Origin of the sequence: Vibrio sp. 1562 (assembly GCF_033340155.1) — a bacterium.
Classification (GTDB): Bacteria; Pseudomonadota; Gammaproteobacteria; order Enterobacterales; family Vibrionaceae; genus Vibrio; species Vibrio alginolyticus.
The window spans coordinates 1-57,671 of record NZ_JAWOVY010000025.1; the positions used below are offsets into that span (position 1 = coordinate 1).

Below are 57,671 nucleotides of genomic sequence, written 5' to 3' on the forward strand. Positions count from 1 at the left end.
GAATCATAATGAAAACTAAGTCAAATGATGCATATTAGGCTTGACGTAAACAATAGGTTTCAGCACGGAATGGGGCAAAAACGAGTCAGACATAACAACTGTAAACATCAAAAATGATCAAACTATATTAGCTTTTGACAAACTTTATTCACTTAGATCAAACACTATTATCCGGTTACACTATTCATTCGTTTCCACTGTCGCTGGTGGCACGTGGTATCAGATTGGTGCGAATAACAATGCTATTGAATGCCACTTAAACAGGCTTGTTTTATGGTGCAAGTAAAATAAAAATGGTCACAAAGTTGTTTAATTTTTGCTCGAAAATGGAAAGGCAACCCCCTTGTTTTTCCAAGGTTGCCGCAATTTGATTAATCATGGCGATATTATTAGCTTATCGCTCTGGGGCTGGCATTGTCATATCGCTAGTACGCAGCCACCAGCCGAAATCAAAGATGTTCATATCTATCACTTCGTTATAAAAACTGAAATCCTGATTGAAAAGTGACACAAAGTGGAGAAGGGAGCGCGGTTTTGTGATTTGGTTTTGGCACTTCTCAATTGGTTGATGTCGTGATGTGCGCATTACACTGTTTATGCAAATATCCGAATCTATAAGGGAATGACATCAGTGTCTAAGCCTGAAGTTGATTTATTGACCAATATTTTCCGTCATAAAGATCACAAAAAGATCGCATTGTGTGCTGCTTGTGCTTACAAATGAGAGAGTGATGATTTTGGCTTTATCGAGCTGCAACCGAATCGACGCACTCCAACAGGAACCTTCTCCTTAGAGGCGTATTTGTATGCATAGCTTGCTCTCATACGGGCGGCTCTGAGTATACGGCCACTCCCTGTCCGTTTAACTTTAAACAGATTTCGCTTAGGGGCATATATGTAATAAAAAGGGCTAATATCCTTGCATGCCTGTTTAGCTAGCTGGGTTATTTGGTAAGATTTTTGGCATACGTGTCCATCAATCATAATGGCAATATGATAGTGCTGATTTGTACCGTCTTTCCCTTCTTCCCGCGCCCATGCGTAGCCAAATCGATCACCTCTAATTTTATAGTGCTTGATACAGAGCGTCTTGAGTCTCGCTATAAACTTCGATAGATGTTTGTTGTGGGGGAGTTGAGTCGTTTGGTGGAATTGGATTAAAACGATGGTTATCCGAGAGTGATAAGTAAAGAGATTATCCAATTGGTTGTAGGCTTGATGAAGAGCTTTAATATCAATCCCTTCAGGATAATAGAATACAGGCTGTTGCATGCCTTTGTAGTTGTAGTAGGCGACATGCTTATAGTACGGATGTATAACTAGATCTTTATCAGACATGAACACTATATAATTATATTAATAACCCACCTTCGTCATACTAAAATGTTAGGCGTGAATTGGGCTTGTTAGCGGTTTTTTGAAAAGAACTAGTACCAAATAGTGTCAATTTAGGACATATGAGGACACGTTCAATAAAAGAAAAAGGGCTCGAAAGCCCTTTATGTAAGTTGACGATGTCTAGGAAAATAGCATACTTATGTCTTGCTCGAACCATCCACGGATATACCCTTTTGGGGTTCTTAGTGGTGGTTTTATCTCCTGACGCTCTACCATTCGATGAATTGTACGTTCACTGACTGCTAATCTTTCGGCTAGCTCTCGTTTAGATACAATTCTGATTGAATTAGCTGAAACCGTTGCAGCAAAATCATAATTACTCATGATCTGCACCTCTGCTTTCAATCCAATTCATAATCTCTGATAGTCGCCAACCTACAGAGTGTGAACCGCAAAGCTTTACTCGCTTTGGAAAAAGTCCACGTTTTTCTAAACGCCACGCTTGTGTCCGCGAGATTGAGGTCAGAGCTTTTCTTTCCTCTTCTCTAATAATGCGGTCAAACCCTGCGGTTAGGTTGCTACTTGTAATCATGGGGGGTTACCTCGTGCTTACAGTAGCGTTTCAGTTTGGTGGGGAAACTGATTTGTTGGATGTTACAGAAAGTTTCCGTATGTTCCAATGGGGGGCATCCTAACGCTTCCCCTTGTAAATTGCTCAACGTTGAGCTTTTAATTTGTGATCTTGATCACCAATAAAATTTGTGTGTTTAGCCTATGCAATCTGTTCAATTGTTGGCTTTTGCGAACTATCTAAAAAGTCGTCACCAACGTTTTTTATCACGCCATTGGTTGTAGCTGGTGGCGTGGGTTTTAAAAATGGCTCAAGAAAGTTGGCAAGTTTATTTAAAGCTTCTCTACGCTCATCTAAATAATGGTATCGGTCATAAATCCCTACAACGCCTTGTATCTTGTGGTTTAGACAGCGTTCAGCCACTTGCTCACTGACTCCAAGCTGAGAAAGTAAGCTTCTGCATGTTCTGCGTAAGTCATGAACAGTAAAGGGCTCTATATCAGGCATCAGGTTCGAATAAGCTGTTTTCTTACTACTAGGGTCTATTCCCATCAGCGTTTGAAGGGCATGGTTAAGAGTGTCATCAGAGATATATCCTCGCTTGCTCTTCTTTCGTGCAGGAAACACGTACTCGGAACCGCCGGCTCGGTATTTAAGTTCTTCAAGCCATGACACAGCAACATCTGGGATAGGGATAGATACTTTTTGCACCGGAGCATTCCTCCGTTGTTTATTTGGAATGCAATGCCAGATTCTCCCTAATAAATCGATGTCTTCCCATTTGGCGCTAATTAATTCCCCTTTGCGACAACCAAAACAGAGTAACAGGCAACAAGCAAGATAGTTGTCCCTTGTAAATGAAGGGCTCTGGCTGCGCATAACCCTAAAGGCATAGTTGATTTCATCGACTCTTAGGCAGCGATTTCTGCTTACTTCTGTGCCACCAGCATCTTTAGGAGAAAAGGCTTGTGCTGGATTAAAGGTTGTAAGGTTCAGTTTAATAGCATGATTAAACAACTGTTTTAAAAACAGTAATACTTTGTTCGCAATGCTATTTCTGCCTGACTCGACAATACGCTCAATGATTAATCGGATGTGTTGTGGCGTTACATCGCTGATAGTCATAACCCCGATATGCTGCTTGACCTCTTTTCTATAGTATCGTTCAGGGATATGCGGGTGCTTTAGTTGCTTAACAGCGAAAGCTTGATACCAGTCCTCATAGAGAGCATCTACATTGTGAATCGCTTTAAACTCACCTTTCTTCCTTTCGGATTTAGGATCGATACCGAGTTTTGTTTTTTGACGAATATCTAGGGCTTGTCGTTTTGCTTCGCTGATAGACAGAGAAGGGTAGATTTGAGGTAAGGCGATCTGAGCCCTTTTGCCAGCGATTATATATTTTACAACCCAAGACGGCTTTTTCCTTGCGATACGGAAATAGAGCCCATCACCAAGGCCAAGCATGGTGTCTTCGCCTTTTCTTATTAGGGCATCAAGTTGTTTATTGTTCATGTTCTAATTTCTTTGCTGTCTTTATCATTGGAAAATGATGACACAGGTGTTTGTGTCATCATCTGTGTCATCAGTTCGCATGATACTAGAGGAAACACAGTGAAACAAATAGGAACAATGGATATTAAAAAGCCACTATAATCAGTGGCTTATATTGATGTTTGGGACGCTATGAAACAGGTAAAAACACTATTCTATATTCTGGATCTGCTCACGCATCTGTTCAATTAGAACTTTCAGTTCAACGCCCGATGCGGTGATGTCGGTGCTGATGGATTTCGACGCTAGCGTGTTTGATTCACGGTTGAACTCTTGCATCATAAAATCTAGACGGCGACCCACTGCGCCACCTTTTTTCAGAATGTTTGTGGTTTCTTTTACGTGAGAGTCCAAGCGATCGAGCTCTTCAGCAACATCCGATTTTTGCGCTAGCAAAATCAACTCTTGCTCGATACGAGATGGATCCAGTTCCACTTTAGCGTCTTCGAACTTCGAGAATAGTCGCTCACGTTGCCATTCTAAAATTTCTGGCATGCGGGCACGCACTTTTACGACTTCTGCAGAGATGGCGTCTAAACGCTGTTCAATCAGCGCTTTCATGTTCTCGCCTTCACGAGCGCGCGCTTCAATAAATTCATCCATTGCGCCATCAAACGCTTCTAGTAGCACTTTATTTACTGCATCCATGTCTTGCTCTGGCGTTTCCATTACCCCCGGCCATTGCATGACTTGAAATGGATTGATTCGGCTCAGTTCACCAGTCATGTGCATGACTTGTTCAGCGGCTTTAATTACCTGGCTAGCAAGCGCTTCATTGATGCTAAGCTCACCTTTTGCGGCAGGGTTTGCTTCAAAACGCAGATTACATTCTACTTTGCCTCGCGCTAAGCGCTTACGAAAGCGCTCACGTAAAACGGGCTCTAACCCGCGAAATTGTTCTGGCATGCGGAAGTATGTTTCTAAATAACGCTGGTTCACGCTGCGGATTTCCCATACCGCAGAACCCCAATCGCCTTTTACTTCTTTGCGTGCATACGCTGTCATACTGTAAATCATCGAATTTTCCTGTCTTCATTTTTTGAAAATTACTTCAAGAGTGTATCACGCTGCGTCGATAGGTGCGCGGGATGTATGGATTGTTTATGTTGTGCCAGCGGCGTAACCTATGAATCCGGAATCGATTCCGTTATAATCTTCGCCCAACCAAATCGTCTTCTCCTCATATTTAAGGTAGATGCCCATGCGTCCAAACGATCGCAAGGCGGATCAAGTTCGCCCTATCAAAATTACTCGTAACTACACAGCTTACGCTGAAGGGTCAGTGCTAGTTGAGTTCGGTAACACCAAAGTGTTGTGTAATGCGACCGTCGAAGAATCTGTGCCACGTTGGCTAAAAGGTCAAGGTAAAGGCTGGGTTACAGCTGAATACGGCATGCTACCTCGAGCAACACATTCGCGTACTCGTCGTGAAGCGGCAAGTGGCAAACAAGGCGGCCGTACGATGGAAATTCAGCGTCTTATCGCGCGAAGCCTACGCGCTGTTGTCGACCTAAAAGCCATGGGTGAGTTCATGATCACCGTTGACTGTGACGTTATCCAAGCTGACGGTGGTACGCGTACTGCATCCATCAGCGGCGCAAGTGTTGCAATGGCCGATGCATTCCAACACCTAGTAGATAGCGGCAAGCTAAAAGCAAACCCAATGAAAGGCCACGTAGCGGCAGTTTCAGTTGGTTTGCTAGGTGATGATGTTCTGTGTGACCTTGAATACGTTGAAGATTCAGCGGCAGACACAGACATGAACGTGGTAATGACAGAAGAAGGCAAGATGATTGAAATTCAGGGCACCGCAGAAGGTGAACCGTTCAGTCACGAGCAGCTGATGGCTCTGCTAGAGTCGGCGAAAGTCGGCATTACGGAAATTGTCGCAGCGCAGAAGGCGGCGTTAGCCAATTGATTTAGATAGCTCCCATTATGGGGGCTATTTTTTTATCTCGACAATAGAGAAATGAATGATTGTCGAGAAGAGACACAAGAAACCAAGGACATAGAGAGAAAATAATGAAAGCATACCAGCGTGAATTTATTGAGTTTGCACTTGAGAAAGAAGTTCTTAAGTTTGGTGAGTTTACTTTGAAATCTGGCCGTAAAAGCCCGTACTTCTTTAACGCTGGTCTTTTCAATACTGGTCGTGACCTAGCGCGTCTTGGTCGTTTTTACGCAGCCGCGCTCGCTGATTCTGGCATTGAGTTTGATGTACTGTTTGGCCCGGCGTACAAAGGTATCCCAATCGCGACGACAACAGCAGTCGCGCTGGCGGATCACCACGATATCGACACGCCTTACTGCTTCAACCGTAAAGAAGCGAAAGATCACGGCGAAGGCGGTAACCTTGTAGGCTCTGCGCTTGAAGGTCGAATCATGCTAGTGGATGACGTAATCACAGCAGGTACTGCGATTCGTGAATCGATGGAAATCATCAAGGCGAATGGTGCAGACCTTGCTGGTGTGTTGGTTGCGATTGACCGCCAAGAAAAAGGCAAAGGTGAGTTGTCTGCGATCCAAGAAGTGGAGCGTGACTTTGGTTGTGCAATCATCTCAATCATTAGCCTGACTGACCTTGTGACTTTCCTTGAAGAGAAAGGCACAGACAAAGAGCATCTAGAAGCAGTCAAAGCGTACCGCGCAGAATACGGCATTTAATTGGTTACTTTTTCTGAAAAAGTAAAAAGGGCAGATGGATATTCATCTGCCCTTTTTTGTTTTTGGATTCATCGCCTTGACCACTTACTTATAGCGAATGCCTTTCTCGACATGCTCATCTTGCATGGTTTTATAGCGTTTATGGAGCCACATCCATTGCTCTGGAGCGCGTAGAATGACTTTTTCCACATACTTGTTCATATAAGCGGCAGCGGCGACTTCGTCTTTTTGTGGATAATCGGCTTCAATGCAGTTATCGGCGATGATGTCGTATTTTCCTTCGTCATTGCGAAACCCTGAGCCTGGGATGATCGCACATTTTGAGGTATACGCCAGAATGCTCGTGCCTGTTGTCGTACACGCATCGTCTACGGCAAAGAAGGGCACAAATACTGATTTTTTGCGACCGTAATCGTGATCCGGTAAATAGAACAGACGCTCACCGCTGCGTAAAACACGAATCATCTTTTTTACATCTTTACGATCAATCAGTTTATTGCCGTTATGTGTCCGTCCCCAATACTGGATAAAGTTATAAGCAGGATTATTATGCGGACGAAACGCGCCGTACCCGGCCACGCCTAACACGGCGAAAGCACGCGCAGTGATCTCTAGATTAAGAGCATGGACACAACAAAGTAGGACGCCTTTACCTTCTTTGGCTTTTTCACGCAGTGCGCCGAGATCTTTCTCGACGATCAGGTTTTTAAAGCGCCAAGTCGGCCAGAACCAAGTGATTCCGGTTTCTATCAGTGCCATACCGGTATTTTTGAAGTTCTCTTCAACAATATGTTGAATCTCTTCAGGTGTTTTGTCTGGAAAGGCCAATTCTAAGTTACGCTGAGCAACGTGGACACGCTTTTTACCGTAGCGCATGCCAAGTTTGCCGAGTGAACGACCTAATGAAAGCAGCAGCCGATAAGGAAGAATATTGACGAGGATGGCCAACAGACCAAAACCAAGCCATACGCCCCAGTTACGAGGGTGAAGAAGTGAAAGAGAAAACTCGGGCTGCGTGTATTTGTCTTTACTCATAGTCTTTTACTTTATTTGTGCACTCAAAAGCGCCCAGTACTCGTCAAAGTTTGCAGTCGGCTGGTATTTAAAGTCGCTACGCACAAAGCGGTTTAGGCTCCCCTCAACTTGTCCCAGAATTTGCGCGGCTAGGATGCGCTCTTCGACAGGGAAAGACTTCCCTTCACGAATCTTACGTTCACGCAGGATTTGGCGCAATTGTGTTTCTATACGCTCAAAGAGTTGATTGATGCGTTCACGTAGACGTTCATTTTCAAACATTAGAGCATGACCCGACAAAATGCGTGTCAGACCTGGGTTACGTTCAGAGAACGCCAAAATAAGGTGCATCACCATACGAATACGCTCTAGTGTATCTTTTTCGTCGTCTAGAATACGGTTGATACGTGTCATCAAGGCTTCTTCAATGAACTCAATCAACCCTTCGAACATGCGCGCTTTACTTGGGAAATGACGATACAGCGCGGCTTCTGAAACGCCGACTTGCTTGGCCAGTTTTGCCGTAGTAATGCGTGAAGCGCCATCTGTTGATTCAAGCATTTCTGCCAATGCTTGTAAGATTTCTTCACGACGGTTGGATTTTTTACTGCCGGCCATTAGTTACTTCCTTTCAAAATACAAAGTTGAGCGGAGGGGATTATAAGACGCTATTTCGCCTCAAACTAGACCACTAAGGGTGGAATGGGAGATTTAACACCCTTAGTTGTCATTTTTGTACCAAATTTATGCCAGCTTTTGTAAAAAATTGGCAGGGTTTTCAAACGTTAGTTACATCAATTGATGCATTTTTTCGAGAATTTTAAAGCTCAATGCTTCTTTTGATTCCAAAGCGAGCGCAAGTTCACCTTCAGGCCAGTAAAGGGTAATTGCGTTGTCGTTGCTGTTAAATCCTTGCCCTGCAACCGAAACGTCGTTTGCACAGATCATATCGAGGTTTTTCTTTGTTAACTTGCCTCGAGCATAGGTCTCTACATCATTGGTTTCAGCCGCAAAACCGACGGTAAACGGACGCTTCTCCGTCATTGCTGCCACAGATGCAACAATATCAGGATTTTTAACCATATTAATGACCATTTCGTCGTTGTCTTCTGTCTTTTTCAACTTTTGAGACGCGATCGTTTGTGGGCGGTAGTCGGCAACGGCAGCGCAGCTAATAAAGGCATCATGCTGGTTTGCATGTGTCATAACGGCTTCGTGCATCTCTTGTGCACTGGAAACATTTATGCGCTCAACACCTACGGGCGTATTTAAACTGACAGGACCGCTCACGAGGGTGACTTTTGCTCCCATCTGCGCTGCGGCGCTCGCCAATGCATAGCCCATTTTCCCGGAGCTATGGTTCGTAATGTAACGCACTGGATCAATCGCTTCGCGAGTTGGTCCGGCGGTAATGAGTATCGACCTACCTTCTAGCAATTTTGGTTGAAAGAACTGTTCACATAGCTGTACTAGCTGCATTGGTTCCAGCATTCGACCTGGTCCTACATCACCACAGGCTTGCTCTCCTGCCGCAGGGCCCCAGATGTGCATACCACGACGCGCTAACGTAGCGATGTTCTCTTGGGTTGCGATATTGCGATACATCTGTTGATTCATCGCCGGAGAAACAGCAACAGGGGAATCCGTCGCGAGCACGAGCGTAGTAAGTAAATCGTTCCCCATGCCTGCGGACATGCGCGCGATTAAGTCCGCGGTCGCGGGCGCTAATAGCACTAAATCTGCCCATTTGGCCAATTCAATATGGCCCATAGAGGCTTCCGCTGCTGGGTCTAGTAAACTGTCAGAGACAGGACGGCCCGAAACGGCTTGCATGGTTAAAGGGGTAATGAACTCTTTTGCGGCTTTCGTCATTACAACTTGAACTTGCGCTCCTCTCTCTATGAGGCGACGGGTTAGCTCCGCACATTTATACGCGGCAATACCGCCACTGATGCCGAGTAGAATTTTCTTTCCTGCTAGTGTTTGCATGTGAGATCTCCAATTTGATGACCGGATTTTAACACAATTCAAAGTCTGACCGCCCGAGCATATATAACGAGAAGATAATTCACATCAAACTCCAGAGTATTAATCTGACCGAGGAAGGGAAAATTCTCGCCTACCTCACAGACAAGTTGCGCGGAGTTTGCAAGTCTGAAAAGAAAAAGAGGTAGTGGAAACCATGGTGTTGAAAAGTCGAAACAAATTGCTGCTGATAACCCTAATTCCGCTGCTGTTGATCACTACGTTGATCTCAGTGGTGTATTACATCAACAGCAGTAAAAGTTTGGAAGCGGAGTTAGCAAGAGACAGGCAAGAGCTCATCGAAACGAAAAAGAAAGAGTTACAAGCCTATATGATGATGGGCGTGACGGCGATAAAACCGTTATACGACGCGGATGTAAATGGAAGTAATAAAGAGGCAGCAAAAGAAATTCTGAAAGCCATGCGCTTTGAAAGCGATGGTTACTTTTTTGCCTACGACTCTCAAGGTGTGAATACGTTGCACGCCATCAAACCTGCATTAGAGGGTAAAAACCTTTACGACTTAAAAGATGAAAATGGGGTCGCAGTTATTGCGGGCTTGATTGACGCTTCTCAAAAAGGGGATGGGTTCCTCTATTTCTCGTGGCACAAACCGACCATTGACGCACAAGCGCCTAAGTTGGGCTATGCAGAATATCTATCGAAATGGGACTGGGTTTTAGGTACTGGCGTTTATATTGATGACATCGACCAGCAAGTTGCGATGCACAGAGAGTTAAAGACTCAAGAGCTAAAAGAGCATACATTATCTGCCGTGTTGATTTCCGTTATTGGATTGATCATTACCAGTGTTCTCACCAGTATCGTGGTGTCTAAAGGCATTCAGCCATTACAACATGTCGCGGCTTCATTAAAAGATGTTGCCGCAGGCGGCGGTGACTTAACGGCTCGTTTAAAAGTCGAAAGTCAGGATGAAGTCGGTGAAGTGGCGGCCGCGTTTAATGAGTTTATGGATAAGCTGCACCCACTGATGCAGGACATTCATCGCTCTGCGACGACAGTACAGACCGTTTCTCAAAGCCTGAACTCTCAGACCAGCCAAGCGAGCGGTCAAATGCAGGATCACTGTTTAGAGACGGACAAAGTCGTGACGGCAGTGACGCAAATGAGCATGACTGCCAAAGAAGTAGCCAGCAATACCAATTCGACCGCGCAGGCAATTGACGATGCCAACAGTCAAGTCACCGCCGCTCAGCATGAGGTCGAGCAAGCAATAGAAGGCATTACCGAACTCGTGACGGAGATAGACAGCACGTCAGATGCAATTTCTGAGTTGAGTTTACAGACCGAAAAAATAACCAAAGTGCTGGATGTGATTGGCGAGATAGCCGAGCAAACGAATTTGTTGGCCCTAAATGCGGCGATTGAAGCGGCTAGAGCCGGTGAGCAAGGTCGAGGGTTTGCCGTCGTTGCGGATGAAGTGCGCTCGTTAGCCAGTCGTACGCAAAATAGTACTCATGAAATTGGCGACATGCTCAAGCAGCTACAAAATGGTGTATCAAGAGCGGTCAGTACGATGTCGGTGAGCCAAAAACGAGGTGTCAAAACGGCGGAAGAATCTGCGCTCATTCAGCAATCTCTTTCTGGTGTTCATCATTCTATCGGAACAATTCGAGATATGGGTATTCAAACCGCGTCTGCCGCAGAAGAACAAAGTGCGGTTGCAGAAGACATCAACCAAAACTTAGTGGCTATTCAACAGATCGTGAACAACATTAATGAGACGTTGCAGCATGCCGAGTCAATCAGCACGCAGCTATCACAGTCTGGAACGGAAATTCACGGCTTGGTTGGCAACTTTAAACTCTGATGAACTGTTAAGTTGCATGGAAAGCACTGATGGTACGAAGAAAGCGAAAGTCATACTCGACTTTCGCTTTTTGTTTTGTGGAATAGGGACACTTTCCATATAAAGAGACATCAGATGATATTGAAAGCTTTGCCAAATGAGTCCATGCCCAGAGAGAAGCTACTGCAACGAGGGCCGCAAGCTTTGACCGATGCCGAACTGCTGGCCATCTTCTTGCGCACAGGCACCCGCGGAATGAACGTGATTGAGCTTGCAGACTTCCTTATTCAAGACTTTGGTTCGCTCAGACAACTATTTTCAGCATCAGAAGAAGAGTTTTGTCGTCACAAAGGATTAGGGCAAGCCAAGTATGTTCAGTTGCAAGCGGTACTAGAAATGACACAACGTTACTTGGCGGAGACGCTAAAGCGTGGTGATGCCTTAACCAGCCCCGACCAAACTAAGTTATATCTGTCTTCTATTTTAAGGGATCGGCAAAGAGAGGCTTTTTATATTCTTTTTCTCGATAACCAGCACCGAGTGATAAAAGATGAAATTTTATTTGAAGGAACGTTGGATGCAGCGTCGGTGTATCCGAGAGAAGTCGTCAAGCGTGCTCTGCATCATAACGCGGCGGCTTTGATTTTGGCGCACAATCATCCTTCAGGCGTCGCTGAGCCGAGCCAAGCTGACAGAAGGATTACAAGGCGTCTCATCGACGCATTAGCATTGGTGGATATTCGTATTTTGGACCATTTCGTCATCGGAGATGGGGAAAGTGTCTCTTTTGCTGAAAGAGGCTGGATATAACTGTGCGTTTTTTAGGTTGTTAGTTGCTAAAAATCTGCTATCATCCACGCCACTAAATTTTTAACTGAATTCAGCTTGGACTGCTAAAAAAATCTGCTGTCTAAAAAAAGATCACGAAAACCTGTAAAAAGGATCTGTTCGGGTCTTGAGCAATGCATATCAAGTTAGTATAATGCGCGACCTTTGATAGCCTTGTATGGATTTTCCATAGCGGTTCTTAACCTCTAACTTCTTTTCGAGAGATAGAGAGGTTCGGCCACCAAGGTTGATATCGAGCTGAAACGATTTTGGAGAAGACATTCATGTCACGAGTATGCCAAGTAACTGGTAAGCGTCCAGTAACGGGTAACAACCGTTCACACGCACGAAATGCTACTAAGCGTCGTTTTCTGCCGAACCTACAAACTCATCGTTTCTGGGTAGAGAGCGAAAAACGTTTTGTTAAACTACGTCTATCTGCTAAAGGTATGCGCATCATCGACAAGAAAGGTATTGATACTGTTCTTGCAGACATGCGTGCACGTGGCGAAAACGTTTAAGAGGAAATAAGCAATGGCAAAGAAAGGCGTTCGTGAGAAAATCCGTCTAGTATCTTCTGCAGGTACAGGCCACTTCTACACAACTGATAAGAACAAGCGTAACATGCCAGGCAAATTTGAGATCAAAAAGTTTGATCCAGTAGTTCGCCAGCACGTTATGTACAAAGAAGCAAAAATCAAATAATTGGTTTCAGTCTCTTTGATGAATTGAAAAACCCAACTTTCGAGTTGGGTTTTTTATTACCTGAATAAAAGTGCTGAAGATAAAGTGTTCAGTACGTCATCGGATTATAAAGTACTGCTGAAGTTATTTTACTGGTCCGACTCTATACTCGAATTTTTGATTGATCGCTCTCTGCCGCTTCGTTACCACTTCCCTACACACTTGCACACCGTTGTTCTAGTCAAGCTCAATACTCTTTGGTAGTTTACTCATAACGATAAGAGAGTAGAGATGGTTATGCGTGTGAGTCCGGCTCGTCGCCGCCGATGGAACAATATTCTTATTCTGGGCATTATCGCGTTTATAGTGATCTTAAATGCGCCGATGTGGATCAAAACTTACCTATTAACAGACCAAGCAGACCCTTACCCAAATGTACTTCGCTCCGACTATACGGTGGAGTCTTTGTACTATAGTGGCTGGGAGTTTGAACTGCATGATGGACGATGGCAATCCAACATCAAAGTTGATGCACCGATCAGTGAACTTGTATCACGCTGGCAATCATTGGAAGGGACCGAGCTCACCTCAGAACAGTACGATCATTTAAAACCTAACCTGACGGTACCTGAAACGGTAGAAGTTTGGTATCAGGATCTCGAAGAGCCGCAGCGGGTGACTTTCTTTCGTTTACCTGATTTTTGGCTATTTAAAACCTGGCAAGACAAATGGGTCGCTATCTCCGTCGATGAAAACTACCTTATGCCAGAGTAGAGCCTTTTTGCGCCTATACCCCTAATAAGCTTCCCTATTTATCGTTTTTCTTTTCGATTATGCTAGCAGCGAGAACTATTAGCCGGTGAATTGGAGAATCTAATGCCTGAGTTGCCAGAAGTTGAAGTGAGCCGTATGGGGATTAGCCCCCACATGGTTGGACAAACGATCCAGTCGTTTACTTTTCGAACGCCTAAATTGCGCTGGGATATTCCTACAGAGCTTAAAAAATTGGAAGGGCAGGTGATCCGTGCGATTAGCCGTCGTGCGAAATACTTACTGATCGAGACAAACACAGGTACAGCCATTGTTCACTTGGGCATGTCTGGGTCTTTACGTGTCCTAGATGCCGACTTTCCGCCAGCAAAGCACGATCATGTGGATCTCAAACTAAGCAGTGGAAAAATACTGCGTTATAACGATCCGCGTCGTTTTGGGGCATGGCTGTGGTGTGCTCCTGGCGAGTCACATGCTGTGCTAGCAAACATGGGGCCTGAGCCTTTAACTGAAGAGTTCAATGCGGAATATGTAGCGGAGAAAGCTAAAAATAAGCGTGTCGCCGTCAAGCAGTTCATCATGGACAACAAAGTCGTGGTTGGTGTTGGGAACATCTACGCGAATGAGTCGTTGTTTAAATCTCGAATTCACCCTTCAAGGCCCGCAGGTAAGTTGACTTCTCAAGAGTGGAGGTTACTTGTTGAAAATATCAAAATGACACTTGAGATTGCCATTACGCAAGGTGGGACTACTCTGAAAGATTTTGCGCAAGCCGATGGAAAGCCGGGTTACTTTGCACAAGAGTTATTGGTTTACGGAAAACCCGGAGAGCCATGCCCAGAGTGTGGCGAACGACTTCAAGAGCTAAAGATTGGCCAACGTAATACCTTCTTTTGTAGTGAGTGTCAGAAGTAAGTCGAGCTATTATCGAGCTTAAGTTGTTGTAATCTTGCGTTCGAGCCTCAATAATTCAATCAGTTTCGAATAACTTAGTAAATTATATGAAAGTCATTTATCCGGGCACTTTTGATCCAGTGACTAATGGTCACCTCAATCTAATAGAACGTACTCACGAAATGTTTGATGAGGTTGTGATTGGCGTAGCCGCAAGCCCATCGAAGAACACTATGTTTTCATTGGAAGAGCGCGTTGCACTGATGCAGGACGTTGTAGCGCATTTACCTGGTGTGACGGTAAAGGGGTTCTCCGGGTTATTAGTGGATTTCGCGAGAAATGAGAAAGCTAAGGTTCTTATCCGTGGTTTACGAACAACGGTAGACTTTGAATACGAGTTTGGACTGACCAACATGTACCGAAAGCTATTACCAGGAATCGAGAGCGTATTTTTAACTCCTGAAGAAGAGTTTGCGTTTTTATCGTCGACTATCGTGAGAGAAGTAGCGATTCATGGCGGAAGTATCGAACAATTCGTTCCCAAGCCAGTAGCCATCGCGATTGGGGAAAAACTCAATGAAAGACAGTAAGTTCCCTTATTATTTCTCAAACGCTCTCTCGATACTTATCCCTCGCTTTGTATATCGAGCACAAGCCAAGCGTTTACTTTCGAATCTGACCGAAGCAGAGCAGCAACGCTGTATTGAGCGGGTGAACTATTACAATAAGTGTGAAACGCCGTTTTCAGTTGATAGCCGAGAACAAAGTTACTCGACCATCGATACATTCAAAAAAACGAAAGGCTGGACGTATTTTTTCGATCTTCGCCAAGTTGTACGCTATTTCCCTTCCAGTTTTGCGTTTAACTACATCAACGGCGATGTTACACACATCCCCAATGTACCGAGCTTTATAAAAAGCCGCCCTATTTTTGGTAACAACCAAAATTCAGTGGTGTTGAAACTTAATCAAGTTCGTCATTTTAAATTTATTGATGATCCTGTTCGCTATCAAGATAAAAAGGACATGGTAGCGTGGCGCGGCGTGGGTTTTCAGCCGCATCGTAAAAAGGTGATTCATGCGTTTTACAACCATCCGCAATGCAATATTGGCCAGACCCGCCCGGTAGAAGGGAAACCATGGGAAAAGGGCTTTATGAGTATTGAAGAGCAACTGCAGTATAAGTTTTTGCTCTGTATAGAAGGCAATGATGTGGCCACCAACCTTAAGTGGGCTATGTCGTCTAACTCCTTGGTTATTATGTCAAAGCCAAAATATGAGACTTGGTTTATGGAAGGTAAGTTAGAGGCAGGCGTCCACTATGTTGAAGTGAAGGATGACTATTCGGATTTACCCGAAAAGATGGATTATTACCTAGCGAATGAGCAAGAAGCATTAGCGATCATTGAAAATGCGCACCAGTGGGTTGAGCAGTTCAAAGATAAACGTAAAGAGCGTTTGATCTCATTGATGGTTGCCGATAAGTACTTCGCTTTATCTCAGCAACAATAAAAAAGGGGCGAAACGCCCCTTTTTATAATCTTAAGCTTCTAGAAATTGATCAACACCATTCTCACAGCGTTTAAGCTTGTTTTTAATGGTGTTTTCTAAAATCTCGTCATTTTGTCCGAGTGACGCGCGCGAGTTTTCTACGTGGTACAAGTGGTAGCCTACACCTGCGAATTTTAGGTAAAGACGTGACTTGCCCGCATTCAACATACGGTGAACAAACTCGCTATCTTCACGTCCCCAGCCGACAAAATCTTGGTTGAAGCCATTGACCTCAAGTGCATCCTCTCTCCAGAATGCCATATTACAGCTGCGTGTTGAATTAGCATTATTACGTTTACGCGAGAACCATTTTGATAGCAGTATATTGGTGATACAGTTCTTGCGATTGCGAATACCTTTGCTAAAAATAGAAGGTACTAGGCTGCTTTCCATAATCGCTTTACTGCAGTTTTCATCTGTCAGCACACGTCCACCCTGCACAAACCAATTTGGCTTTGCGACGCGTTTATGTGATTCAATAAATGATGGTGATAGCACCATGTCACCATCAATAATTATGATATAACGACCAGAGGATTTTGCGATGGCACGGTTGCGGCTCATCGCAGCACGAAAGCCATTATCTTCCTGCCAGCTATGAATAAGTGGAACCGGAAAGCCGTCACGCAGTTGGTCGATCATTGCTTTGGTATCGTCTCGAGAACCGTCATCTGCAACGATGACTTCATCAGGCAAAACGGTTTGACGTTTCACGCTTTCTAACACCGCTTTTAATGCTTCTTTCCAGTTGTAAGTGGTGATAATTAAAGTCGTTTTCATGATTTTTTTGCCTGTTCACGTAAGTAGAGATCGATATATTTTACAAAAGTAGAGTGCATGCTTAGCCAAGCTAGAATGAAGCCATGTTTGCCATCAAGGAAGCCTCGTTTGAGAACATACATCTTCAAAAAGCTAGCAAGAGCGTGAACGATAGCGGTCGTTAAACCTGCTTTCTTTTTACCTTCACGTTCATCCGTCCAGGCCTTGAGGTAGCCAGTGGTTTTATTGATGTAATGATGAAGGTGCTCGTAAGTGTAGTGATGCAGTCGACCATCCAGTTTTTCAGTTTGATAGTTTTTCTCATCAACTTTTTCATGAACGAGCGAATCATTATATTGCGTATATTCGGTGCGATATAAGCGCACAATCCAGTCTGGAGACCAACCAGAATGGTAGATGAACTTACCAAACGCAGAGCTTAGTCGATTAAGTTTGTATAAAACGTTCGGCTTATTGGCTGATACCGCGTGTAAGATACTTTCTGTTAGCTCTGGAGTGACTTGTTCGTCTGCATCAAGCCATAAAACGTAGTCTGCCGTAACGTATTGCTGCGCAAGTTGGCGTTGTTTACCGAAACCTGGCCAATCTAGATTGGTGTAAAACTTATCTGTGTATTGTCGGGCGATTTCTTCGGTGCGATCGGTGCTGCCCGAGTCTAGAAGGACAATCTCATCGACCCAATCTTTTACTGTGTCTAGACAAGCTTGTAAGTGCTTCTCTTCATTTTTTACAATTAAGGCAACGGCTAAGGTTGGTTTGGACAAGGTCATTTCCTTCTTAACAAATCAAGACAGTAAGTTTACTGGTATTGAGGATACAAATCTTCTAAGACTTGATCGAACATGCTCATTACTTGAGTGCTGGTAATGCGGTTCATTGCCGTTTCATCTTTAGCGCGAGTTCGCCAGCTTAACTCGTGACTGTTTTTACCTGTTTCCGCAAAGATCGTTTCTTCATACACTGAGACAACGTATTTTAGATAACGGTAAGGTCCCACTCGCAGCGGATTATGGTGTGCATAGAGCCCGATGATTGGTGTTTTCATTGCATTCGCCATGTGTGCTGGTCCGGTATCGGGGGCGATGACCATTTCAACCTTATCTATTAACGCAAGCATTTGCAGAATTGAACTTTGTCCAACTAAATTTAGACACGGTTCTTCCAAGCGAGATTGAATGGCTTCTGCCAGATCCAATTCTACCTGAGCAGGGCTGCCTGCCAGAATCACGTTCCAGCCTTTTGCTCTGGCGTGATGAATCACATCCACATAACCTTCCGCGTTCCAGTTTTTATAAGCTTTGCTCGCACCAGGCACAATCAGCAGGTTAGGTTTACTACGAGAAATATGAGACTCTGCCCAAGCTTGGTCGTGGTCTGAATAAGAAAGTACCCAGTCTAGTTCTGCCTTTGGTACCCCAATTTGATGGGTAAAGGCCATTAAGCCATCTGCGACATGCAGAGATTGCGGGGAAGGCACTTTGACATTGGTAAATAGTGTTTGAAAGTCCTGGCTTCTATCAGAAGAGAAACCAAGTTTGTATTTTGCTTTAATGCCCAACGTTGCGATACTCGCTCGAATCGCGTACTGCATATGCAATAGCGCATCAAACTCTCTGCCTTTCAGCTGTCGCCAAAGTGATTTGTAGCCATCAAGTCCCGCTTTTTTATCAAAAACAACCACTTCTACACCATCGATGGCGGCTAATAACTGGGCTTCAAGTTTACCCGTTATCCAAGTAATCTGGGTCGAAGGCCAGTGTTTCTGAATAGCTTGAATGGTGGCGATAGTATTGCAGACGTCTCCGATAGCGGACAAACGCAAGACGCATAGTGACGATGGGGCAGAAGTGAACATAATTATTGTCTGATTCGATGAATAGAGGCAGGTAAATTATGCAGACATCCCCAATAAATGTAAAATACACGGCTCGAATATAGCTAAGTACTGATAAGTGTTCTGCAATGTCAAAGACAACACCACATCAATCGCAAGAATCTGGCAAGCCGGGTAACACCGGACTAAAGCGCATCGTTAAAGCGACGGGTTATTCGATCCAAGGATTAAAAGCGGCTTTTAAGCATGAAGCTGCCATTCGACAAGAGTTGGCTCTGTTGAGTATTGCTGTGATTTTGGCTTGGCTAGTGGATGTCGGCATGGTTGAGCGTATCTTAATGATCGGGGTCGTGGTATTAGTCTTGATTGTAGAGCTTGTAAACTCAGCGATTGAGGCAGTGGTTGATCGTATCGGTATTGAACGGCATGAACTCAGTGGTCGAGCTAAAGATATAGGCTCTGCTGCCGTTATGGTTGCATTGGCGTTCGCTGCATTTACTTGGTTGTATATATTAGCCAGCCGATATTTAGGCTAGAGGGTGAGCGTATGACTCGACAGTATAAAAACAACAACCAAGTGATCTGGTTTGATGACGAGATCATTACAGACCCTAGCCAACCGATATTTGATGCGGAATACTGGCAGTCCTCCGACAATGTGGTTGGCAGTGCGACGGGGCGAGGCACGACATGGTTTATCCAACTAGAGAACATGCAAGCGGCACTACGTCATTACCGTCGTGGCGGTTTGTTTGGGAAGTTAGTTAACGATCATTATTGGTTCTCTGGCTGGGATAACACCCGTTGTGCGCAAGAGTTTCAGCTTTTGTTGGCGCTAATTGAGGCTGGGGTGCACGTTCCTCGTCCTATTGCAGCAAGAGCCGTAAAGTCAGGACTCTTCTATCAAGCTGATTTATTAAGTGAGCGAATCCCAAACGCCAGAGATCTGGTTAGTATCTTGCAAGAACAGTCTTTATCGGCAGACATGTATCAAAAAATAGGGCAAGAAATTGCCAAGATGCATCAGGTTGGCGTTAACCATACCGATTTGAATATCCACAATATCTTGATCGACGACAAAGATAAGGTATGGATTATCGATTTTGATAAGTGCCGCTTTGAAGCTTCTGGTGACTGGAAAGACCAAAATCTAAATAGACTCCTGCGTTCATTTAATAAAGAGCGTTTAAAGCGAAAGATTATTTGGCAAGAATCCGATTTTGAGCATTTGCAGGACGGTTACGCTTCTCAAATTTAATTGGTTTTTTTATCATTTTATAATTGATTGCCCTAAGTAAGCCTTTCTTGTGTCCAACGACGTTCGAGTGAGTCCATAAACTACAATCATAAGTATTCATGTGTATCTGATGACACACAAATTAACGTAGGTAACATTCGTGAAGAAAATATTAGTAACCGGTGGAGCTGGCTTCATTGGGTCAGCTGTTGTCCGACATATCATTCGTGTCACTCAAGATACTGTTATCAATTTAGATAAACTGACCTACGCAGGGAATCTAGAATCACTGGTTGATGTCTCAGATAGTGAACGTTACTACTTCGAGCAAGTAGATATCTGTGACCGAGCTGAACTAGATCGCGTGTTTTCAGAGCATCAACCCGATAGGGTGATGCATTTGGCCGCCGAGTCTCATGTCGATCGCTCTATTGATGGTCCTGCTGCTTTTATTGAGACCAACGTGATGGGCACTTACCATTTGCTTGAAGCGGCTCGTCAATATTGGTCGGGCTTAGATGAAGCGCGCCAATCGGCATTCCGTTTTCATCATATTTCTACGGATGAAGTGTATGGCGATCTAGAGGGAACGGATGATTTGTTTACTGAAACTACATCCTATGCGCCGAGTAGCCCGTACTCCGCTTCTAAAGCGTCCAGCGATCATCTTGTTCGAGCGTGGCAACGCACTTACGGTTTTCCTACGTTGGTGACCAACTGCTCGAACAACTATGGACCTTACCATTTCCCAGAGAAACTGATCCCACTGATGATTTTGAATGCCTTGGATGGCAAGCCGTTGCCTGTGTACGGTGATGGTATGCAAATCCGAGATTGGCTGTTTGTGGAAGACCATGCTCGCGCGCTTTACAAAGTGGTCAACGAAGGTGAAGTCGGTGAGACCTACAACATCGGTGGTCATAACGAAAAAGCCAACATCGAAGTGGTGAAAACCATTTGTGCTTTGCTTGAAGAGTTGCGACCAGACAAGCCGGCCGGGGTCGAGTCTTATGAATCTTTGATCACGTATGTGAAAGATCGCCCAGGTCATGATGTGCGTTACGCAATTGATGCGACCAAGATCGCTCAAGAGCTTGGCTGGACGCCAGAAGAAACGTTTGAAAGCGGCATTCGCAAAACCGTCGAATGGTACCTAAGCAATCCACAATGGTGGCAACGTGTGCTTGATGGTTCATACAGTCTTGAGAGATTAGGAGCGGGCGAATAATGAAAGGCATTATTTTAGCAGGTGGCTCGGGCACTCGACTTTACCCTATTACACGCGGTGTCTCTAAGCAGTTACTGCCGGTTTATGACAAACCAATGATTTACTACCCGTTGTCAGTACTCATGCTTGCGGGCATTCGTGAAATCTTGATCATCACCACGCCAGAAGACCAGGAGGGTTTTCAGCGCCTATTGGGTGATGGCTCAGAGTTTGGCATTGAGTTGCAATACGCGATTCAACCAAGTCCAGATGGCTTAGCTCAAGCGTTCATCATTGGCGAAGAATTCATTGGCGATGACTCAGTATGTTTAGTGCTGGGTGACAACATCTTTTATGGGCAGGGGTTCACTCCAAAGTTAAAGAAAGCGGTTGAGACGGCAGAGAGTGGCAATGGGGCTACGGTGTTTGGCTACCAAGTGAAAGACCCTGAGCGCTTTGGTGTGGTTGAGTTTGACGCCGACAGAAAAGCTATCTCTATTGAAGAAAAACCAGCTAAGCCAAAGAGCCACTATGCTGTGACGGGGCTGTACTTCTTTGACAACCAAGTCGTGAGTAGAGCTAAGCAAGTCGAACCATCAGAGCGAGGTGAGCTGGAAATTACCACATTAAATCAAATGTACCTAACAGCAAACGAGCTCAATGTTGAAATGTTAGGGCGTGGTTTTGCCTGGTTAGACACAGGTACTTACGAAAGCTTGCTCGAAGCTGCTCAATTTGTTTCGACGATAGAGAAACGACAAGGTTATAAGATTGCATGTTTGGAAGAAATTGCCTTTAACAATGGTTGGATTAGCAAACAGAAGTTAATGGCGGCAGCTGATGCCCTTAAGAAGAACAATTATGGTATCTACCTATCAAGCATTGTGAGCGAAGATGACAATTAAACTTAACAGTCCATTAGCCCCAGACTTAACTAAGCTTTCTAACTATTTATCTCAAGTAAATGAGAGTGGTTGGTATACTAACTTTGGGCCATTGCATGAAAAGCTTACTAGACGACTTGAAACGTTTTTGGGTGTTAAAAACTTATTGTTAGTTTCTAATGGTACGCTGGCACTTCAGGTGGCATGTAAAGTTTTAGGAATTGAATCCGCGATCTCTACACCATTTAGCTTTGTTGCAACTTCATCAGCGTTGATGTGGCAAGGTATTGATGTGAGCTATTGCGATATCGATTCAAAATCTTATAACTTATCTCCAGATGCTTTGAAAGCAGCTCTTGAAGCAAATTCTCAAGTAGATGGGGTTGTTGCAACACATGTATATGGAAATCCTTGTGAAGTTGAGAGTTTCAAAGAAATTGCAGAGCAATATAAGGTCAAAGTTCTATACGACGCTGCTCATGCATTTGGAGTTAAGGTTGGTCAGGAGTCTCTCTTAAACTTTGGCGATGCTAGTACATTGAGTTTTCATGCTACTAAGATATTCCATACAGTCGAAGGTGGTGCAATTGTATTCAAGCGTCATGAAGATTATTTATGTGCGAAAGAGTTAATTAACTTTGGTCTTCAAGCGAATGGACAATTAGGCGAGCCAGGTATTAATGCAAAGTTGAATGAGTACCAATGCGCAGTAGGATTAACACTACTTGACCAGATTGGAGAGGTGCTTGAGCATCGATCTCACCTATTTAGTTTGTACCGGGCGCTTTTAGAACCTTACGTTGAATTACCTCTTTGGCTACCAGAAGCGTCATACAATGGTTCTTACATGCCGATTTATATAGAAGATGCAGCTCAGCAGCAAACGCTTCTTGATGCTTTGTCGAAGCATGACATTCAACACCGACGATATTTCACTCCGTCTTTGGATGTTGCTTACCCCAACAGAAAAAGCTTTGGTTGCCCTGTAAGTCAAAAAATTTCTGAAGGCGCGATTTGTTTGCCACTTCATGCGAATATGACTGAGTCTGAACTATTAACTGTAGTAAATGTTGTTAAGGAAGTAATGTCATGAAGTTGGCTTTAATGCAGCCATATTTGTTTCCATATATTGGATACTATCAATTAGCATACCATAGTGACTTTTTTTTGTTTTATGATGATGTGACATATATCAAGGGTGGTTACATCAATCGTAATAACATTTTGACGAAAAATGGCAAGCACTTGTTTACATTGCCGATTCATAAAGCTTCGAGTTTTACGCTAATAAAGGATTTAGAATACACTGATAAGACGGGAAAGTTACTATCAACGATACGTCAAAACTACTCTAAAGCACCATTTTTTGATGAGGTTTTTCCTATAATAGAAAAGGTTATTTGTTATAAAGATCGAAGTGTATCAAAAATATCAGCGCTTTCTATCATTGAAGTGTTTAAATATCTAGGTTTAGATTTTAAATTTGACTTTACCTCAAACATTGATTACGAAAGAGATAAGTCAGCAAAAGAAAAAATTTATAATCTTTGTCATATTTATAATTGTAATAACTACGTGAATACCCTCGGAGGGGTTAGTCTATATGATAAAGAAGAGTTTAAAAATGAAGGGATATCATTAAACTTTATAGAGTTTTGCGCAGATGAGTATTATCAGTTTAATAACAAGGATAGTTTTATTAGTCATTTGTCTATTATTGATGTGATGATGAATGAAAGTAAAGAAAATATAATAAGCATGATTGAAAAAAATATATTGAAATAGGTGTTTTATGAAAGTTCTTATTTTTGGTGTTACAGGAAACTCTGGAAGATATACAGCTAAGTTTTACTTAAATAAAGGTTATGAAGTGTTTGGTGTAGGTCGTTCAAGCACTATACCAAAGGAAATTGAGGGAGTTAATTATATTCAAGGTGATATACAGGATATTCATTTTTATAATTCTTTACCTACAGATATAGACCTTGTTGTGAATTTTGCTGGCATTCAACCAAGTATAATTACAACTTCTGAGAATACCGATTTAGATAAAACGCTAAGAAGTTATGTTGACGTAAATATTAGTGGTGTTTTTAATATATTAGAATTTGTGAGAAAAAGTAAGATACCAACATATATTTATACCACGACACATAGGGATTATGAATTACATTGGGAGAATAATAAGTTGTTAGGTAATGATCTACCTTTAGCAATTAATTATCAAGGTGATCATACAATGTATGCGATTTCAAAGACCAGTGCTAAAATGATGGGTGATTACTATGGTGAGTGCTTCGGAATACGGGTATTTAACCTACGTTTACCAATGATGTTCATGGTTCCTGATGATCCTCATTACCTCGTAGATGGAAGAGAGGTAATTATGCCATTCTTGAAAATTATTAAGAATGCTATGTTTAGTAATGAGTTAGAAATCTGGGGAGATCCTGAAATGAAGCGTGATTATGTCCATATTGATAATTTGGTTTCTTTAATTGATCTTTGTTCTCGCTCAAGTTTAGATAGAGGCACATTCAATGTAGGCACTGGAGAAGCGGTGACAACAGAAGAATTTGTAAAATCTATAGGGCATACTTTTGGGCGAGAGCCAGATAAAATTAATTATAAATATTGTAATAGTAAGCGTACTTACAAATGCGCCATCTATGATATTGAAGAGCAAAAGCGCTTGTTAGGTTATGAGCCAGTCTTATTAAAAGAGATGTTGGAAAAATTGAAAAAAGAAATGGATGAGCGTGAATCTGTGAAGTCTTGGGGATGGGTGTAGATTCATGCGAGCTAACATCCCTTATTGTTTCATCGATAATGACTTATCCTCCGTGGCAAGAGAATTTATCTGGAGCTTGAGGTATTCAACGCACTGTATTTATAGTGCATCAAATCTACACTTTGATACTGACAAATACATGTTTTGGACAACCGAAACACGAGAATATACCGAACTATCTATTACTGTAAAAGATAACAAGGTAGTTTTTGGTGATTCGCTAAGTAATTACCAAGAATCTAGGTATAGAATTACATGCGAAAAACTGGAAGAGTTAGTTCCAAATTTCGAATCAATATCATTATATATATTAAGTGACTTTTCCGGTGAGAAAAAAATAGTTGGTATGGTTGGAAAATATCATGGAGAGTGTCGTTGTTTGGATCATAACTCTGCCCAATATACATATTTGATAAAGCAATTAGAAGATTCAATACGGACTATTCCTTGCAACCAGTTGGTACGAGTTGAGGTAAAAAAAGATAGCTTCGAACTTGATGTTTCTCAAGAGCTTGAGGCTAACGAGTTGCGTATTTTACGAGCGTGTGGAATAAACCTGGCTCTCGTTATAATTCAAAACCTCTATGAGCGGAAGGTAAGTACGTTTAAGTTTGTTGATGCTAAATATCTTAACGAGTACAAAGATTTTGATCGTATATATTTTGATCTCGATGAAACCTTGATTTGGGAAGAAGAAGCAATTACAGAAACAATTTCATTACTTGAGCGGTTGAATGAAAAAAACGCAGAACTGTATCTTATTACTCGACATAAGAAGGTAGTAAAAGATACCCTGAAAAAAATTAATGTGAATTTTAATCTTTTTAAAGAAATAATTGTTGTTCAGGATGGAGATAAAAAATCATCTTTTGTTGAGGGGAGTGGGATATTTATTGATAATGAGTTCCCTGAAAGGTTGGATGTAATGAAAAATACAAATTTGATTGCTATCGATATTGATCAGATCGAATTTCTTAATGTTTAATAGCATATTATTCCAATGATGAAGTATAGTTGAGATTATCGATGAATAATAAAGTGTCAGTGTTGTGTATTTGTTATAACCACCAGGAGTACATAAAAACCTCTATCGAAAGTATTCTGAATCAAAAGTCAGACTTTGATATTGAGTTGATTATTTATGATGATTGTTCAACTGATAATAGTAGAGAAATCATCGATGAAATAGTGGCAAATTATAAAGGGAAAATTAAAATAAAGTGCTGCTTTCCAAAGGAAAATCAATACTCTAAAGGCATAACAGTAGTATCATTTCTATTTCCGTTGATAGAAGGTGATTATATTTCCATATGTGAAGGTGATGATTATTGGATTGATAATAAGAAATTGCAAAAGCAGTATGATCTACTAGAGGAAAATCGTGATATTGATGCCTGTTTTCACCCCGCTTTTACTCTTATTGACGATAGGCTAGAGGATAAGCGATATGGTTATATAGGAGATACTGTTTACAGAGTAAGTGATAAAGATGTTATCATGAAAGGTGGCTCTATGATGCCTTTAGCGTCTATTCTGTTTAGGGCGAAGCCCTTTCTTGATATCGTATCTAAGAATAGAGAATTTTTTCACCATGAATGCTACCACTCAATTCTACAGGCAGTAATTACTCTAGGTAGAGGCGCTTTGTATACTCCTGATAAAATGTCTGTATATAGGAGTATGCATGAAGGCTCATGGTCCTTACAGCAAAGTATTGATCAACAAAAACGAGATAGAGAATTTAAAGCAGCGAACCAAAGAATATGGAAACTGAACAAAATATATAATAATAAATATTTTGGTCTATTTCTAAAGCTCTATTACAAAAGGAACGTCAAGTTTTATAAAGATAAACTTAAATCTATCTATAAGTAGGAGATAAGGTGAAAAACTATAAAGGTTTTCGCGGTTTTGTTAAGCGTTTATCGTATAAGTATGATAAATCTCAAGAAGTTGATGCAACAAAAGAAATAGCACTACATTGGTGGAATGGACGAGTTAATTTTGGCGATGTCGTAAATAAGTTTATCGTAGAGCAGTTATCTGGTAAACGTGCTGTTTGGTCATCAGATAAATCGAATAAAGAACACTATTTAGTCATTGGTTCTGTCTTGCAATCTTCGAATGATAATGCGATTGTTTGGGGCAGTGGTATTATATCGGATAGAAAAACGCCACTTTTCAAACCTAAAAAAGTGCATGCAGTTCGTGGTCCTAAAACCAGAGATATCTTAATCGCTCGAGGAATTGAATGCCCAGAAATTTATTGTGATCCTGCTTTAGTTCTTCCGACATTAATAAAGCCCAACGAAGCAGAGTCAGCATACAAGTTAGGTATTATTCCGCACTACAATAATAAGAATGACGCGTTCTTCAAGCAAAATTTTCCTGATGATGTAAAGGTCATTGATATTGAAACTGATGATGTGCAGGCATTTATTGATGATATTGCATCTTGTGAGCTAATCGTTTCAAGCTCGTTACACGGAATTATTATTGCTGACGCTTATGGTGTGCCTGCTCACCATATTTCTTTTGATGACACGGTGGAAGGAGGAGAGTTTAAATTCTTCGATTACTACCTTTCAGTGGGACGAGAGTGTAATTTACCTATCAAAGTATCGTCTTCCACTAGTATCGAAGAGCTCTGTGAGTTGCCCAAGAACTATGACATAAAAATAGATATTCAACCTCTTTTAGATAGCTGTCCTTTTAAACAATAAAATATGCCCCGAAACTAAAATATCGGGGCATATTTTTCGTCATTTATCTCGGTGAACTACAAGCCTGTCTTGAATTTGTTCGTAGAGTCTGAAAAGCTCAATGTATATCTTATTGCAGAGGTTTATATCAGATTTATCTTTTCGAGAACTGCCAATTGTTGATGGAATATCGGCTCTTTTGACAATATCTGGTCTTAAAACATAAGTGGATACACCATGTTTATGCGGTTTTTCCATGTAGTCATCTACAGGTTCTATAAACTGAGTTGCGTTTTTTATGAATTTCGAAGCTGCATGTGGAGTTAGAATATATCCCATAATACCGCATGTGCGTTTGTTGAAGCGTACAATATTAAGTTTGTTATTAACTGAAGATATAACTTTAAATGATTTAGGCTTGGTTGCCGCAAGTTTTAGAAAGTCGTATTGTTCCGCTAATGTGTCGAAATGTGAAAACACGTCAAAAAACTCAGGCAATAAGTCGCAGTTATCTTCTAGAACCAGTATTGGTTCGTTTACCTCCAAGCACTTTTCCCAGGCTAGGTGGTGACTAGAGAAGCAAGCAATTTCGTTCTCAACTAGCCTATAGCCAAATCGTTTTCGAGTAAGGTCATCATTGCTACGTTCAGAGTATAGAAAGTTTGGCGCAGAGGAATCTATCGCTTCTATAAATTCGAATGGTATGTTGGCTTTGTTGAGTGCATTTTCCATGCGAACTCTTCTATCAACTGAGCGTTTCAAGTTAATAACAAAAACTTTCATTTTATACTCTCAATACATCTAATTGTCTTAGTTAGCGCACCAACATTATCTTTGACAAAGCTAAGGAGGTTTTCTTGAACTACACTTTTTGCTAACGCATCTTGAAACATAGCTTCAACCTTTAGACTCATCTCGTTAGGTGACTCAATCAGTTTGATAACTTTCTTATGAAGCATCTTCGTAACCAGATCTTGGAAGTTGTAATAGCTTGGTCCCGTGATTACAGGGACTCCCAGTGCTGCGGGCTCTAGCACATTGTGCCCACCAACCTTATCTCCAATTAGGCTTCCACCCATAAAGCAGATGTCCGCTGCGCCCATCAACGTTAGCATCTCACCCATTGTATCGCCGAGATATACTTGAGTATTCGTCTCTACTGCATGCGTTGAAGTACGACGCACAGTGTTAAAGCCTTGCTGTTGGCAAAGCGTGAATACATCATCAAATCGTTCTGGATGGCGAGGAACCAAAACGAGTAAAGCATTTGGATGAGATTTTAAAACTTGTCTATGTGCATCTAATACCTGTTCGTCCTCGCCTTTGTGGGTGCTAGCGGCAATCCAAATCGGACGATCGTTTCCAATCTGAGCACGAAGTTGCTGTCCTTGCTGTTTCACTTGCTCTGATATTTGAATATCAAACTTAATAGAGCCAGTTACGGCTAATTTGTCTTTATCAATACCCAGTCGTTCAAATCGGTTTGCGTCTGACTCTGTCTGACAAAGGATTTGAGCTAGGCATGGCAACATAACGTTAAACAAAGGTTGAACTTTGGCGTAGTTGCTGCATGATTTTTCAGATAGGCGCGCATTCACGACAGTTATAGGGATACCCGCTTTGTGAACATTGTGAAGCGTGTTTGGCCACAGCTCAGTCTCAATGATCAACATTTGTTTTGGTTGTGCTGCTTTAAGAAAACCTTTGATAGCGAACTCAAAGTCAATTGGCATATAGCGGTGTTCAACTAAATCACCCAACTTAGCAATCTGTTCAGCTCCCGTACTCGTTGTTGTAGTAACTAGAATAGATTGTTCGGGGTTTTGTTCCTTAAGGGCTTTAATTAAAGGTGTAGCTGCTATGCTTTCACCGACAGAGACGGCATGTATCCAAATAGGTTTGTCGTTGCTTTTTATCTTGGGAGTAAGACCAAAGTGCTCTTTCCAGCGAGAGCCGAACTTAGGCTTATTTGGTTTGCTCTTGTACAAACCAAATAAAAGCAGCGGTGACGCGAGAGCGAGCAGCAAGGTATAAACAATACGAACTAACATGAGCTTATCGTAATGGCGTCAAGTTTTTGGATGCTATCTAGGACTTGCTTAGGCGAAAGTTCTGTCAAGCACTTAAGGTGTTTGTATTGACATTCGCGTTGGAAACAAGGGCGACAATCAATATCGGTATGAACAATCTCCACTTTTTCTGCGAGTGGGGGGGTGTACTTCGGTGAAGTTGAGCCATACACGGCAACAACATTGCAACCAACCGCAGCTGCCACATGCATTAAGCCTGAGTCATTCGCGACAACAGTCTTGCATGCAGCAAGTAGATCGACCGCTTCAATTAAGCTGGTTTGTCCTGCTAGAACATGAATGTTCTTATGGAATTGCGTCGGGACAAGTGCGCGGATATTGTTACAAGTCTCTAAGTCTTTTTGAGAACCAAACAACCAGATTTGATGCCCAGAGCGAGCCATTTGCGTCGCAACTTCAGCGTAGTGTGTTTCGGGCCATTTTTTGGCAGGACCAAACTCTGCTCCTGGGCACAGTCCAATGATTGGTTGGTCGTGCGTTAAGTTGAACTTTTTGAGCGTGGCTTGTTGCTCTGCCGCGTTGATTGCAAGGCGTGGGCGAGGTAAGGTTTCAAGCCCGCCAAGAGAATTAGAGTCCACCATCTCTGCTTTTGGATAAGCTAATGCTACATAGCGTTCTACCATGTATTGAAAAGACTTCATGTTGGGGCGTAAGTCATTCAATAAACCATAGCGCATTTCTCCCTTCCAGCCAGTACGAAGAGGAATGTTGGCAAACCATGGGATCAGTGCTGATTTCGCTGATTTAGGCAAGATATAGGCGTGGTCATATTGCTTTTCACGTAATGATTTACCAATTTCCCTGCGGCCTAATAAGTTAAATTCACCATGGCCAATAGGCATTTCAATCGCTTGGTGGATTTCTGGCATACGCTCAAGAATTGGTTTACACCAACCTGGTGCAATTACATCAATTTGGCTTTCTGGATGGAGTTGCTTTAAGACAATATAAAGAGATTGCGACATCACCATATCGCCAACCCAAGAAGGGCCAATAATTAAGATTTTTTTCATTTGCTTATTTGCCAGTCAGTGTTGTATCTCGGTTTAAATAGGTTGTAATAGTTATTGCCGTCTTCTTGAGAGTGCAGAAGTTGTAGCACCCACATGTATTGTTCTGGTTTATTTGCGACAAAGTACTCGATTGCTTGATTGCAAGTGCGCGCGTCTTGCTCTTCGCCTTTATCTAGTTCGAACGCCGGTAAGATTTCGATATCAAACGTACCATCTTCTGTATTCATAGAAGCAAACATAGGTAACACTTTAGCGCGTGATAATTTGGCAATTTTACCTAAGCCTGGAAGCGTTGCTTTTCTGGTCGCAAAGAAATCGACAAAAACGCTGTGTTCAGGGCCATGATCCTGATCGGGTAAGTAATAGCCAATGTAACCGTCACGAACTGATTTCAAAAACGGCTTAACACCACCAGAGCGTTCATAAACGCGACCGCCATATTGCACGCGTTGTTCGTGCATTAGCCAATCTGCCACTTCATTTTTCTGCTTTTTTGCCATCGCAGAGACGGGCATTCCCATCGAAGCAAGTAACACCGCGGGAATATCAATCGCCCATGAGTGTGGAACCATTAAAATGACTTTCTCATCATTGTCGATGTGTTTTTGAAGGATGTCTAAACCTCGGATCTGGCAACGCTGCTGTAACCATTTAGATGAACGTAAGCTGAGTAAGCTGAAACGGAAAAAGAACAATGCTGCGGTATAAAGCGTTTTTTCAATCAGTGCTTCGCGCTCTTCAAATGATTTCTCTGGGAAGCATAGCTCAAAGTTGACTCGAGCTCGGTGAGCCGGACCTTTGTGCGATTTAGCCAGTTTCTTCGCAATGGTTTTTGCAAGCCATTTCTGAACCCCTAAAGGTAATAAAGCAAGTGGCAAAGAAAGGACAACACCTATCCATGTCCCCCAATACTTCGGCGCTAAAAAGTGGCGCTCAAATTCAGGGTTATAAGCTTTAGGATCGAAATCATCACGTTGATTAGTCATGAAGTTTTAAGTACCTATATTTTTGAAGAGAGGCGAGTGGAGGTATGTAGAAATGATACTAGTAATAATATCAGAGTAAAGGTGGTAGAGAGTTAACTACCACCTTTGAGGAGAATTAACGGTTTTGAATCGCTAGGTATTCAGCAACACCCTCTGCTACCGTTTTGAATTCTACATCACACCCGGCTGCACGAAGCTTAGTGAGATCCGCTTGAGTGAACTCTTGGTAAGCGCCTTTTAGGTGCTCAGGGAAAGGAATGGTTTGTATTTCACCTTTGTCATGGTGCTTAACAACTGCTTTTGCCACTTCTTCAAAAGATTCTGCACGGCCAGTACCGCAGTTGAAGATGCCGGAAACACCATTTTCAAGGAACCAAAGGTTTACTTTGCACACATCACCAACGTAAACAAAGTCGCGTTTGAATGATTCGCTGCCAGCAAATAATTTAGGGTTTTCACCAGCATTGATCTGGTTATTTAGGTGGAAGGCTACTGATGCCATACTGCCTTTGTGATCTTCACGTGGGCCATATACATTGAAGTAACGGAAACCAGTGATTTGAGAAAGCTGCTCGCCATGCTCCTCTGCGTCTTTCCATAGGCGACGAACGTAGTTGTCAAATTGCTGTTTCGAGTAGCCGTATACATTGAGCGCGCCTTCGTATTCACGCTCTTCTACAAATGTCTCCGTTTCGCCGTATGTTGCAGCTGATGACGCGTATAGGAACGGAATCTCACGATCTAAACAGTAATGTAGAAGTTCTTTTGAGTACTCATAGTTGTTTAGCATCATGTACTTGCCGTCCCACTCAGTTGTCGCAGAACAAGCACCCTCATGGAAGATGGCTTCTATAGGACCGAAGTCATCACCCGCCATGATCTGGGTAAGGAAGTCATCACGATCCATGTAATCAGTGATATCAAGATCAACTAAGTTTTTAAACTTCTTGCCATTTTTTAGGTTGTCGACAACCAGAATATCGTTAATACCTGCTTCATTCAGAGCTTTAACAATGTTGCTGCCGATCATGCCAGCACCACCAGTTACGATGATCATAAGACTTCCACCATAGATTAAAATTTTCTCAGGAAGTTTAGCAGAGTTAAGCCTTTAGGTGCTAGTGCTAGGGGACGCCGTTGTCATTAGACAAAGAAAAAGGAAGCCGAAGCTTCCCTTTGTATTAGATAGGTAATCTATTATTGGTTTGATTACTTTTCATCTGACGTATTTGGGCGTTGATACCATGGGTTGCGCTCATCCGTCAGCTCAATTAGGCTGTACTTACGACCAAGCTTCTGACCACCATCGCGAGTCAATGGCTGCCAGCTAAAGTTCGCACGGTTGTTACTTGGCTTCACAGTCATGATGTCGAATGGAATCGAAATATAGAAGCCTTTAGTAAAGCTACCTTCGCCAAATTCCTCAGACGATAAATCGGTAAATGATGCGAAAGCACCTGCGATCACGCCACTTTTGAACTGCTTAGATACATTTACTTGAGTACCTACGTCACCCGCTAGGAACTGTCCCACATCGACTTGAATCATCAAATCTTGTAGGAAATTCCATTGTGGGTAGTAGTAACCAGATACAAAGCCTGTAAAGCCTTTGTCAATCACTCGGAAAGGACGACCATATTCTGGAACGTTCTGCCATTCTTCATCATAAACACCAAAATAGCTTTGTGGGTCACGTTGCGTAATCAAGTTAACATCAGCACCCACAGCCCAGTTAGCACCATTAGGACGATACAGGAACTCAGTACCTACACCAGCAAACATACTCTCTAAGTAACCAGCATAGAATTGCTGATCCATGGTATCCGAGTACTCCTGGAACCAAGTTAACTGAAGGTTTGACATAGTTACCGCGTGTTCGTTTTGGTATGCTCGGAACATTGTGCGAACCCGAGGGACAGTCGTTGCATCAGGAGGCGTAACGTAAACAAACTTGTCGTAGTTGTTGTACCAATCCCAGTATAGCGAGCCACCAATTTCTAGGTTATCTGTTAGCCAGTAAGACGCGCTACCGCTCAGCCCTACGCTAAATAAGTAAAAGTCTTCCGCACTTCCCAAAGTTTGAGTTAGTTTAGGGGCAAAACCCCAGTCGAAGCGTTCAAATCCATCATATGCTAGGTTACCATGCGGCTTCATCCCTGACGTTGAAGTTGCATCTGAAATTACTGGATCTACATAGTTCACCTCAGCGAAATCACGGTACTTATCTTTAGAGATAACCGTTTGTTCACCAATCAACCCACGATTGCGCTCATTGATAGTAAAAGTGTCAATGTTTTCTGGCATCTCGTTGTATAGAACTGCTGATGCTTTTTCATGAGCTTCGGTGCGATCACGATACTTCTTTTGCTCTCCGACTACTGAGACCGTGTTTTCACTAACATAGAGTTGGGCATTTTGGTAACCAGCAACTTTATCTAACTCTTTAGTTACTCGTTCCCAATCTACATCAGACAGTTGCTCCGGTTGTTCGTCATTCATTTCAGGAGTTGGCGTGTCTCGCCAGAAGGACGGCATTTCATTGAAGTTAGTGTAAAGGCTAACACCAGCAACGAGTGTATCACCACGCTCATAACTTAGGCGCAAATCAGCCATATGTCCTAAACGATAGAGAACACCAAAGTTCCAAGGAGTATGGGGCGTCATATCGACTTCTGATCTGACGACAGCATAATCTTCACTGTAGTCATTGCTATCATATTCGATTTTGAACCGCAGTGGTTCGTGTAGAGTCTGGAACTCAACACCACCAAACAGAGCTGCAGGGCCTTTAAATGCTCTTTCAAAGTTAGTTGTGCCGCCTGAATCAAGAAACTCGTCAGAACGCTCGCAGAACTTATCTCCTAACTTACAGAATGGGTTTGTTACATTATCTCGGGTACCTAAGTATCCCCAGCCCATACCTAGTGTAAAATCAAAAGTACCTAAGTTAGGGTTGGAGTAACGTTTTGTTGCAGCGATAAATTCAGCATCGAAAAGGCCTGTACCTGCGAAGTCTCGAATACCAACAGACAGTTCAGGTAGATACTGAGATTCTTGCATCAAGCGAATCTTAAAATCGATTCCTTTATCTGTGTAGTCGTTGTCTACTCCAGGAAAAGACGATGAGTACGGTAGATCCCTCACCTTGGTGTAGCGTATGGTACTTTCTAACCAAGGTAGTACTTGTAGGGTGACATTGTAAAACAAATACTCATCACTACCGGTAACTGAAAAATTAAACTCGCCTTCATCAGACATCCTTGCGGTGGGCATCTGCATTAAACCAACACCACCGAAATCCATCTGAGAGGGGGTTAAATCTGGTGCTTCAAAAGGCACTGATTGAGCCAACACTGCTACAGGGCTCATTAGTACAATGGGTAGAAAATTTGGAATGAGCTTCATAAGGCTGTATTCATGTTTATCAAAAGTTCAACGATGGCTTTATCTAAAGGTGACTTCTCAAATTTGTAAAATGGAATGTAGATAATAGTGCCAGGTGGAAGAGAGTAACTTTTTGTCTTCCAGTTTCCAATGTGAGATTGTGTTAGTTTGCCGTCAGGGTAAATAAGTACAGGAGCGTGTTCGAGATTTTTAAATAATGATGTTTCATCATTGAGTAAACTACTCAGGCTCATATTTTCTTCAGTAGGGATAGTTGCGACTTTAGGAGTGTTACCCAATACAAGTAAAGGTATTCCTCGTTCACCAACTGAGAGAATATACTTTCCTTTTAGAAGAGGATTGTTTTTTTTATTTAAACGAACAGTATCTAAATCAATATTTGAAATAACTCTTTTAGAAGTACCAGAACGTTGAATGAAATTAAAAAGTTCCGTCTTGTTGAGCTTATATTCTTTCATCAAATCAAGGACACGCTCTTTGCTGAGTCGAGCTTGCTCTACATCAGAAGGGTTCAGAGAGAAAAGCGTAGTTGATAAGGGGTAAGTTAAATAGACATTATGCTTTTCGAGAGCCGTTAAAGCTTGGTGCAGTCGTGTTGATGATGAAAACTTGAACTCTTGGCTTGAGTTGGAAAGTTTAAGAGTAAGATAATCGTCTTTTACTTGTTCTGAAGCATATAAAGGCAAGTTCACAAGTATAAAGAAAAATGCAATAGTAAGCCTAAACATTATTTTCTCTCCGCATACCTTTTAAGGAAAGTCATTTCAATTGGTTCCATATTAGGACCAAGATATTGTCTTGTTTTTAGAACACTTCCTGAAGTATCAACCCAGTACTTATTCGTAATTTTAGAGTCTAAAGCTTTAAAATAAATGCTTTCTTCAAATATTTGTGTTGGAGAGGTATAGAGTGCGGTTTTTACCGTTGAAGTAATACTTTTAGATAATTGTGCTGTCGCAGAATAGTTGTAGCGATACTTAGGCATCCAATCATAAGTTAATGAATAACTATGAGTAGTATTTACATCACTAAATTTAGGATAAGTGCCAGATAGAGCGACGAGGTTGTTTCCTTGTAAGCCTATTGTTTTAACAATACGTCCGTTCTCTGTCACAATCATAGACTTATCAGCGCTCACCCATTTTAGTTGCTGGGCTCCTGTGATTTTGTTTTCTTCGGCAAAAGCCAGCACAACGAAGACTTGCTTTTGAGTGCCGATTCTCAAGTATGCACTAGCATAAGGTACTTGTTTTATCTCATCAGATGTTAACTCAACATCAATATAGTTTGAGTATGCTTCTTCTACGGTTGCCGAAACATCATTAAACTTTTGCGTACAGCCCGCCATCAATAAAATTGATGTAATGATCAAGAGTTTTGCTTGAGTTTTACCCTCATTACCTCTCATTTTACCCATGCCGTCCTCACCTTGGGTTGAATACAAATAAAATCGCCCTGAAAAGATCAGGGCGATTAACTTCTTTGTCAGACAGTTAAGATTAGTTAGAAACTGAAGCTGAAGTAGAAGTTGAAGTTGAAGTTGAAGAGCTGTCTGAGTCAGACGCTGCTACTGCAACTACAGTTACAGCTGCTGCTGCACCAACAGCTACAGCTGTTGTACCTGTTGCAGATGCAGATGCTGCGCCAGCGCTGCCTGCTTCTGTACCTGTTTCAGCGAAAGCAGAAGTAGAAGCACCTAGTGCCACTAACATTGCCAATGCGATATTTTTCATAATTATTCCTTGCAAGGTTCAATAACATCGATGTGAGGGGAAACCTCAAACTGCATTTTAGGGTATATATGCATATGTTGTAAACAGTTGCTTTAAAACAGAACAAACAAAAAAAGCAGGCCGAAGCCTGCTTTTTAACGAGTTATACTAAAAGTACTTAATTACTTTTTGTATTGGTCGTTGATAGATTGAACGCGAGAATCGCCTTGACGGTAGTAAGGTACGATGCTTACGTTTTCTTCATCAGCGTCAGAGATGAACGTGATGTTTAGTTTAGTAGCTTCAGTGATACCTAGAGCACCCATGATGTCATCTTCAGAGTACTTAGTTACAGTCTTAGGAGCTGCGTTAGCTAGAGTACCAGTGTACTCGTTGCCCTTGTTGTCGAAAGCAGAGATGCTTACTTCAGCAGCTGCTGAGCCGTGGTTAGAGTACTCAACGTTTGAAGATAGGTTCTCGTAACCTACTGGTAGGTAAGGAACGTTAACTACAGATGCGTCAAGCTCCCATTTACCTAGGTTAGCTGCTTGAGCAAGAGTTTTTGTACCTGTTTCAGTTGGAGCAGAAGCTAGGTTACCGTACTCAACGCCAGCGTCGATAGCAAAGTTAGTTAGCGCGATTTGCTCACTAGAACCGTTAGTAAATGTGATAACAGTTGCAGTAGTTGCATCTAGAGCTGTAAGAGTTGAAGTGAAGCCTGCTAGTTTAGCATCAACTGTTACTGGTGCAGGAGCTGTACCTGTTGTACCAGAGATAGCAAACGCAGTTTCAGTAGCATCACCTAGGTGTAGGTCTGCAGAAACTTTGATGTCTGAATCAACAGTAAACGCTGCTACGTCAAACTCGCTAGCTTTGTCTAGGATGTTAACGCGAGCTACATCTTTTAGATCTGATTCATCAGCAGCAAACGTTGCGAATGTTTCTTGGTTTACGCGCTCAACGCGGTTGTTGTATTCAGTTTGAACTGCGAATGAGTACTGAGATGCTTCAGTAGCAATTACAGCAGAACCAGTTTCGATCTCTGCACCACCTAGGTTAGATGCGTAATCTAGGTTTGAAGAACCCGCAATTGACATGTTATCAATCGAAGTACGGAACGCTGAGTTAGCGATCATTGGGTTACCTAGGTTAACGTTGAAGCTAATAGTCTTAGCTGTGTTGTCAACTGCAACTGCATCGAATGTAAATGAACCAGTACCAACATCGAATGTTAGGTCATTACATGTGAAAGTACCAGAGTTCAAGCCAGAACACGCGCCACCAGTAACACCAGAAAGGTCAACGTTTTCGCTGAAAGAAAGAACGATTTCAGCGCCTGCTGAGTGATCTTTCTTAACGATTGTGTCAAAAGTTAGAGTACCGTCATACTTTAGACCTACTTCTTTAGCTTCAGTAGAGATCTTAAGTGCGTCACCGTTTACTGAGATATCAGCTGCGTTTGCGCTGAAAGTACCAGCCACTGCTAGCGCAACAAGAGATGCGTTAAATAGCTTTTTCATTTTGAAAATTTCTCCAATTTCATGAAATTGGTGTCATGAAACCCTAACCAAAAGTTATTGTTTTCCATAACTGCCAACTATAAGAGATTTTGCCATTACCGACGAGGCAGCATTGCCACCCGGGTTGGAATTAATGATGCCCCGTGACACCGATTAGGACAAAATCTAATCAATATTGTAACCACCCCCTCCAAAGGTTTAGCTACAAGCGGAAATATAAAGGAATTAAATGTCAACATCAACTGGTGAGGAGGGGTTATTGTCAAAAAAAATTGCCCTAACTCACACTTATGTCAGCAAAATGTCCGAAGATTTGATTTAATTTATAGAACTGTCATTAGCGTGCTCAAATAATGCTCAAATATAACATTTTTATTACGCATTCTGTTGGTTTTGTAATTAAGGCCTTTATTATTGATGCTATTAATAATATTTGACTGATAGATCTGTATATTACTTTGTTAACAGTTTTGTGATGTTGTTTTGAGCAACCGCTTCGATATGGAGAAGTGGTATGGATTTAAAAATGGCTATGATAGTATCGCCTTCCAATTGGTCTATCTGGGAGCAAAATTTTGGTTGTTAATTCTCTACGTTCTCGCACTCGTGGTTTCACGCTAATGGAACTTTTAATTGTTATTGTCATCATGGGCTTATTGATGTCGCTCGTCGCTCCGACCATGTTTTCGAAGGTTGGTGCCTCTAAAGCTAAGACAGCAGAAGCACAAATGCAGATGATGGCGACAGCCTTAGACGTATATCGCTTAGACGTTGGTAACTATCCTTCAGCTCTGGAACAGCTTCGTCAAGATGATAAAGTTGGTTGGGATGGTCCTTATCTTCCAAAAGCGATTCCGTTAGACCCGTGGAACCGAGCATACATTTACAAAGTACCGGGTGAAAACAGCGCGCCATACAGTCTAAAAAGTCTTGGCTCTGATGGTGTAGAAGGTGGAGAAGGTGAAGCGGCGGATGTGGTTTATCAATGAGTCAAATTGAAGCCATCTTCAGGTCGCACTTCGATGTCTCTAGTGAAGATTTAGTGAAAGCTCGTCATTTCCAATCGCGGAATGGCGGGCAACTAGAACAGATTTTAGTCAACATAGGCGCGTTGACAGAAGAGAATCTTCCTGAATTTTACGCGACTTACTTAAAGCTACCGCTTATCACTGAATTCGAACTGCCACAAGATTTGCTGTTTGAAAACGGTGAAAAGTATTCTGCTTTGCAGAACATGGGCTGGTTGGTTGCCAAGACCGGTGAAGGTGAACTCGTTGTTTTTGCACAAAACCCCCTTCACCCAGAAGCTATTGAGCTTTTATCAAGCTTGGTTCCAACCGAAAATGTCCAGTTTGTTGTTACAAGTGAGCCTCAGTTTGACGAGCTAATACAATCTCATGTTTCTGATGGCGAGGACTCTGATGAAAATGACTTCAACAACCTCAGTTCATTAGAAGAGGACAAGCTAAGAGAGCTTGCTTCTGAAGCTCCAGTAGTAAACCTTCTTAACGGCCTGATCACTAAAGGTTTAAAACTAGGTGCATCTGATATGCACTTAGAACCGAGTGAGAATACCTATCGAGTGCGAATGCGTGTTGACGGCGTACTTCATGAAGTGGAAAAAGTTCCCGCTCGCTTGAGTGTGCCGATAATCTCACGATTGAAAATTCTCTCTGGTATGGATATCGCGGAGAAACGACGACCTCAAGATGGCAAGATCGCAATTAAGATCGCGAATGAAAAACTAGACATCCGTGTCTCTGCCCTTCCTCTTGCAGATGGCGAAAGCATGGTTTTGCGTTTCTTACGACAACAGTCGATTCGTTACGATATTGGTAGTTTGGGTTTATCCAGTGATATTCAAAGCGCTATTCTAGGCGATATAAAAAAAACAGCAGGCGTAGTATTGCTTACTGGTCCTACAGGCTCAGGTAAAACGACCAGCTTATATACCTTTCTGAGTTTATTGAACGACGAATCTCGTAAAATCATTACTTTGGAAGACCCTGTAGAATACCGTCTAGACGGTATTAACCAAGTACAAGTTCAATCGGATATTGGGTTTGGCTTTGCTGAGGGCTTGCGTTCTATTGTTCGACAGGACCCTGATGTCATTATGCTGGGTGAGATTCGTGATGCAGAAACGGCGCGTATTGCAATGCAATCTGCATTAACCGGACACTTGGTGTTTAGTACAGTACATACCAATGATGCTCCTTCAGCGTTTACTCGTTTACTCGACCTTGGGGCTGAAGAGTATTTGTTGAATGCGGCGTTGGTATCTATCGTAGCTCAGCGACTGGTTAGGAAGTTATGCATTCATTGTGCGGAGCCGATCGACCCTTCAGAAACATTGAAAAGGCACCCAACACTGGCAACCTTGGCCGAAAGAAGTGGACATACGCTCAACCTAAAGCAGGCAAAGGGATGCGAACACTGCGGGAATACTGGTTATAAAGGTCGTATGGCGATAATTGAATACATGCCTATTGACGATGAGATTCGAGCCCTCAAGAAAGACCAACACTTTCTGCAAAAAGCCATCGCTTATCATAGAAGTATTGGTGGTCGCGGTTTGACTGATGATGGGTTATTAAAAGTATCTCAAGGACTTACAACCATCGAAGAAGTTATGAGGGTGGCTAACTAATGAAGTTTGACTATCAGGCGTATGATCGTCATGGAGCCAAACATAATGGTGCAATTGATGCGTCTTCATTAGAGGACGCAAAAAAACAGCTCAAGCAACAAAATTTAACGGTCGTAAAGCTACAAGAGACACTAGCAAATAACCGTAGCAAGGCGAGCGGGCCAATTAAACCATTAACGTTGAAAGAGCTAGAAATCATGACATCTGAGCTTGCTCTTTTACTTGAGAGTGGTGTTCGGATTGATAGAGGTTTAGACATATTGGCAAAAGGCAGTGAGAGCAACTTAGGCCGCGTCATGTCTCAACTTGCCAGTGCTGTTCGAAAGGGGGACTCTTTATCTTCTGCAATGTCAAATCTTAAAGGTTTTGACCATGTCTATGTCAGCTTGGTTAAAATGGCGGAAGAGAGCGGTAACCTACCTCTAGTATTTGGTCAGCTAGCCAAAGAACTTAAGTTTAAATGTGAGTTGAAAGCAAAAATCATTCAGTCACTTACCTATCCGGCAGTGATTTTGTTTGTTTGTGTAGCCTGTATTTTATTTGTCTTTAACTTCATAGTTCCGAGAATGAGTGGGTTATTTGAGCAAGCAGCGGAGTTACCTGTTTATACAGAAATGCTCCTAGGGTTAAGTGCTTGGATGCAAAGTTACCAAATCTACTTGCTGATTGGAGTCATCGGGTGTGTGTGTTTTACTCTTCACTTAGCTAATACGGGACAGCTTAAGTCTTGGGTTTCGAGGGTTTTTAGTCAAACGCCAGGCCTTAAGAGCTCAATATTGCTTGTTAATCGAATTCAAGTCAGTAGTTCAATGGCAATGCTATTAACTAGTGGAGTGAAGTTAGATCAAGCTTTGAAGCTAGCTTGTGATGGAATCACTTGGATTGAATTACAAAATTCACTCAATGCGGCCCGTAGCAAAGTGAGTGGTGGCGAGAGCTTAACGTTAGCTCTGTCAAATACAGAGTTATATTCAGATCTTTCTCTCTCTTTAATTGAAGTTGGTGAAGAAAGTGGTGAGCTAGCCAGGGTTTTTGACGAGGTTGCACATCGAAGCCGAGCTGATTTTGAATCTTGGACGTCGAAATTAACTTCTATTCTTGAGCCATTGATGATCCTTGTTATGGGCGGGATTGTTGGTGGTGTTGTTGTGGTTATGCTTTTGAGCATAACTTCATTGAATGATGTGGCGATTTAAATGCACCCACGTGGCTTTACTCTAATAGAGCTATTAATTGTTTTGGCTCTAATGGGACTTGCAGCCTCATTAGTTGGGCCAGCTACAATTGCCCAAGTTGAAAAAGCTGAAGCCAGAGCTGAACTACAAAAGCTAAAAAGTCTAGTTCGCAAGACAAGTAATCTTGCGTTTAACCGTGGTGGTGATATCGGGCTATATGTTCGAAATAATGAGCTAACGTTGTTGGATACTTCTCAACAGCCCACAAGTGAAAAGCATATTACTTTTAAATTTCTAGGTTTTCCGGAAGAGCAAATGGTGGCCTTTAATCGCAATGGATATCCAGATCCTGAATATCTCATAGTTGTGTTTAGAGGCGCTCGTCAGGAAATCAATTTATTCCGCCTCGTCGAAGCGACAGATTGATATAACGACTGAGGTAAACTCGTTTCATGGAATCAAAATGAATAAACAGTTCAAGTTAACAACGTCTGCACTGTTATGCAGTTCATTGTTGTCAGGGTGTGTGTTAACAGACGCTTCTGAGCGTCAATATCCGGTCAGCGGTTCATTTTTAGAGTCTGAGGCAACAAACAGCGTACCATCAAAAGATGAGGTCACTGAAAAGAAAGCTAGTTCAGACTTAGAGCCAAAAGTAGCAAAACCAGGGGCTGTGTATAAAACAGTACCTACTCTAAAGGTTAGTAATGACCGTTTTGAGGCGGGTCAGGCACTCTCAACGAACTTCAGTGATGAAGCTAGCTTAAAGCTGGCTGCTGACGCTATGCCTTTGAATGATTTCTTGCATTATGTTTTTGGTCAGATACTGCAAGTTGACTACATTCTTGGGGATAACTTGCAAGGAGTTACAACTCCGGTCACTCTGAATGTTCAAAATGATATTAGCCCAAGACGTCTGTTTGATTTGACACAGGAGCTTTTGGTTCAGCGTGGTATTAGTGTGCAGGCTCGTGATGGTTTATATGTCATTATGAACTTGAAACAAGATGGTAAATCTAGTGCCGTTTTGGGTTATGGCTCCACGCCTGAATCCGTGCCAGATGGTGCTATCGATGTAGTTCAAGTTGTTCCTCTGAAGTTTACTTTCAGCAACTCGACTATGGGCGTAATTAGAGAACTTACGTCCGTTAGAGTTTCTCCTGATTTGAGGCAGGGTGTACTCATTTTGAGCGGAAAGCGCTCGGAGGTAGTTAGGGCCATTGAATTGCTGAAAATCCTTGATGCTCCCTCAAATACTAGCAAGCATATCGGGTTGGTGAAGCTAAGGTACATCACTACTGAGGACTTCATCGCTACCGTAACCGAGCTTTTACAAAATGAGGGAATTGTTGCTGATGGTGGAGTTAATGATAAGCGATTATCAATGGTGCAGATCCCTCAGCTAGGAGCCTTGGCTGTTTTTGCATCGGAAGACTCTTTTATAAAGAGAGTTCGATACTGGGCTGCGCAAATGGATCGACCAAGTCAAGGCGCAGATTTACGTTATTTCATCTATCAACCTAAGTATGCAAGAGCTGCAGATATAGGTGATAGCTTAAGTAAGCTAATAGGTGGTCGTTCGCTATCGGTTCAAAAGAGTGCAGACAAAGACTCTTCTAAAATAGAAGTAAATAGCCAAAGTAGTAACTCAGTATCGAATGACAAACTGAGTTTAGTGGTTGATGAAAGAGCGAATACATTGATATTCAGATCCAGCTCTACCGAATATCAGGCTTTACTGCCGTTGATTGCTCAATTAGATGTCATGCCTAAGCAAGTTATTTTGGAAATGACAATTGCAGAAGTAACGATGACTGACGAATTTAAGTTTGGCGTCGAGTGGGCTTTCTCTAACGGTAACTTCTCTGCAAGCACAAAAGACGCTTTCGGTTTGGATAAAGTCGGAGGTGGTTTTATAAAATGGATGAGCGGCGATGACTTTATCAACTTGCAAGCGTTCGAGAGCAATAACAACGTTAATATCATGTCGAAACCTAGCTTGTTGGTAAGAGATGGCGTTGAAGCAAATATTAATGTCGGTACCGATATTCCTGTAGTTGGACAAACAACTACAGACAGCAACAACGGCGTCACTCGTTCAGTTGAGTACCGAAAAACTGGTGTGAAAGTTGCGGTAACTCCAACGATTAACGCTCAAGGCATTGTCTCAATGGTTATTTCGCAGGAAAACAGTAACCAAGTTGACGGAGGTACCTCTGTAGAAGGCAACCCTTCAATTTTTGATCGTAGCATTACAACAGAAGTAGTCGCTGAGTCAGGTCAAACAGTAATTCTGGGCGGCTTGATCAGTGAGAATGTTACAAACAATGGTTCAGCAGTACCATTCTTAGGCTCTTTACCTGTTGTTGGTGGTTTGTTCGGAACTAAAACTGATAACAAGACCAAAACTGAGCTAGTGATTATGGTAACACCAAGAATTGTTGAAAGCAGCAGTCAATGGGATGATCTGAAAGCACGTTTTTCTCAAGGGCTTGAGCACGTCAAAATTTAAGATATAAAGAGCATAGGCTCATTAATTTGGGCCTATCGACACCTTTTTAGTTATACGTTATACGTTAATTTTTGCCTACTATAAGCGAATTGGAATATGTACAAGCACAAAGGCTTTACGCTTATTGAAGCTCTGGTAGCAAGCATGATCCTTTTTGCTGTCATCACATCTATGTCGATGCTTTATCAAAGCACAATTAAAGCAGAGCTCAAAGCCAAGCAATCTATCGAATACTCAAGTGCAATCCCTTTTATTCTTGACCAGATCCGTTACCAAATCCGCTATGAGAGGATTGACAATGGAGAGGGGTACGCCCAAGGAACTTATTATCATTGGAATGCATCGGAAATAGATAGAAAGGCAGGATACGTGCCTGAGGGATTGGAAGATGAGTATGGTGCCCAGCAACGTCGTTTTGTTTTATGGTCCGTTACGCTGACGGTCGAAAATCGGGCTCCTATTGTTTATAAGGAGTTTAGCTGGTGAAGGGGCAAAAAGGTTTTACCCTAGTTGAAATGCTAGTGGCTAGTGTCATCATGATGGCTGTTTTGTTGATAGCTAGCACTAGCTATAGCTTCTTTCATGATAGATGGTTTAAAGACAAGGGGCAGTTTTATCAGTTGGTCGTTGAGAAAAAAAGCCAATTAATGATGCTCGATGTTCTAAACGGCACATTACCATATCTAGTCAGGGGGAAGGGTAAAGCTTCTTACTTTTTCGAAGGTGATGGGCAGCAGTTTGAGGCCGTGACCGAACTACCTATTTTTGGTACTGATCCAGCACTAGTTCAGTTATCTGTACAGGCTGTCGGAGATGGTACATTCCAAGTCATATACAAAGAGGCGCCAATACTCAATTCATCTTTTGCACTTGATTCCTCCAAGCCTGACTTTAAGTATGAAAAGGTTCTATTTGAAGGGCTGGAAATAGCAGGTTTTCGATATTTGGGGTGGGAAAGCTTAGAGGATAAAAACCTATACCTAGATGAATTTGAAGGGAAGCCTCAATGGAACGATGCCTATAGCGCACAGGCTGTAAAGACGATGCCTGTCGCTATCGCTCTTACAATAGGTGACGAAGTATTGCGATTTCTGCTTCCAGAAGATAACAGTTACATGCTCAATTTCTCAACTGACACATGGGATGAAGCGTAGTGAACTTTTTCTACACTAAGCAGTCCGGCGTTGCCTTACTGCAAGTTTTACTAATGAGTGCTGTGATTAGCGTACTCGCTTTGCAAATGAGTTATTCGGCAAAAGATAAAGTATCTATCGCTCAGGTCATACAGGATAAAGTTATGGCTGAGGTTGCGATAAGAACCATGGAGTCTGAATTACTTTTTGCCTTGTCAACGGCTCGTTGGGCCAAAGACGAACAACACGAAAACAAATTGGCTCAGATATGGAATTTTTATGGTTCTCCTTTTGAGTATGAAGATATTGGAACAATCACAATCCAAGATAATTCAGGGCTGATTTCAGTGTTTAACGGAGGGGACCGCTCAACTGTGGAGAGAGCATTTGAGCGCTTACTAGGCAGTAAGCATCAGGCTAGAGTTGCACGTAATGCTCTGATTGATACGCAAGGTTTCCAGAGTTCGACGAATGGGGTTGGCATAAGTGGTCAGTTTTTTCAAAGCCGACAAGAAATGTTGCGAGCTTTGAAAGAGTTAGGAATACCTTCTTCAAAGGCGGAAGTGTTTACACGTATTCCTTATAGTGCCTATTTACCATTACAGGCCCCAGACGAATCTTTAAAATTATGGTTGCCTGAACGCCAAGCAAAGGCCGTGATCGAATCGAGACAGAATGGCGAACTTACACCTCAACTATTTACCCAGCTTACGGGGTTGCGGAAAAGTGATTATATGCTGTTTTACCCTAGTGGCCGTTTTATTATTACGTTGAAGAAACAAATTGGAGATGCTCGAGTGCAGAGGAAAATGTTCATCAATGTGTCTCCCACAAATAAATCCCAACCCATTTGGAGTTTTGGAGTCGAAGGGTAGTGAAAAAAGAAAAGTTTCAGTTGGATACTCTATTGGGTGTGTTGTTTAAATACGTCACGCCGGAGTCAGTCGGTGAACATCAAGAGCGTTCGGGGGCGAAAAGGCCTGTTTATGTACTTAATCGAGAGTTATACCGAGAGCAAACACTGACGTTGCCAGTGATGGAGCACAAAGCCCTCAAGCAGGCTATTAAATTTGAGCTTCAAGGAAAAGAAGAGCATGGTTTATACGTTGTAAATCAGAATTCTAACAACTCGATTACTGTGGATATATATTGGATCGCCCCATCCCTAAATGAGCTTACCGGTGTATTAATTCCCGAGAGCCTCATTATTGGTCGCTCGATAAAAGAAGGGGAGTTTGTTCGGTATCAAAATGGCAGTAATTTGGTTTACTTGGCAAAGAATAGTAAAGGGATATTTTCAAAGCTTTCGGCTGGTATGTTTGCTAATGCGGAGTATTTTTGTGCTGCGCATGGTATTGCTGCCTTAGAATCTCGACACATAGAGGTGGTTGAGTTTAGTAAAATCCTAAACGAAAACTGGTTCCGCTTACCTTGGCATAAATGTATGGGCTTGTGGCATCAAGCTCCGGGAAGTGATGAGTCTCTTTTTGATAGATTGAGTAAAGCTGTCTTTCCATTTTCTCTTCTATTTACCGTTTACTTGTTACTTAGCTCTGCCTTTGTGAGTATGCAAATGAATTCTGCTTCTGATGAGCTTAGCGATTTAAAGGCTAATGTTGGTAGTGCCTTAAAGGTTCGAAATGAAGTCAGAAATTTGGATGAACACTTGCATAAGCTCTCTGTTGTACAAAATGCAGTGCAAACAAGATGGGAGCTATGGCCAGTCTTAGTCCCTCTATACGAAATGGGGAGCCAAATTGAGCGAATTACGGTGGTGGATGATTTAGTCAATATTCGTGTTAGAGCTGACTCATCGAGTGCAGTTCTACAAAACTTAATTAATAACGTGAACGTTTCATCTGCAAAGTTCAGCGGTCCTGCGAGAAAGGTGCGTGATAAAGAAGTTGTTAACGTTGAGGTTAAGCTGGCTCAGAAGGTAGAGAGATGAATACAGAACAGTATAAGAAGTACTTGCCTTGGCTCAGCTTACTTGTGATCGCCAAATTTCTGTGGGTACCTGTACTTGAAAGCCGAAATGAGCATCGAGAAGGGTTAAGTGCACTTCAAAGTCAGATTATCAAGACGCAAGAAGTCATCAACAACAAAGATGCATTCGAACTACAGAAAACGTCTTTGGAGCGAGCCATCGAGAAAGTTGAGCATAGGTTTTACCATTCAGATGATGAATCTGCTTTTCGACTTGAGTTTCAAAAACGGCTTGAAGTCGAGGCTCAGGCGCTTGATGTCAAAGTTCAGTCTATTACCTGGTTGGAGCCAATTAGAGATGAAGTTGTGAGCTGGTATAACTTGGAGGTTGTACTTTCCGGTTCAGTTGATGACATCGCGGCATTCCATCGTTATTTAGCACAAAGCAAAGAACAAGTCGCAATATCGAGTTTTAGCTGGAGAACTCCAAATACAAGAGGTCGTAATTGGCAATGGTCCATACAGAGTAACTACAAACTCGCGGTACCAGTATTAGAAGGAAAGGAAGTATGAAAGCGATTTTGACGACGCAATCTCTATCTTGGGCTATTCCTCTAGTTTTACTGGCCGTTATTATTGATATTACCATTTCTCCTAAGGTGGCAGTTCAAAGCTATGGGGCTCGTTCGCTAACGCATAGAGACGTTTCGTATGTAGAGAAGTCGACGCCAAAGAGTGAAGAGGTCAGTTCTTTGCTCGCTCACTTTGCATCGATTAACCCCTTAAAAGCTAAAGAATCAGAAGAAGTTATTGATGGTAAAGCTGAGGTTGAAAGTTCAGAGAAGGCTCTTGAAGCTGGTGAGAAAAAAATCATGTCTTCAGCTATTCGACTCTCCGCTGTTTTTGAGCAAGAGAACTCAATGTTTGCTGTAATTCAACTTCGCAATTTAGAAACGGGAGAGGTGTCGAGAGAGGTACTAAAGGACAACTCTGTTTTGTCAAACTACAAAGTGAGTCATATAGGTAGAGATAGGATTGTTCTTGATAGCTACGGGGCTGATGTACTCGAATTGGTATTGTTTAAGCAAAACTGAGTAATAAGAACGATATTAAAGTTGTGGAACTTATCCGCAACTTTTTCTTTCTTAAGTTAGTAAAGGTTTGTGATGTCTAGTCGAGCATTTATTACTAGCTTAATGTTTCTGCTTGTTCTTTGACAGTTGTAACCTTGCCGTTTTTAATCATTACGTGCATAATTTGCCAGCTTTTGTGCTTATATCGAGTTGAATCGCAATTTTCTCTCTATTGGGTACATATGTGATTAATTCAATGTGTCTAACCTATAGGTGAGTTTGATGTTACTGCGAAACGGTGGTTATTCGCTTGCCTCAGGGCGGTAGCGTAGGCAAAGAATGTGGCTGTAAGTAAGCTGCGTGTACAAAGGTAGTGCTTTATAAGTTACTGATTTAAAGGAAGTGTTCGTGATAAGTAAACGAGTTTTGTTGAATGTGATTAGTACTCTAGGTTTAAGCTTGTATTCTATCTCGGCTTCGGCGGATTATTATGCAGGAGTATTAGCAAGTTACTCTAACGCAGAATATAAGCAACCAGCTTCTACTCTAGAAGCAAACCCTTATGTTCTGCAAGGGCAGCTGGGCTATTTTTTCAATGATTATCTGGCCTTAGAGGCTCGTTATGGTACTTCAATACAACGAGATAACAACCTCAATATTGATAGCATTACCAGTGCGTTTACTAAGTTCAATATTCCGGTTTCAAATCGCATTGCAGTTTATGGCTTAGCTGGCTATTCATTTTTGCAAATGGATCAACAAAACGTCGGATCTAATTCAGAAGAAAGTTTCAGTTTTGGTCTAGGTATGCACTACGCCTTAGATACAAACAATGCCGTTACATTCGAGTTTGTAGATGTATCTTCACATAACACTGCTCGTCTCAATACTATTAGTATTGGATTTCAACACCGATTCTAATTTTAAGTAGACAAAAGCTTCATGGCGACGAATGTTGCTAGATCGCAAACGCCCTTGCTCTTATTTTTTCATCCCATATAACTAAAGCGACCCATCATGCTTAAAGGATATATCTCTCTTGCTATAGCTCTACTAGTAGGCCTATTTGCATCAGTCAGTTATGCAGCCACTCCAACACCTGAACAGATCCAAATGTTCCAAAGTTTACCAGCAGATCAACAGCAAGCTTTGGCTACGAAATACGGGTTTGCCATCCCTTCGGGTTTTTCTCAACCTAGTTCATTTCAACAACCTGATGTAATTAAACCTAGAGCGGAAGAAAGTTCAGCATTTTCTACAGCAATGGAAAAAGAATTTGGTAAAAATCCAGACGACGAAGAGCTAAAACGTTTCGGGTTAGAGTTATTCGCAGGTTCGCCAACTACATTTGCACCTATTAGTGATGTTCCAGTACCCGCAGATTATACTATTGGGGCAGGTGATGAGATTATTGTTCAATTATTCGGTAAAGATAATGTTACTCATCGTTTGAGAGTTAACCGAGCTGGCATAATTAATTTTCCGTCTTTAGGGCCTGTGAGCGTTGCAGGTATGAGTTTCTCAGAGATGCGCGCGTCACTAAGCAAAAGAGTCGAAGAGCAAATCATCGGGGTACGTAGTGATATTTCCTTAGGGGAAATGAGGACTATGCAAGTATTTGTGATGGGCGATGCATACAAACCCGGGGCTTACACGGTTAGCGCTTTGACTACGATATCACAAGCTATTTACTACAGTGGTGGCTTTGGTGAAAGCGGTGCTTTGCGAAATATTAAGTTGAAGCGAGATGGTCGAGTTATCAGTCAGTTAGATATGTATGACTTACTCTTGAAAGGTGACTCAAGTCGAGATGTACGTTTAATGTCTGGCGATGTCGTATTTATCGGCTCTGTTGGCAACACGGTCAGTATTGATGGTGAAGTTAATCGCCCAGCAATTTATGAGATCAAACCAGGTGAATCTTACGAACAAGCTATTAAATATGCAGGCGGCTTTACTGCAAATGCATATTCTGAGCAAGTTGAAGTAAGAAGGTATGAGTCAAAAGGTAATAGAGAGGTTCTCTCTCTTGACTTTTCAATTCCCTCTCAACGCAAAATTCAAGCAAAAGATGGTGATGAAGTTAATGTGCATAAAAAAAGCGAGGAACTAACTCGCTATGTACAAATAGAAGGTGATGTTAAACACCCTGGCTTTGTAGAATGGAAGTCTGGCCTAAAGGTTGCAGATTTGTTCCGTTCGGTTGATACGGCTTTTAACTCTACAGCAGATATCAACTACGCAGTTGTCGTTAGAGAAATTAACCCACAGCGCGATATTAAAGTACTCCAGCTAAACCTTGCAAACGCTATTTTATCACCAAATAGTTCCGACAATATTACATTAAATTCTCGAGATCGAGTTTTAGTCTTCAACAGATTCAACAACGAAGATCTTGATGCTGTTGTTGAGAATGAAGTAGTAAATAAAGCCAAGACACTAGAGCAAGCTCAAGAGAAAGCAGAGCTTGAGCAACAAAAAGAGCAAGAACAGGTGAGCTCGTCAGTTACGATTGGCTCTAACCAAAACAACATTCTTAATAAAGACAACACAAACAACGCTAATCCCAACGGTAAGAATAATCTTCAATCAAGAGAACCGTTACCTAAGATCATCTTTAGAGGTAAAGAAATTACTCAAGAAGATTTTGAAAAGATAAAAATGAATACTCGCAGAACGTTGTTAGCACCTATTTTGTTGCAATTGCAGCAACAATCACGGTTAGGGTTAGCACCGCAAATAGCTGAAGTTTTTGGTGAAGTAAAGCATCCAGGCCGATACCCAATCACTCAAACAATGAAAGTATCTGACTTAATTGCAGCAGCAGGTGGTTTGACATATAACGCATTTACTATCAATGCAGAGCTAGCAAGAAGTATTGTAAACGATCTAGATGAAAGTGCTTCTATATCAGTAGAAAGAATTGATCTTCGAAGCGCTATCCAAGGTGACGTTTCTAGTGATGTAAAAGTTGTAGGTAGAGATAGACTTAATATTCTAGAAAAGCCTAATGTTAATTTGCAAAGTACAGTTGTACTGCAAGGTGAAGTTCGTTTTCCTGGGACCTATACCGTTAGCCAAGGTGAAACTTTGGGTAGTCTGTTAGCTAGAGCTGGTGGTCTTACTCAATATGCACATCCTCAAGGAGCTATTTTTACTCGAGAGGCATTGCGTTTACAAGAGCAGAAGTTATTAGATCAATATGCAGCAGATATAAGAGCTGAAACTGCTAAGAAAACTTTCCGTGCAGATAGCAATATTGGTTCAGTTATCTCTGACCCAGATAAAACACTGAAGTTTGTTGAAGAGGCGAGCAAAAATAAGGCTCTCGGAAGAATGGTTGTACAGCTTGACAGAATCATAGCTAAGGATAAATCTGCTGATTTTGTGCTCGAGGATGGCGACTTTCTATTTATACCAACATTCCGCAATACGGTCTCTATTATGGGAGAAGTTCAAGTCAGCATAACATACTTACTTGATAATCGTTTAGATGTAGATGATTACATAAACAAAGCTGGTGGCGTTAAGAAACAAGCTGATGAAGATCGTATTTTCGTAGTACGTGCAGATGGCTCAGTGTATAAGCCAAGTTCTGGCTACTGGTTTGGTAATGACAAGCAGGAATTGAAGCCTGGTGATACGATCGTTGTTCCAATTGACACCGATTACAGAGATGCACTAAGTACTTGGACTGCTGCGACACAGATCCTATATCAAACAGGTGTAGCGATTAACGCACTCAAGTAATAAATAATTAGATCAAAGAATAAAATTGAGAGACGGGGGGAGTAATCTCCCCTTTGGTATAATGGAAAAAAATCAATTTGAAGTGGATATTAGTGAACTAGTTCGATTGCTCTGGAAACAAAAGTGGTTGATTATTTCAATTACATTTACTTTTGCAGTTGCATCGGTGTTGTTTGCTATTTCAAAACCAAACATCTATAAATCTGAAGCAGTGTTGTTCCCTGTTACTGATAACTCTACAAGTTCCGCAATGGGGCAGTTAGGTGGTTTAGCTGCATTAGCGGGTTTTGGTGGGCAGGAAAGCTCAAAACAAGCGATCGCATTGGAAGCATTGCGTTCGAGAGCTTTTTTAGGATCTTTTATCGAACGACGTGACATCTTAATTCCATTAATGGCAATTGATAGCTGGGATGCATCTGCAAAACGAATCGTTATTGATCCAGAAATATACGATGAATCAACAGGCGTTTGGACTCGTTCAGTCAGTGAAGGAAAGTTGCCAAAGCCAACTAAGCTTGAAGCAATTAAGTTCTTTAACGAATTGTTATCAATTGACTCCAATAAAGTAAGTGGCGCTACGATTATTTCATTAACAAATCAGTCTCCAGATCTAGCAGAGCAATGGTTGACGTGGTTGATCTCTGATCTAAATGAATGGATGAAGAATAAAGATATTAACCAAGCTAAGAAGAATATTGAATATTTGGATAAGCAGCTGAAGTTGACTAACCTCTCTGAAATGCAAAATGTTTTTTATCAGCTTATTGAAGAACAGACTAAAAAATTAATGCTAGCTGAAGCTCAAGATCAATATATATTTGAAGTGATTGATCCTCCAGTAGTACCAGAAGAAAAGGATAGTCCTAGCCGGGCAATAATTTGCGTCTTAGGTACATTGATTGGTGGTATTCTTTCTATATTCATTGCATTAATTAGAATTGCAGTAAAAAGAAAACATGCATAGCATAGATCTAGCACCGAAAAAGCTATTAGAGGCACATATGTGCCTCTTTGCTCTCTTTGCACCTTTGTCAGTGACACAATGGAATAAAATTTTTTTAGTTATTTTATTCCTTTCCTCATTATTAGCATTTTCATACTACTTAATTAATTCAAGAACAGTTAGTTTTGAAAAATACCCTGTATTCGTTTGCCTTTCATTTTCTTCCGTTTTTATTATCTCACTTTTTAGTATATTAATTAGTCGAGATTACTTGGTAGCGGAGTATTTGAGAACAGTAATCATAGGCAGGATGTTTACATTTTTTGCTCTTATGCTGAATGTTATTATCTTTCTTCTTTGGTTCTCGAATGCAACAGAGTCTTCCTTAAAGAAATTTATGAAATTAGCCTTGCTAAGTACGCTAGCTTTTATCGCTCTTGGTTACTGGCAAGTCATTGGTAAATTCTTGGGTATCCCATTCTTTATTGAAACACGAGACTGGATGCATGGTGTCCCTGCAGCTTTGAGAACTGTGTTTCCTTCTCGTGTGACTTCGATCGCTGAAGAGCCAAACTATTTATCACCCATCCTAATGGAGTCCCTGATTCTTATTAGCTTTTTGGTAAGACATAGCTTCTCAAGAATAGCGTTATTGTTGTTATCATTTGTTATTGTAATACTCTCTTTCTCTGGTGGGGCATATGTAAACTTTGTCCTATTACTAGGATTTGTATTCGTATTTACTTTTCTAAAAACAGTTCTAACGGGTAAAACAAGAATAAGTCACTTTTTCATACTTGTTCTTGTCATGGTATTAGTACTATTTCTAATATACGTAGGTACTATTTTAATTGAATTTATCTATTATAAGATGTCGACAGAAGCCTCTGGTGGATCTTCTCGTAGCCAATTTATGATATCTTTTGTTCAATTAATAGCAGAGTCAAACTACACACAGCTTATCTTTGGACACGGACTTGGCACAATGTCTGTTCTTGATGAGTTTGGTATGAAGAGTGAAGATTACTTATTTAGGATAACTAACAACTATATCTTAGACATGTTTTGGGAAAGTGGAGCGATAGGTGTCCTTATGATATTTACGTTCTTCATGTCACTGTTCTATCCTTGCTTTAAGTATGGATTTACCTCTACAAAGTATTTTCTTGGTGGCTTGTTAACCTTTCATCTTCTAATTGCATCTACTTATCGCTCTGAGTACCTTAGTACTCACTTTGCCTGGGTCGTATTTTTAATACTATGTATTTATAAATTGGCAGAGCTCGAAAGAGCAGAAAAACTAATTAGTAAAAAATAAATAATAGAGTTGAATATGAAATTAGTGACTATTTATATTGTTACTCATAATCGAAGTCAACTGCTCAAACGAGCAATTGAATCTGCTTATAACCAAACTTACAAAAACATCGAAGTTATCGTGGTAGATGATGCGTCAACAGACGATACCCAAGGTGTAATTAAACAGATGCAAACGACTTATCCATTAAAATACTTCAGAAACGATGAAGGGAGAGGCGCTTGTTACTCTCGAAATGTTGCATTGAACGCTGCATCGGGTGAGTTGATTACAGGTATGGACGATGATGACTACTTTGGGGTATCCCGTGTAGACGATTTAGTCGATGCTTATGAGGACAAGTATTCTCTAGTTTGTGCAAACATTATTGAAGTTACCACAGACAAAGAAATTCATCGAAAATTTGGGTTCGAGCAAGGTGAGTTTGAGCTGAATAACCTAATGTATCAAAACTTGGTTGGAAACCAGATGTTAACCAGCGTTGTTAAGCTAAAGGCTATTGGCGGTTTTGACGAAGCGATGCCAGCATTTCAAGATTACGACACTTGGGTAAGGCTTGTAGACCGATTTGGTAAAGGTTACAAAATTGATAAATACAACTACTACCTAAATACCGAGCATGCGGGTGAGAGAATCTCAAGTTCGAATGATCGTAAAACGAGAGGTTTTGAACTGTTTTTCGATAAGCATCAAAACAAAATGAATGCCGCTCATAAAAAATCAATGGAAATCATGAGATACAAGGTGACAGGAGAAATGCTCCCTCTTTTGACTATGGTTCGATTGATTTCTCGTGATAACTACAAGTCTGCACTTTCACTTTTCTTGAAGCAGCGAAATTTGAGAAAGTAAAAATGGAAAAGGTTACGTTTTTAGTTGCTGCTTATGGTGATCGATTGCTCAACGTTCCTGACATCTTTCTGAAGCAGAGGGAAGAAGTGTTTTACGTTGTCGTTTCCCAGTGCACCTCAAAGTCCACTCAAGACGAATTTCTCAAGAAAATCTCACACCGTAGCGATGTGTTTTCTGTATTTTCAGATGAAACTGGTGTGGCAAAAAGTAGAAATCTAGCGATAAAGCACATTCCAAATGATGCAAGTTATGTTTTCTTCCTTGACGATGATGTTGAGTTAGAAGAACTTGCTTACGAGAGAGTTGTTCAGGCTTTTTCGAGGAATGACTACGAAGTTTTGACTTTCTCTGTGTCAGACCTAACGGGGAGTAGGTTGATCAAAAACTATGCAGACAAAGAATTTAAACATAATAATATCTCCATCTTGAAAGTTGGAACGATTGAGATTGCAGTTAAAGCCTCTGTATTAATAGACAAGTCCCATCTCACTTTTCCTGAAAATCTTGGGGCTGGCGCTAAATACCCTCTTTGTGATGAACCAGTATTCTTGAGTCGATTGAGGAAATCTGGATGTCAGTTGGGTTTTGTTCCTGAAGTGATTACTCGACATCCACTAGAGTCATCAGGTAAAGAAATAAAAAACAGCAATGAGATGATGGCTAGAGGTATCGCTTTTCGAGAAATCTTTGGTAGCTTGAGTTTAGTACTCAACTTTGCGTTTTTTTTGAAATCTTTTAAAAAGATACGTTATAGCAAGCTGTTAGCGTTGCGCGATATATATAAAGGTTATTTTTTATCATGACCAAGTTTATTAAGTAGTTTAAAAAATGAACTCAACAAAAAAAGCACTGAGAAATACAGCTTGGTTATTTAGTGAAAAAATAATAACTTTAGCGATTACTTTTTTAATAAATATCTTCCTAGCTAGATATTTAGCGCCTGAACAGTTTGGTCAATATAACTTTATTGTTTCTTTTTTAGCTCTTTTAGCTCCTTTCACCTCTCTTGGTCTTAATGCTCTTGTTACGCGAGAAATCGTAAATGGACGCAGCCAGTACGAGGTGCTGTGCTCATCATTTTTATTACGAGTGATCGGTGGGGTCGTTGGGGCAACGATCGCTGTTATTGGTATTTTGATTTGGCAGAGTTCTATAGAGCTCGTCGATCCGAAATGGTTGATTGTTGCTGCAGTTATAAATATTTCATCTGCCCTTTACGTTATTGAGTTTTACTTTCAAGCTGAAGTAGCATCCAAATATCTCGTTTTTATTCGAGTAGCAACATTGACAATTTCTAGCGTTGCTAAATTGGTTGGTATTTTGTTCAAAGCCGAGCTTAGTTTCTTTATTTGGGTATTTTTTATTGAGCTTGTTATACGCGGCGTGCTGTATGTATCTAGTTATATTTACTACAATAAACGTTTTTCTGAAGCCGTAACGCTCAAACATTTTTCTTGGAACAAACCATACGCCCTGTCTCTACTGGATCAATCTAAATGGTTGGTGTTATCTGGTTTTATGTCTGTTGTTTATCTTAAAATAGACCAGTTAATGATTGGCCAAATGATAGGAGCGACAGAACTCGGGATCTACTCTGTTGCTGCTCGTTTGTCTGAAGTTTGGTATTTCTTCCCATTGGCTTTAACGACCTCTTTCTTTCCTAAATTGCTAAAAGCTCGGGATGATAAAGAAAGATACAACTTCCAACTCGAACAACTATGCGGTGTACTGCTTTGGATGGCGATAGTGATCGCTATCGCGGTGTCACTGTTGGGCGGATGGCTTGTGCCGCTAGCTTTTGGTGAGCCTTATGCCCCAGCTGCACCTATTCTAACCATTCATATTTGGGCTGGTTGTTTTATCTTTATGCGCGCATTATTGAGCAAATGGCTCATAGCCGAAGGATTGCTAAAGTTCTCTTTGTTTACTCATGGTATCGCAGCAATTGTTAACGTTGTGCTCAACTACTTCCTTATCCCTAAGTTTGGAGGAGAGGGCGCCGCAATTGCCACACTTATCTCATATGCTAGCGCGAGTTATTTCGTTCTTTGGTTCCATCCAAAGACACAAATTATGGCGTTAATTATGACCAAATCTGTATTTATGCCTGCAACATACTGTATTAGGAAATTTAAATGAAAAGCCTGTTATTGAAGCTTCTAAGTAAAAATACAAAAAATCGTATTAAGACGTTCATTGAAAATACAAGAGCAGGCTTGATCCGTACAATGTCAAAAACCAGATTTACCTCTTCTCTTTACTACACGTTCTTCAGCACACAGTTCTACAGAGAGCACCAGTCGGTTCTGAAAGGTAGTTTGAAGTACCATGATGACAATGCCAAAGCGAGAGACAGTCGAGTTCTTTTAAGACGAAATGTACACCGTCTTGAAAAGGGCTTGATTATGCGTCCAAGAAGAGACGTATTTGCTACTCGTTACATTCAAGAAACCGTTGACGCTTTTGTTGTTGCT

Annotated in this window: 58 protein-coding genes and 1 pseudogene (1 of these 59 running past the window's edge); 39 read left to right on the plus strand and 20 right to left on the minus strand. The window is 41.7% G+C overall.

The features are described 5' to 3' along the window. Positions 1–714: 714 nt before the first annotated feature. From R7Z49_RS19840 to R7Z49_RS19855, 4 genes are all read right to left on the minus strand, one after another. Positions 715–1,338, minus strand: coding sequence for an inovirus Gp2 family protein (locus R7Z49_RS19840; protein WP_258512551.1), 624 nt, complete (start codon positions 1,336–1,338; stop codon positions 715–717). 376 nt (positions 1,339–1,714) lie between these two features. After that, entirely contained in the window at positions 1,715–1,930 is a 216-nt protein-coding gene (locus R7Z49_RS19845) for a helix-turn-helix transcriptional regulator (protein WP_104968970.1), read from the minus strand. A 180-nt stretch (positions 1,931–2,110) separates the two neighbouring features. After that, the gene (locus R7Z49_RS19850; RefSeq protein ID WP_104968971.1) at positions 2,111–3,424 is read right to left on the minus strand and encodes a tyrosine-type recombinase/integrase; all 1,314 of its coding nucleotides are present in this window, start codon (positions 3,422–3,424) and stop codon (positions 2,111–2,113) included. Positions 3,425–3,613: 189 nt separating this feature from the next. Then, positions 3,614–4,480: a YicC/YloC family endoribonuclease gene (locus R7Z49_RS19855; protein ID WP_005395766.1), complete on the minus strand. Its 867-nt coding sequence runs from the start codon at positions 4,478–4,480 to the stop codon at positions 3,614–3,616. Between the two features lie 184 nt (positions 4,481–4,664). Between R7Z49_RS19855 and rph the strand changes: the two genes are divergently transcribed. Both rph and pyrE read left to right on the plus strand, forming a co-directional pair. Beyond that, a complete protein-coding gene (gene rph, locus R7Z49_RS19860) occupies positions 4,665–5,381 on the plus strand; it encodes a ribonuclease PH (RefSeq protein ID WP_017634994.1) in 717 nt (238 codons plus the stop codon). 104 nt (positions 5,382–5,485) lie between these two features. Beyond that, positions 5,486–6,127: an orotate phosphoribosyltransferase gene (gene pyrE / locus R7Z49_RS19865; protein WP_318111951.1), complete on the plus strand. Its 642-nt coding sequence runs from the start codon at positions 5,486–5,488 to the stop codon at positions 6,125–6,127. A gap of 84 nt (positions 6,128–6,211) precedes the next feature. On the opposite strand, the gene R7Z49_RS19870 is transcribed toward pyrE, so the two are convergent. From R7Z49_RS19870 to coaBC, 3 genes are all read right to left on the minus strand, one after another. Continuing rightward, positions 6,212–7,162, minus strand: a complete 951-nt coding sequence (locus tag R7Z49_RS19870) for a Kdo(2)-lipid IV(A) acyltransferase (protein ID WP_025768317.1) — start codon at positions 7,160–7,162, stop codon at positions 6,212–6,214. A gap of 6 nt (positions 7,163–7,168) precedes the next feature. Next, positions 7,169–7,759 carry a nucleoid occlusion factor SlmA gene (slmA, locus tag R7Z49_RS19875; protein WP_005379386.1) on the minus strand — a complete coding sequence of 197 codons (591 nt, stop codon included), beginning with the start codon at positions 7,757–7,759 and terminating at the stop codon, positions 7,169–7,171. 171 nt (positions 7,760–7,930) lie between these two features. Further along, positions 7,931–9,130, minus strand: coding sequence for a bifunctional phosphopantothenoylcysteine decarboxylase/phosphopantothenate--cysteine ligase CoaBC (gene coaBC, locus R7Z49_RS19880; RefSeq protein WP_025768318.1), 1,200 nt, complete (start codon positions 9,128–9,130; stop codon positions 7,931–7,933). Between the two features lie 193 nt (positions 9,131–9,323). Here coaBC and R7Z49_RS19885 point away from each other — a divergent pair, with 193 nt between their 5' ends. From R7Z49_RS19885 to R7Z49_RS19920, 8 genes are all read left to right on the plus strand, one after another. Further along, entirely contained in the window at positions 9,324–10,997 is a 1,674-nt protein-coding gene (locus R7Z49_RS19885) for a methyl-accepting chemotaxis protein (protein ID WP_213893963.1), read from the plus strand. 114 nt (positions 10,998–11,111) lie between these two features. Beyond that, positions 11,112–11,786, plus strand: a complete 675-nt coding sequence (gene radC / locus R7Z49_RS19890) for a RadC family protein (RefSeq protein WP_017820707.1) — start codon at positions 11,112–11,114, stop codon at positions 11,784–11,786. A 302-nt stretch (positions 11,787–12,088) separates the two neighbouring features. Further along, positions 12,089–12,325, plus strand: coding sequence for a 50S ribosomal protein L28 (gene rpmB, locus R7Z49_RS19895; protein WP_005384783.1), 237 nt, complete (start codon positions 12,089–12,091; stop codon positions 12,323–12,325). A gap of 13 nt (positions 12,326–12,338) precedes the next feature. Next, positions 12,339–12,509 carry a 50S ribosomal protein L33 gene (rpmG, locus tag R7Z49_RS19900; protein WP_004410866.1) on the plus strand — a complete coding sequence of 57 codons (171 nt, stop codon included), beginning with the start codon at positions 12,339–12,341 and terminating at the stop codon, positions 12,507–12,509. Positions 12,510–12,785: 276 nt separating this feature from the next. Continuing rightward, positions 12,786–13,262 (plus strand): hypothetical protein, encoded by a 477-nt coding sequence (locus R7Z49_RS19905; RefSeq protein WP_031777180.1) that lies wholly within the window; start codon positions 12,786–12,788, stop codon positions 13,260–13,262. Between the two features lie 102 nt (positions 13,263–13,364). Beyond that, on the plus strand, positions 13,365–14,174 hold the full coding sequence (mutM, locus tag R7Z49_RS19910; protein ID WP_042522608.1) for a bifunctional DNA-formamidopyrimidine glycosylase/DNA-(apurinic or apyrimidinic site) lyase: 810 nt from the start codon (positions 13,365–13,367) through the stop codon (positions 14,172–14,174). Positions 14,175–14,260: 86 nt separating this feature from the next. Beyond that, the gene (gene coaD / locus R7Z49_RS19915; protein WP_017820709.1) at positions 14,261–14,743 is read left to right on the plus strand and encodes a pantetheine-phosphate adenylyltransferase; all 483 of its coding nucleotides are present in this window, start codon (positions 14,261–14,263) and stop codon (positions 14,741–14,743) included. Then, a complete protein-coding gene (locus tag R7Z49_RS19920) occupies positions 14,730–15,665 on the plus strand; it encodes a glycosyl transferase family 90 (protein ID WP_053303391.1) in 936 nt (311 codons plus the stop codon). Before coaD ends, R7Z49_RS19920 begins: the two co-directional genes overlap by 14 nt. 30 nt (positions 15,666–15,695) lie before the next feature. On the opposite strand, the gene R7Z49_RS19925 is transcribed toward R7Z49_RS19920, so the two are convergent. The 3 genes from R7Z49_RS19925 to R7Z49_RS19935 are packed head-to-tail and all read right to left on the minus strand — an operon-like array spanning position 15,696 to position 18,339. Next, positions 15,696–16,484, minus strand: coding sequence for a glycosyltransferase family 2 protein (locus R7Z49_RS19925; protein WP_138939696.1), 789 nt, complete (start codon positions 16,482–16,484; stop codon positions 15,696–15,698). Continuing rightward, on the minus strand, positions 16,481–17,248 hold the full coding sequence (locus R7Z49_RS19930) for a glycosyltransferase family 2 protein (protein WP_206949349.1): 768 nt from the start codon (positions 17,246–17,248) through the stop codon (positions 16,481–16,483). Before R7Z49_RS19930 ends, R7Z49_RS19925 begins: the two co-directional genes overlap by 4 nt. Positions 17,249–17,283: 35 nt before the next feature. Further along, positions 17,284–18,339: a glycosyltransferase family 9 protein gene (locus R7Z49_RS19935; protein ID WP_318111952.1), complete on the minus strand. Its 1,056-nt coding sequence runs from the start codon at positions 18,337–18,339 to the stop codon at positions 17,284–17,286. A gap of 107 nt (positions 18,340–18,446) precedes the next feature. On the opposite strand from R7Z49_RS19935, the gene R7Z49_RS19940 reads away from it, so the two are divergent. From R7Z49_RS19940 to R7Z49_RS19985, 10 genes are all read left to right on the plus strand, one after another. Further along, on the plus strand, positions 18,447–18,854 hold the full coding sequence (locus R7Z49_RS19940; protein WP_005395798.1) for a diacylglycerol kinase: 408 nt from the start codon (positions 18,447–18,449) through the stop codon (positions 18,852–18,854). An 11-nt stretch (positions 18,855–18,865) separates the two neighbouring features. After that, positions 18,866–19,576 (plus strand): 3-deoxy-D-manno-octulosonic acid kinase, encoded by a 711-nt coding sequence (locus tag R7Z49_RS19945; RefSeq protein WP_318111953.1) that lies wholly within the window; start codon positions 18,866–18,868, stop codon positions 19,574–19,576. Positions 19,577–19,715: 139 nt separating this feature from the next. Continuing rightward, positions 19,716–20,783, plus strand: a complete 1,068-nt coding sequence (gene rfbB / locus R7Z49_RS19950) for a dTDP-glucose 4,6-dehydratase (RefSeq protein WP_318111954.1) — start codon at positions 19,716–19,718, stop codon at positions 20,781–20,783. Further along, the gene (gene rfbA / locus R7Z49_RS19955; protein WP_054576842.1) at positions 20,783–21,667 is read left to right on the plus strand and encodes a glucose-1-phosphate thymidylyltransferase RfbA; all 885 of its coding nucleotides are present in this window, start codon (positions 20,783–20,785) and stop codon (positions 21,665–21,667) included. Before rfbB ends, rfbA begins: the two co-directional genes overlap by 1 nt. Continuing rightward, positions 21,657–22,739 (plus strand): DegT/DnrJ/EryC1/StrS family aminotransferase, encoded by a 1,083-nt coding sequence (locus R7Z49_RS19960; protein ID WP_138939701.1) that lies wholly within the window; start codon positions 21,657–21,659, stop codon positions 22,737–22,739. The genes rfbA and R7Z49_RS19960 overlap by 11 nt, the downstream gene beginning before the upstream one ends. Then, a complete protein-coding gene (locus R7Z49_RS19965; protein ID WP_206949345.1) occupies positions 22,736–23,431 on the plus strand; it encodes a WbqC family protein in 696 nt (231 codons plus the stop codon). The genes R7Z49_RS19960 and R7Z49_RS19965 overlap by 4 nt, the downstream gene beginning before the upstream one ends. Before the next feature lie 7 nt (positions 23,432–23,438). After that, positions 23,439–24,437, plus strand: coding sequence for an NAD-dependent epimerase/dehydratase family protein (locus R7Z49_RS19970; protein ID WP_206949344.1), 999 nt, complete (start codon positions 23,439–23,441; stop codon positions 24,435–24,437). A 139-nt stretch (positions 24,438–24,576) separates the two neighbouring features. Beyond that, complete coding sequence (locus R7Z49_RS19975) at positions 24,577–25,422, plus strand: hypothetical protein (protein ID WP_318111955.1); 846 nt, start codon at positions 24,577–24,579, stop codon at positions 25,420–25,422. Between the two features lie 41 nt (positions 25,423–25,463). Further along, positions 25,464–26,312, plus strand: coding sequence for a glycosyltransferase family 2 protein (locus tag R7Z49_RS19980; RefSeq protein ID WP_206949342.1), 849 nt, complete (start codon positions 25,464–25,466; stop codon positions 26,310–26,312). 8 nt (positions 26,313–26,320) lie between these two features. Continuing rightward, a complete protein-coding gene (locus R7Z49_RS19985) occupies positions 26,321–27,160 on the plus strand; it encodes a polysaccharide pyruvyl transferase family protein (protein ID WP_206949341.1) in 840 nt (279 codons plus the stop codon). A 39-nt stretch (positions 27,161–27,199) separates the two neighbouring features. Here R7Z49_RS19985 and R7Z49_RS19990 read toward each other — a convergent pair whose 3' ends face one another. The 10 genes from R7Z49_RS19990 to R7Z49_RS20035 all read right to left on the minus strand — a co-directional run bounded on the left by R7Z49_RS19990 (position 27,200) and on the right by R7Z49_RS20035 (position 37,865). Beyond that, the gene (locus R7Z49_RS19990; protein ID WP_206949340.1) at positions 27,200–27,922 is read right to left on the minus strand and encodes a glycosyltransferase family 25 protein; all 723 of its coding nucleotides are present in this window, start codon (positions 27,920–27,922) and stop codon (positions 27,200–27,202) included. Next, positions 27,919–29,190, minus strand: coding sequence for a lipid IV(A) 3-deoxy-D-manno-octulosonic acid transferase (gene waaA / locus R7Z49_RS19995; protein WP_206949339.1), 1,272 nt, complete (start codon positions 29,188–29,190; stop codon positions 27,919–27,921). The genes R7Z49_RS19990 and waaA overlap by 4 nt, the downstream gene beginning before the upstream one ends. Further along, complete coding sequence (gene waaF, locus R7Z49_RS20000; RefSeq protein WP_206949338.1) at positions 29,184–30,242, minus strand: lipopolysaccharide heptosyltransferase II; 1,059 nt, start codon at positions 30,240–30,242, stop codon at positions 29,184–29,186. The genes waaA and waaF overlap by 7 nt, the downstream gene beginning before the upstream one ends. Next, on the minus strand, positions 30,239–31,228 hold the full coding sequence (gene lpxM, locus R7Z49_RS20005; protein WP_045482907.1) for a lauroyl-Kdo(2)-lipid IV(A) myristoyltransferase: 990 nt from the start codon (positions 31,226–31,228) through the stop codon (positions 30,239–30,241). The genes waaF and lpxM overlap by 4 nt, the downstream gene beginning before the upstream one ends. 115 nt (positions 31,229–31,343) lie before the next feature. Then, positions 31,344–32,285 (minus strand): ADP-glyceromanno-heptose 6-epimerase, encoded by a 942-nt coding sequence (gene rfaD / locus R7Z49_RS20010; RefSeq protein WP_005434370.1) that lies wholly within the window; start codon positions 32,283–32,285, stop codon positions 31,344–31,346. Between the two features lie 152 nt (positions 32,286–32,437). After that, positions 32,438–34,633: a YjbH domain-containing protein gene (locus tag R7Z49_RS20015; protein ID WP_318111956.1), complete on the minus strand. Its 2,196-nt coding sequence runs from the start codon at positions 34,631–34,633 to the stop codon at positions 32,438–32,440. Continuing rightward, complete coding sequence (locus R7Z49_RS20020) at positions 34,630–35,361, minus strand: capsule biosynthesis GfcC family protein (RefSeq protein WP_318111957.1); 732 nt, start codon at positions 35,359–35,361, stop codon at positions 34,630–34,632. Before R7Z49_RS20020 ends, R7Z49_RS20015 begins: the two co-directional genes overlap by 4 nt. Continuing rightward, complete coding sequence (locus R7Z49_RS20025; protein WP_318111958.1) at positions 35,361–36,050, minus strand: YjbF family lipoprotein; 690 nt, start codon at positions 36,048–36,050, stop codon at positions 35,361–35,363. Before R7Z49_RS20025 ends, R7Z49_RS20020 begins: the two co-directional genes overlap by 1 nt. Before the next feature lie 82 nt (positions 36,051–36,132). Beyond that, the gene (locus R7Z49_RS20030) at positions 36,133–36,366 is read right to left on the minus strand and encodes a hypothetical protein (RefSeq protein WP_005434364.1); all 234 of its coding nucleotides are present in this window, start codon (positions 36,364–36,366) and stop codon (positions 36,133–36,135) included. 161 nt (positions 36,367–36,527) lie between these two features. Beyond that, the gene (locus R7Z49_RS20035) at positions 36,528–37,865 is read right to left on the minus strand and encodes a hypothetical protein (protein WP_318111959.1); all 1,338 of its coding nucleotides are present in this window, start codon (positions 37,863–37,865) and stop codon (positions 36,528–36,530) included. A gap of 575 nt (positions 37,866–38,440) precedes the next feature. Between R7Z49_RS20035 and gspG the strand changes: the two genes are divergently transcribed. The 19 genes and pseudogenes from gspG to R7Z49_RS20130 all read left to right on the plus strand — a co-directional run. Further along, positions 38,441–38,854 (plus strand): type II secretion system major pseudopilin GspG, encoded by a 414-nt coding sequence (gene gspG / locus R7Z49_RS20040; protein WP_258512549.1) that lies wholly within the window; start codon positions 38,441–38,443, stop codon positions 38,852–38,854. After that, on the plus strand, positions 38,851–40,515 hold the full coding sequence (locus tag R7Z49_RS20045; protein WP_318111960.1) for a GspE/PulE family protein: 1,665 nt from the start codon (positions 38,851–38,853) through the stop codon (positions 40,513–40,515). The genes gspG and R7Z49_RS20045 overlap by 4 nt, the downstream gene beginning before the upstream one ends. Next, positions 40,515–41,711, plus strand: coding sequence for a type II secretion system F family protein (locus R7Z49_RS20050; RefSeq protein WP_074191942.1), 1,197 nt, complete (start codon positions 40,515–40,517; stop codon positions 41,709–41,711). Before R7Z49_RS20045 ends, R7Z49_RS20050 begins: the two co-directional genes overlap by 1 nt. After that, positions 41,712–42,116 carry a Tfp pilus assembly protein FimT/FimU gene (locus tag R7Z49_RS20055; protein ID WP_033004862.1) on the plus strand — a complete coding sequence of 135 codons (405 nt, stop codon included), beginning with the start codon at positions 41,712–41,714 and terminating at the stop codon, positions 42,114–42,116. A 37-nt stretch (positions 42,117–42,153) separates the two neighbouring features. Next, entirely contained in the window at positions 42,154–44,202 is a 2,049-nt protein-coding gene (locus R7Z49_RS20060) for a secretin N-terminal domain-containing protein (RefSeq protein ID WP_206949329.1), read from the plus strand. A 96-nt stretch (positions 44,203–44,298) separates the two neighbouring features. Then, the gene (locus tag R7Z49_RS20065; protein ID WP_038864855.1) at positions 44,299–44,688 is read left to right on the plus strand and encodes a PilW family protein; all 390 of its coding nucleotides are present in this window, start codon (positions 44,299–44,301) and stop codon (positions 44,686–44,688) included. Next, positions 44,685–45,356 (plus strand): prepilin-type N-terminal cleavage/methylation domain-containing protein, encoded by a 672-nt coding sequence (locus R7Z49_RS20070; protein ID WP_206949328.1) that lies wholly within the window; start codon positions 44,685–44,687, stop codon positions 45,354–45,356. The genes R7Z49_RS20065 and R7Z49_RS20070 overlap by 4 nt, the downstream gene beginning before the upstream one ends. Continuing rightward, positions 45,356–46,210 (plus strand): hypothetical protein, encoded by an 855-nt coding sequence (locus tag R7Z49_RS20075; RefSeq protein ID WP_318111961.1) that lies wholly within the window; start codon positions 45,356–45,358, stop codon positions 46,208–46,210. The genes R7Z49_RS20070 and R7Z49_RS20075 overlap by 1 nt, the downstream gene beginning before the upstream one ends. Further along, entirely contained in the window at positions 46,210–47,283 is a 1,074-nt protein-coding gene (locus R7Z49_RS20080) for a hypothetical protein (RefSeq protein ID WP_206949326.1), read from the plus strand. The genes R7Z49_RS20075 and R7Z49_RS20080 overlap by 1 nt, the downstream gene beginning before the upstream one ends. After that, complete coding sequence (locus tag R7Z49_RS20085; protein WP_206949325.1) at positions 47,280–47,834, plus strand: hypothetical protein; 555 nt, start codon at positions 47,280–47,282, stop codon at positions 47,832–47,834. The genes R7Z49_RS20080 and R7Z49_RS20085 overlap by 4 nt, the downstream gene beginning before the upstream one ends. After that, positions 47,831–48,355: a hypothetical protein gene (locus R7Z49_RS20090; protein WP_206949324.1), complete on the plus strand. Its 525-nt coding sequence runs from the start codon at positions 47,831–47,833 to the stop codon at positions 48,353–48,355. Before R7Z49_RS20085 ends, R7Z49_RS20090 begins: the two co-directional genes overlap by 4 nt. Positions 48,356–48,742: 387 nt before the next feature. Further along, positions 48,743–49,255: a porin family protein gene (locus tag R7Z49_RS20095; RefSeq protein WP_318111962.1), complete on the plus strand. Its 513-nt coding sequence runs from the start codon at positions 48,743–48,745 to the stop codon at positions 49,253–49,255. A gap of 378 nt (positions 49,256–49,633) precedes the next feature. Then, positions 49,634–52,084: pseudogene (locus tag R7Z49_RS20100) on the plus strand (SLBB domain-containing protein); the annotation flags it as partial. 61 nt (positions 52,085–52,145) lie between these two features. Continuing rightward, positions 52,146–53,048 (plus strand): Wzz/FepE/Etk N-terminal domain-containing protein, encoded by a 903-nt coding sequence (locus R7Z49_RS20105; protein WP_074191953.1) that lies wholly within the window; start codon positions 52,146–52,148, stop codon positions 53,046–53,048. Then, entirely contained in the window at positions 53,041–54,345 is a 1,305-nt protein-coding gene (locus R7Z49_RS20110) for an O-antigen ligase family protein (RefSeq protein ID WP_318111964.1), read from the plus strand. The genes R7Z49_RS20105 and R7Z49_RS20110 overlap by 8 nt, the downstream gene beginning before the upstream one ends. A 15-nt stretch (positions 54,346–54,360) precedes the next feature. After that, complete coding sequence (locus R7Z49_RS20115) at positions 54,361–55,197, plus strand: glycosyltransferase (protein WP_318111965.1); 837 nt, start codon at positions 54,361–54,363, stop codon at positions 55,195–55,197. Between the two features lie 2 nt (positions 55,198–55,199). After that, complete coding sequence (locus R7Z49_RS20120) at positions 55,200–56,000, plus strand: glycosyltransferase family 2 protein (protein ID WP_213966806.1); 801 nt, start codon at positions 55,200–55,202, stop codon at positions 55,998–56,000. Between the two features lie 25 nt (positions 56,001–56,025). Then, positions 56,026–57,336 (plus strand): flippase, encoded by a 1,311-nt coding sequence (locus tag R7Z49_RS20125; protein WP_167415636.1) that lies wholly within the window; start codon positions 56,026–56,028, stop codon positions 57,334–57,336. An 89-nt stretch (positions 57,337–57,425) separates the two neighbouring features. After that, positions 57,426–57,671 carry the start of a nitroreductase family protein gene (locus tag R7Z49_RS20130; protein WP_262592323.1) on the plus strand. Its footprint extends 738 nt past the window's final position, so 246 of the gene's 984 nt are visible here — the first part of the coding sequence; its start codon is at positions 57,426–57,428; its stop codon lies beyond the right edge, outside the window.

Coding starts and splice junctions, on each gene's coding strand:
- R7Z49_RS19840 (WP_258512551.1), bottom strand. CDS start 1,338: ATGTCTGATAAAGATCTAGTTATACATCCGTACTATAAGCATGTCGCC.
- R7Z49_RS19845 (WP_104968970.1), bottom strand. CDS start 1,930: ATGATTACAAGTAGCAACCTAACCGCAGGGTTTGACCGCATTATTAGA.
- R7Z49_RS19850 (WP_104968971.1), bottom strand. CDS start 3,424: ATGAACAATAAACAACTTGATGCCCTAATAAGAAAAGGCGAAGACACC.
- R7Z49_RS19855 (WP_005395766.1), bottom strand. CDS start 4,480: ATGATTTACAGTATGACAGCGTATGCACGCAAAGAAGTAAAAGGCGAT.
- rph (WP_017634994.1), top strand. CDS start 4,665: ATGCGTCCAAACGATCGCAAGGCGGATCAAGTTCGCCCTATCAAAATT.
- pyrE (WP_318111951.1), top strand. CDS start 5,486: ATGAAAGCATACCAGCGTGAATTTATTGAGTTTGCACTTGAGAAAGAA.
- R7Z49_RS19870 (WP_025768317.1), bottom strand. CDS start 7,162: ATGAGTAAAGACAAATACACGCAGCCCGAGTTTTCTCTTTCACTTCTT.
- slmA (WP_005379386.1), bottom strand. CDS start 7,759: ATGGCCGGCAGTAAAAAATCCAACCGTCGTGAAGAAATCTTACAAGCA.
- coaBC (WP_025768318.1), bottom strand. CDS start 9,130: ATGCAAACACTAGCAGGAAAGAAAATTCTACTCGGCATCAGTGGCGGT.
- R7Z49_RS19885 (WP_213893963.1), top strand. CDS start 9,324: ATGGTGTTGAAAAGTCGAAACAAATTGCTGCTGATAACCCTAATTCCG.
- radC (WP_017820707.1), top strand. CDS start 11,112: ATGATATTGAAAGCTTTGCCAAATGAGTCCATGCCCAGAGAGAAGCTA.
- rpmB (WP_005384783.1), top strand. CDS start 12,089: ATGTCACGAGTATGCCAAGTAACTGGTAAGCGTCCAGTAACGGGTAAC.
- rpmG (WP_004410866.1), top strand. CDS start 12,339: ATGGCAAAGAAAGGCGTTCGTGAGAAAATCCGTCTAGTATCTTCTGCA.
- R7Z49_RS19905 (WP_031777180.1), top strand. CDS start 12,786: ATGCGTGTGAGTCCGGCTCGTCGCCGCCGATGGAACAATATTCTTATT.
- mutM (WP_042522608.1), top strand. CDS start 13,365: ATGCCTGAGTTGCCAGAAGTTGAAGTGAGCCGTATGGGGATTAGCCCC.
- coaD (WP_017820709.1), top strand. CDS start 14,261: ATGAAAGTCATTTATCCGGGCACTTTTGATCCAGTGACTAATGGTCAC.
- R7Z49_RS19920 (WP_053303391.1), top strand. CDS start 14,730: ATGAAAGACAGTAAGTTCCCTTATTATTTCTCAAACGCTCTCTCGATA.
- R7Z49_RS19925 (WP_138939696.1), bottom strand. CDS start 16,484: ATGAAAACGACTTTAATTATCACCACTTACAACTGGAAAGAAGCATTA.
- R7Z49_RS19935 (WP_318111952.1), bottom strand. CDS start 18,339: ATGTTCACTTCTGCCCCATCGTCACTATGCGTCTTGCGTTTGTCCGCT.
- R7Z49_RS19940 (WP_005395798.1), top strand. CDS start 18,447: ATGTCAAAGACAACACCACATCAATCGCAAGAATCTGGCAAGCCGGGT.
- R7Z49_RS19945 (WP_318111953.1), top strand. CDS start 18,866: ATGACTCGACAGTATAAAAACAACAACCAAGTGATCTGGTTTGATGAC.
- rfbA (WP_054576842.1), top strand. CDS start 20,783: ATGAAAGGCATTATTTTAGCAGGTGGCTCGGGCACTCGACTTTACCCT.
- R7Z49_RS19960 (WP_138939701.1), top strand. CDS start 21,657: ATGACAATTAAACTTAACAGTCCATTAGCCCCAGACTTAACTAAGCTT.
- R7Z49_RS19965 (WP_206949345.1), top strand. CDS start 22,736: ATGAAGTTGGCTTTAATGCAGCCATATTTGTTTCCATATATTGGATAC.
- R7Z49_RS19970 (WP_206949344.1), top strand. CDS start 23,439: ATGAAAGTTCTTATTTTTGGTGTTACAGGAAACTCTGGAAGATATACA.
- R7Z49_RS19975 (WP_318111955.1), top strand. CDS start 24,577: ATGTTTTGGACAACCGAAACACGAGAATATACCGAACTATCTATTACT.
- R7Z49_RS19980 (WP_206949342.1), top strand. CDS start 25,464: ATGAATAATAAAGTGTCAGTGTTGTGTATTTGTTATAACCACCAGGAG.
- R7Z49_RS19990 (WP_206949340.1), bottom strand. CDS start 27,922: ATGAAAGTTTTTGTTATTAACTTGAAACGCTCAGTTGATAGAAGAGTT.
- waaA (WP_206949339.1), bottom strand. CDS start 29,190: ATGTTAGTTCGTATTGTTTATACCTTGCTGCTCGCTCTCGCGTCACCG.
- waaF (WP_206949338.1), bottom strand. CDS start 30,242: ATGAAAAAAATCTTAATTATTGGCCCTTCTTGGGTTGGCGATATGGTG.
- lpxM (WP_045482907.1), bottom strand. CDS start 31,228: ATGACTAATCAACGTGATGATTTCGATCCTAAAGCTTATAACCCTGAA.
- rfaD (WP_005434370.1), bottom strand. CDS start 32,285: ATGATCATCGTAACTGGTGGTGCTGGCATGATCGGCAGCAACATTGTT.
- R7Z49_RS20015 (WP_318111956.1), bottom strand. CDS start 34,633: ATGAAGCTCATTCCAAATTTTCTACCCATTGTACTAATGAGCCCTGTA.
- R7Z49_RS20020 (WP_318111957.1), bottom strand. CDS start 35,361: ATGTTTAGGCTTACTATTGCATTTTTCTTTATACTTGTGAACTTGCCT.
- R7Z49_RS20025 (WP_318111958.1), bottom strand. CDS start 36,050: ATGGGTAAAATGAGAGGTAATGAGGGTAAAACTCAAGCAAAACTCTTG.
- R7Z49_RS20030 (WP_005434364.1), bottom strand. CDS start 36,366: ATGAAAAATATCGCATTGGCAATGTTAGTGGCACTAGGTGCTTCTACT.
- R7Z49_RS20035 (WP_318111959.1), bottom strand. CDS start 37,865: ATGAAAAAGCTATTTAACGCATCTCTTGTTGCGCTAGCAGTGGCTGGT.
- R7Z49_RS20045 (WP_318111960.1), top strand. CDS start 38,851: ATGAGTCAAATTGAAGCCATCTTCAGGTCGCACTTCGATGTCTCTAGT.
- R7Z49_RS20050 (WP_074191942.1), top strand. CDS start 40,515: ATGAAGTTTGACTATCAGGCGTATGATCGTCATGGAGCCAAACATAAT.
- R7Z49_RS20055 (WP_033004862.1), top strand. CDS start 41,712: ATGCACCCACGTGGCTTTACTCTAATAGAGCTATTAATTGTTTTGGCT.
- R7Z49_RS20060 (WP_206949329.1), top strand. CDS start 42,154: ATGAATAAACAGTTCAAGTTAACAACGTCTGCACTGTTATGCAGTTCA.
- R7Z49_RS20065 (WP_038864855.1), top strand. CDS start 44,299: ATGTACAAGCACAAAGGCTTTACGCTTATTGAAGCTCTGGTAGCAAGC.
- R7Z49_RS20085 (WP_206949325.1), top strand. CDS start 47,280: ATGAATACAGAACAGTATAAGAAGTACTTGCCTTGGCTCAGCTTACTT.
- R7Z49_RS20090 (WP_206949324.1), top strand. CDS start 47,831: ATGAAAGCGATTTTGACGACGCAATCTCTATCTTGGGCTATTCCTCTA.
- R7Z49_RS20105 (WP_074191953.1), top strand. CDS start 52,146: ATGGAAAAAAATCAATTTGAAGTGGATATTAGTGAACTAGTTCGATTG.
- R7Z49_RS20110 (WP_318111964.1), top strand. CDS start 53,041: ATGCATAGCATAGATCTAGCACCGAAAAAGCTATTAGAGGCACATATG.
- R7Z49_RS20115 (WP_318111965.1), top strand. CDS start 54,361: ATGAAATTAGTGACTATTTATATTGTTACTCATAATCGAAGTCAACTG.
- R7Z49_RS20120 (WP_213966806.1), top strand. CDS start 55,200: ATGGAAAAGGTTACGTTTTTAGTTGCTGCTTATGGTGATCGATTGCTC.
- R7Z49_RS20125 (WP_167415636.1), top strand. CDS start 56,026: ATGAACTCAACAAAAAAAGCACTGAGAAATACAGCTTGGTTATTTAGT.